The organism is Corynebacterium sp. LaCa_23 (genome assembly GCF_058182375.1).
This window is the reverse complement of record NZ_CP190825.1, coordinates 1,824,766-1,882,010: the sequence shown is the minus strand read 5'-3', so window position 1 is coordinate 1,882,010 and position 57,245 is coordinate 1,824,766. Positions and strand designations below refer to the sequence as shown.

The 57,245-nt window shown below is 59.3% G+C and carries 54 protein-coding genes and 1 tRNA gene (2 of these 55 only partly in view); 35 read left to right on the top strand and 20 right to left on the bottom strand.

Features of this window, described 5'->3' with window-relative positions; all coding sequences use genetic code 11:
- The 3 genes from brnQ to ACP8IT_RS08965 all read right to left on the bottom strand — a co-directional run.
- Window positions 1-1,368, bottom strand: partial view of a branched-chain amino acid transport system II carrier protein gene (gene brnQ / locus ACP8IT_RS08975; protein ID WP_490289941.1) — the 5' portion only. It extends 60 nt beyond the left edge of the window; the window shows 1,368 of its 1,428 coding nt (coding positions 1-1,368); it begins with the start codon at window positions 1,366-1,368; its stop codon lies beyond the left edge, outside the window.
- A gap of 216 nt (window positions 1,369-1,584) precedes the next feature.
- A complete protein-coding gene (locus ACP8IT_RS08970; RefSeq protein WP_284639447.1) occupies window positions 1,585-2,715 on the bottom strand; it encodes a MalY/PatB family protein in 1,131 nt (376 codons plus the stop codon).
- Between the two features lie 42 nt (window positions 2,716-2,757).
- Window positions 2,758-4,644, bottom strand: a complete 1,887-nt coding sequence (locus ACP8IT_RS08965; protein WP_023029101.1) for an ABC transporter ATP-binding protein — start codon at window positions 4,642-4,644, stop codon at window positions 2,758-2,760.
- Window positions 4,645-4,817: 173 nt separating this feature from the next.
- On the opposite strand from ACP8IT_RS08965, the gene ACP8IT_RS08960 reads away from it, so the two are divergent.
- Window positions 4,818-5,366: a hypothetical protein gene (locus ACP8IT_RS08960; protein ID WP_023017120.1), complete on the top strand. Its 549-nt coding sequence runs from the start codon at window positions 4,818-4,820 to the stop codon at window positions 5,364-5,366.
- Entirely contained in the window at window positions 5,363-5,914 is a 552-nt protein-coding gene (gene idi, locus ACP8IT_RS08955) for an isopentenyl-diphosphate Delta-isomerase (RefSeq protein WP_490289940.1), read from the top strand. Before ACP8IT_RS08960 ends, idi begins: the two co-directional genes overlap by 4 nt.
- Before the next feature lie 3 nt (window positions 5,915-5,917).
- Here idi and ACP8IT_RS08950 read toward each other — a convergent pair whose 3' ends face one another.
- Complete coding sequence (locus ACP8IT_RS08950; RefSeq protein ID WP_005278066.1) at window positions 5,918-7,180, bottom strand: carboxylesterase family protein; 1,263 nt, start codon at window positions 7,178-7,180, stop codon at window positions 5,918-5,920.
- 38 nt (window positions 7,181-7,218) lie between these two features.
- Between ACP8IT_RS08950 and ACP8IT_RS08945 the strand changes: the two genes are divergently transcribed.
- From ACP8IT_RS08945 to ACP8IT_RS08925, 5 genes are all read left to right on the top strand, one after another.
- The gene (locus tag ACP8IT_RS08945; protein ID WP_005278067.1) at window positions 7,219-7,422 is read left to right on the top strand and encodes a hypothetical protein; all 204 of its coding nucleotides are present in this window, start codon (window positions 7,219-7,221) and stop codon (window positions 7,420-7,422) included.
- Window positions 7,415-7,690, top strand: coding sequence for a hypothetical protein (locus tag ACP8IT_RS08940; protein ID WP_005278068.1), 276 nt, complete (start codon window positions 7,415-7,417; stop codon window positions 7,688-7,690). Before ACP8IT_RS08945 ends, ACP8IT_RS08940 begins: the two co-directional genes overlap by 8 nt.
- 151 nt (window positions 7,691-7,841) lie before the next feature.
- Window positions 7,842-9,674: an AMP-dependent synthetase/ligase gene (locus ACP8IT_RS08935; RefSeq protein ID WP_005278069.1), complete on the top strand. Its 1,833-nt coding sequence runs from the start codon at window positions 7,842-7,844 to the stop codon at window positions 9,672-9,674.
- 224 nt (window positions 9,675-9,898) lie between these two features.
- Window positions 9,899-10,579, top strand: coding sequence for a hypothetical protein (locus ACP8IT_RS08930; protein WP_005284226.1), 681 nt, complete (start codon window positions 9,899-9,901; stop codon window positions 10,577-10,579).
- Window positions 10,580-10,937: 358 nt separating this feature from the next.
- Window positions 10,938-12,374 (top strand): NOC3 family protein, encoded by a 1,437-nt coding sequence (locus ACP8IT_RS08925; protein ID WP_023029099.1) that lies wholly within the window; start codon window positions 10,938-10,940, stop codon window positions 12,372-12,374.
- Window positions 12,375-12,467: 93 nt separating this feature from the next.
- Here the strand turns inward: ACP8IT_RS08925 and ACP8IT_RS08920 are convergent, their stop codons facing one another.
- The 4 genes from ACP8IT_RS08920 to ACP8IT_RS08905 all read right to left on the bottom strand — a co-directional run bounded on the left by ACP8IT_RS08920 (window position 12,468) and on the right by ACP8IT_RS08905 (window position 17,281).
- The gene (locus ACP8IT_RS08920; protein ID WP_023029098.1) at window positions 12,468-13,409 is read right to left on the bottom strand and encodes a hypothetical protein; all 942 of its coding nucleotides are present in this window, start codon (window positions 13,407-13,409) and stop codon (window positions 12,468-12,470) included.
- Window positions 13,410-13,573: 164 nt separating this feature from the next.
- Window positions 13,574-14,728, bottom strand: coding sequence for an ATP-binding protein (locus tag ACP8IT_RS08915; protein ID WP_005278081.1), 1,155 nt, complete (start codon window positions 14,726-14,728; stop codon window positions 13,574-13,576).
- A gap of 106 nt (window positions 14,729-14,834) precedes the next feature.
- Window positions 14,835-15,893 (bottom strand): CNNM domain-containing protein, encoded by a 1,059-nt coding sequence (locus ACP8IT_RS08910; RefSeq protein ID WP_005278083.1) that lies wholly within the window; start codon window positions 15,891-15,893, stop codon window positions 14,835-14,837.
- On the bottom strand, window positions 15,893-17,281 hold the full coding sequence (locus ACP8IT_RS08905; RefSeq protein ID WP_005278085.1) for a hemolysin family protein: 1,389 nt from the start codon (window positions 17,279-17,281) through the stop codon (window positions 15,893-15,895). Before ACP8IT_RS08905 ends, ACP8IT_RS08910 begins: the two co-directional genes overlap by 1 nt.
- 149 nt (window positions 17,282-17,430) lie before the next feature.
- Here ACP8IT_RS08905 and hemW point away from each other — a divergent pair, with 149 nt between their 5' ends.
- The 11 genes from hemW (at window position 17,431) to ACP8IT_RS08850 (ending at window position 28,850) form a co-directional block, all read left to right on the top strand.
- Window positions 17,431-18,570, top strand: coding sequence for a radical SAM family heme chaperone HemW (hemW, locus tag ACP8IT_RS08900; protein ID WP_284830748.1), 1,140 nt, complete (start codon window positions 17,431-17,433; stop codon window positions 18,568-18,570).
- 164 nt (window positions 18,571-18,734) lie between these two features.
- Window positions 18,735-19,775: a heat-inducible transcriptional repressor HrcA gene (hrcA, locus tag ACP8IT_RS08895; RefSeq protein WP_490289939.1), complete on the top strand. Its 1,041-nt coding sequence runs from the start codon at window positions 18,735-18,737 to the stop codon at window positions 19,773-19,775.
- 81 nt (window positions 19,776-19,856) lie between these two features.
- Window positions 19,857-21,017, top strand: coding sequence for a molecular chaperone DnaJ (gene dnaJ / locus ACP8IT_RS08890; RefSeq protein WP_023023431.1), 1,161 nt, complete (start codon window positions 19,857-19,859; stop codon window positions 21,015-21,017).
- The gene (locus ACP8IT_RS08885) at window positions 21,017-21,760 is read left to right on the top strand and encodes a 16S rRNA (uracil(1498)-N(3))-methyltransferase (RefSeq protein ID WP_474899535.1); all 744 of its coding nucleotides are present in this window, start codon (window positions 21,017-21,019) and stop codon (window positions 21,758-21,760) included. Before dnaJ ends, ACP8IT_RS08885 begins: the two co-directional genes overlap by 1 nt.
- A gap of 10 nt (window positions 21,761-21,770) precedes the next feature.
- Window positions 21,771-22,748, top strand: a complete 978-nt coding sequence (locus ACP8IT_RS08880; protein ID WP_005278096.1) for a PhoH family protein — start codon at window positions 21,771-21,773, stop codon at window positions 22,746-22,748.
- Window positions 22,749-23,369, top strand: coding sequence for an rRNA maturation RNase YbeY (gene ybeY, locus ACP8IT_RS08875; protein ID WP_005278097.1), 621 nt, complete (start codon window positions 22,749-22,751; stop codon window positions 23,367-23,369).
- A gap of 51 nt (window positions 23,370-23,420) precedes the next feature.
- Window positions 23,421-24,269, top strand: a complete 849-nt coding sequence (gene pdxY / locus ACP8IT_RS08870; RefSeq protein WP_474899538.1) for a pyridoxal kinase PdxY — start codon at window positions 23,421-23,423, stop codon at window positions 24,267-24,269.
- Window positions 24,270-24,394: 125 nt separating this feature from the next.
- Window positions 24,395-25,414, top strand: coding sequence for a formamidase (locus ACP8IT_RS08865; protein WP_490289938.1), 1,020 nt, complete (start codon window positions 24,395-24,397; stop codon window positions 25,412-25,414).
- Window positions 25,415-26,326: 912 nt separating this feature from the next.
- Window positions 26,327-27,364: a GTPase Era gene (era, locus tag ACP8IT_RS08860; protein ID WP_005278100.1), complete on the top strand. Its 1,038-nt coding sequence runs from the start codon at window positions 26,327-26,329 to the stop codon at window positions 27,362-27,364.
- Window positions 27,365-27,370: 6 nt separating this feature from the next.
- Window positions 27,371-28,087, top strand: a complete 717-nt coding sequence (gene recO / locus ACP8IT_RS08855; RefSeq protein WP_005278101.1) for a DNA repair protein RecO — start codon at window positions 27,371-27,373, stop codon at window positions 28,085-28,087.
- Between the two features lie 10 nt (window positions 28,088-28,097).
- The gene (locus ACP8IT_RS08850; RefSeq protein WP_278722959.1) at window positions 28,098-28,850 is read left to right on the top strand and encodes an isoprenyl transferase; all 753 of its coding nucleotides are present in this window, start codon (window positions 28,098-28,100) and stop codon (window positions 28,848-28,850) included.
- Between the two features lie 31 nt (window positions 28,851-28,881).
- On the opposite strand, the gene ACP8IT_RS08845 is transcribed toward ACP8IT_RS08850, so the two are convergent.
- On the bottom strand, window positions 28,882-29,301 hold the full coding sequence (locus ACP8IT_RS08845; RefSeq protein ID WP_034658244.1) for a Fur family transcriptional regulator: 420 nt from the start codon (window positions 29,299-29,301) through the stop codon (window positions 28,882-28,884).
- Window positions 29,302-29,369: 68 nt separating this feature from the next.
- Window positions 29,370-29,660 carry an ArsR/SmtB family transcription factor gene (locus ACP8IT_RS08840; protein ID WP_005278104.1) on the bottom strand — a complete coding sequence of 97 codons (291 nt, stop codon included), beginning with the start codon at window positions 29,658-29,660 and terminating at the stop codon, window positions 29,370-29,372.
- A gap of 188 nt (window positions 29,661-29,848) precedes the next feature.
- Between ACP8IT_RS08840 and ACP8IT_RS08835 the strand changes: the two genes are divergently transcribed.
- The 3 genes from ACP8IT_RS08835 to ACP8IT_RS08825 are packed head-to-tail and all read left to right on the top strand — an operon-like array spanning window position 29,849 to window position 32,272.
- A complete protein-coding gene (locus tag ACP8IT_RS08835; protein WP_005278106.1) occupies window positions 29,849-31,228 on the top strand; it encodes a glycine--tRNA ligase in 1,380 nt (459 codons plus the stop codon).
- Window positions 31,229-31,232: 4 nt separating this feature from the next.
- Window positions 31,233-31,742 carry a hypothetical protein gene (locus ACP8IT_RS08830; protein ID WP_490289937.1) on the top strand — a complete coding sequence of 170 codons (510 nt, stop codon included), beginning with the start codon at window positions 31,233-31,235 and terminating at the stop codon, window positions 31,740-31,742.
- Between the two features lie 11 nt (window positions 31,743-31,753).
- Window positions 31,754-32,272 (top strand): hypothetical protein, encoded by a 519-nt coding sequence (locus ACP8IT_RS08825; protein WP_490289936.1) that lies wholly within the window; start codon window positions 31,754-31,756, stop codon window positions 32,270-32,272.
- Window positions 32,273-32,320: 48 nt separating this feature from the next.
- On the opposite strand, the gene ACP8IT_RS08820 is transcribed toward ACP8IT_RS08825, so the two are convergent.
- Window positions 32,321-34,339 carry a TPM domain-containing protein gene (locus tag ACP8IT_RS08820; RefSeq protein ID WP_490289935.1) on the bottom strand — a complete coding sequence of 673 codons (2,019 nt, stop codon included), beginning with the start codon at window positions 34,337-34,339 and terminating at the stop codon, window positions 32,321-32,323.
- Between the two features lie 71 nt (window positions 34,340-34,410).
- Here ACP8IT_RS08820 and ACP8IT_RS08815 point away from each other — a divergent pair, with 71 nt between their 5' ends.
- A complete protein-coding gene (locus ACP8IT_RS08815; RefSeq protein ID WP_490289934.1) occupies window positions 34,411-34,998 on the top strand; it encodes a YdcF family protein in 588 nt (195 codons plus the stop codon).
- 11 nt (window positions 34,999-35,009) lie between these two features.
- A complete protein-coding gene (locus ACP8IT_RS08810) occupies window positions 35,010-36,302 on the top strand; it encodes a deoxyguanosinetriphosphate triphosphohydrolase (protein ID WP_490289933.1) in 1,293 nt (430 codons plus the stop codon).
- Window positions 36,303-36,510: 208 nt separating this feature from the next.
- Here the strand turns inward: ACP8IT_RS08810 and ACP8IT_RS08805 are convergent, their stop codons facing one another.
- Complete coding sequence (locus tag ACP8IT_RS08805) at window positions 36,511-36,744, bottom strand: hypothetical protein (protein ID WP_490289932.1); 234 nt, start codon at window positions 36,742-36,744, stop codon at window positions 36,511-36,513.
- A gap of 2 nt (window positions 36,745-36,746) precedes the next feature.
- A complete protein-coding gene (locus tag ACP8IT_RS08800; protein ID WP_284609743.1) occupies window positions 36,747-37,169 on the bottom strand; it encodes a guanyl-specific ribonuclease in 423 nt (140 codons plus the stop codon).
- Window positions 37,170-37,395: 226 nt separating this feature from the next.
- Here ACP8IT_RS08800 and dnaG point away from each other — a divergent pair, with 226 nt between their 5' ends.
- Window positions 37,396-39,315 (top strand): DNA primase, encoded by a 1,920-nt coding sequence (gene dnaG, locus ACP8IT_RS08795; RefSeq protein ID WP_490289931.1) that lies wholly within the window; start codon window positions 37,396-37,398, stop codon window positions 39,313-39,315.
- 68 nt (window positions 39,316-39,383) lie between these two features.
- Here dnaG and ACP8IT_RS08790 read toward each other — a convergent pair whose 3' ends face one another.
- Window positions 39,384-39,665, bottom strand: coding sequence for a hypothetical protein (locus tag ACP8IT_RS08790; RefSeq protein WP_023017147.1), 282 nt, complete (start codon window positions 39,663-39,665; stop codon window positions 39,384-39,386).
- A gap of 154 nt (window positions 39,666-39,819) precedes the next feature.
- On the opposite strand from ACP8IT_RS08790, the gene ACP8IT_RS08785 reads away from it, so the two are divergent.
- Window positions 39,820-39,984, top strand: coding sequence for a hypothetical protein (locus tag ACP8IT_RS08785; protein WP_005278122.1), 165 nt, complete (start codon window positions 39,820-39,822; stop codon window positions 39,982-39,984).
- Window positions 39,985-39,996: 12 nt separating this feature from the next.
- On the opposite strand, the gene ACP8IT_RS08780 is transcribed toward ACP8IT_RS08785, so the two are convergent.
- Together ACP8IT_RS08780 and ACP8IT_RS08775 are read right to left on the bottom strand one after the other, a co-directional pair.
- Window positions 39,997-41,214, bottom strand: coding sequence for an acetyl-CoA C-acetyltransferase (locus ACP8IT_RS08780; RefSeq protein WP_284624377.1), 1,218 nt, complete (start codon window positions 41,212-41,214; stop codon window positions 39,997-39,999).
- A gap of 9 nt (window positions 41,215-41,223) precedes the next feature.
- Entirely contained in the window at window positions 41,224-41,997 is a 774-nt protein-coding gene (locus ACP8IT_RS08775) for an IclR family transcriptional regulator domain-containing protein (protein ID WP_005284145.1), read from the bottom strand.
- A gap of 116 nt (window positions 41,998-42,113) precedes the next feature.
- Here ACP8IT_RS08775 and ACP8IT_RS08770 point away from each other — a divergent pair, with 116 nt between their 5' ends.
- A complete protein-coding gene (locus ACP8IT_RS08770) occupies window positions 42,114-42,857 on the top strand; it encodes a CoA transferase subunit A (protein WP_284631118.1) in 744 nt (247 codons plus the stop codon).
- Complete coding sequence (locus ACP8IT_RS08765) at window positions 42,857-43,498, top strand: 3-oxoacid CoA-transferase subunit B (protein WP_005278126.1); 642 nt, start codon at window positions 42,857-42,859, stop codon at window positions 43,496-43,498. The genes ACP8IT_RS08770 and ACP8IT_RS08765 overlap by 1 nt, the downstream gene beginning before the upstream one ends.
- A gap of 74 nt (window positions 43,499-43,572) precedes the next feature.
- Here ACP8IT_RS08765 and ACP8IT_RS08760 read toward each other — a convergent pair whose 3' ends face one another.
- Window positions 43,573-44,919, bottom strand: coding sequence for an MFS transporter (locus tag ACP8IT_RS08760; protein ID WP_284609745.1), 1,347 nt, complete (start codon window positions 44,917-44,919; stop codon window positions 43,573-43,575).
- A gap of 425 nt (window positions 44,920-45,344) precedes the next feature.
- On the opposite strand from ACP8IT_RS08760, the gene ACP8IT_RS08755 reads away from it, so the two are divergent.
- The 4 genes from ACP8IT_RS08755 to ACP8IT_RS08740 all read left to right on the top strand — a co-directional run bounded on the left by ACP8IT_RS08755 (window position 45,345) and on the right by ACP8IT_RS08740 (window position 49,906).
- Window positions 45,345-46,901, top strand: a complete 1,557-nt coding sequence (locus ACP8IT_RS08755; RefSeq protein WP_284631120.1) for a pyruvate carboxylase — start codon at window positions 45,345-45,347, stop codon at window positions 46,899-46,901.
- Between the two features lie 2 nt (window positions 46,902-46,903).
- Window positions 46,904-47,443, top strand: coding sequence for an acetyl-CoA carboxylase biotin carboxyl carrier protein (accB, locus tag ACP8IT_RS08750; protein ID WP_284612728.1), 540 nt, complete (start codon window positions 46,904-46,906; stop codon window positions 47,441-47,443).
- A 17-nt stretch (window positions 47,444-47,460) separates the two neighbouring features.
- Window positions 47,461-48,837: an acetyl-CoA carboxylase biotin carboxylase subunit gene (gene accC, locus ACP8IT_RS08745; protein ID WP_023029076.1), complete on the top strand. Its 1,377-nt coding sequence runs from the start codon at window positions 47,461-47,463 to the stop codon at window positions 48,835-48,837.
- Window positions 48,838-48,982: 145 nt separating this feature from the next.
- Window positions 48,983-49,906 (top strand): DMT family transporter, encoded by a 924-nt coding sequence (locus ACP8IT_RS08740; RefSeq protein WP_490289930.1) that lies wholly within the window; start codon window positions 48,983-48,985, stop codon window positions 49,904-49,906.
- A gap of 76 nt (window positions 49,907-49,982) precedes the next feature.
- Here the strand turns inward: ACP8IT_RS08740 and ACP8IT_RS08735 are convergent, their stop codons facing one another.
- Both ACP8IT_RS08735 and ACP8IT_RS08730 read right to left on the bottom strand, forming a co-directional pair.
- Complete coding sequence (locus tag ACP8IT_RS08735; protein ID WP_490289929.1) at window positions 49,983-50,813, bottom strand: flavin reductase family protein; 831 nt, start codon at window positions 50,811-50,813, stop codon at window positions 49,983-49,985.
- Window positions 50,814-51,035, bottom strand: coding sequence for a hypothetical protein (locus ACP8IT_RS08730; protein WP_490289928.1), 222 nt, complete (start codon window positions 51,033-51,035; stop codon window positions 50,814-50,816).
- 404 nt (window positions 51,036-51,439) lie between these two features.
- Between ACP8IT_RS08730 and ACP8IT_RS08725 the strand changes: the two genes are divergently transcribed.
- The 4 genes from ACP8IT_RS08725 to ACP8IT_RS08710 all read left to right on the top strand — a co-directional run bounded on the left by ACP8IT_RS08725 (window position 51,440) and on the right by ACP8IT_RS08710 (window position 56,967).
- Complete coding sequence (locus tag ACP8IT_RS08725; RefSeq protein ID WP_490289927.1) at window positions 51,440-52,798, top strand: oxygenase MpaB family protein; 1,359 nt, start codon at window positions 51,440-51,442, stop codon at window positions 52,796-52,798.
- A 55-nt stretch (window positions 52,799-52,853) separates the two neighbouring features.
- Complete coding sequence (locus ACP8IT_RS08720) at window positions 52,854-54,230, top strand: oxygenase MpaB family protein (RefSeq protein ID WP_490289926.1); 1,377 nt, start codon at window positions 52,854-52,856, stop codon at window positions 54,228-54,230.
- A 33-nt stretch (window positions 54,231-54,263) separates the two neighbouring features.
- The gene (locus tag ACP8IT_RS08715; protein ID WP_490289925.1) at window positions 54,264-55,469 is read left to right on the top strand and encodes an oxygenase MpaB family protein; all 1,206 of its coding nucleotides are present in this window, start codon (window positions 54,264-54,266) and stop codon (window positions 55,467-55,469) included.
- A gap of 124 nt (window positions 55,470-55,593) precedes the next feature.
- Window positions 55,594-56,967 (top strand): NAD-dependent succinate-semialdehyde dehydrogenase, encoded by a 1,374-nt coding sequence (locus tag ACP8IT_RS08710; protein ID WP_490289924.1) that lies wholly within the window; start codon window positions 55,594-55,596, stop codon window positions 56,965-56,967.
- A 214-nt stretch (window positions 56,968-57,181) separates the two neighbouring features.
- On the opposite strand, the gene ACP8IT_RS08705 is transcribed toward ACP8IT_RS08710, so the two are convergent.
- Window positions 57,182-57,245, bottom strand: a tRNA-Asn gene (locus ACP8IT_RS08705); it runs 9 nt beyond the window's last position.

The following is a 57,245-nucleotide window of genomic DNA, read 5'->3' as shown; positions in this document are numbered from 1 at the left end:
ATCGGCAGCCGCGGTCACGGAGTTGGAGTGCTTCTCGCCGGCCTTGGTGGAGATATCCACAATCAGGCCAATGACGGCCGCGATGACGGTGGGCATAATCCAGCCCAGATCCACCGCTTGGCCAGGCGCCAAAGACAAGATGGGATCCAAGGCGGCAGTGCCCCAACCCTGCGCGGAAATGACGGTCAGGGCGGACCAGATGACCGATGCCCACAGGGCAAGGCGGTAGGTCCAGTAGAACACGACGGAATTCTTGACCGCCGGCTGGATAAGCGTGAGCAGGATAAGGGAGATAGCCGGTGGGTACAGGAAGGTGATAAACGGCACCGCAATGGACAACACGGTGTCGAGGCCCTGGAAGGCGAAGAGGATGGACATCGCGGTAAAGATGCAGGCCCACAGGTGGTAGGTCGTCTTAGGCACCAGCATCTCGAAGAACGCGGAGGTCGCGGTGATAAGGCCCACCGCGGTGGTCAGGCAGGCGAGGACGACGATGGCGGAGAAGAGGGCCTGGCCGAAGGTACCCATGGTGAGATTGGCGGCCTCGGCAAGCAGCGGCGCACCGGAATCATAGGACTGGCCATTGGGTAAGGTCTGGCCCACCCAAGCCAGCCCCAAGTAGATAGCGGCAAGCAGGGCGCCGGCGACGAGCGCCGCGGTGATGGTGCCCTTCACCAGGGACTTTTGGGTCTTAAAGCCCTTAGAGCGCAGGGAACCCACGATGACGATAGAAAAGGCGAGGCCGGCGATGGCGTCCATGGTGTTATAGCCCTCGAAAAGGCCGGTGACCATGGGGGAAGAAACGTAATCGTCGGTCGGCATCTGGGGATCGCGCGGGTGATTCAGCGCGGCCAAGGTAATGAGGATGACCAGCAGCGCAACCAGGGCCGGGGTGAGGAATTTGCCCAGCGTATCGATGATGGAATTGGGCTTCCACGCAAGGCCTAACGCGATGAGGAAGAAGACAGTATTGAATAAACCGCTGGCCAGGGTGCCTTCCCAACCCAACAGGGGAGTAATCGCCGTTTCCATGGAGACCGCTCCGGTGCGCGGGAGCGCGTAGAAAGCGCCGATGGACAGGTAGGCCATGGCGGAAAAGACCACGCCGAAGATAGCGCCGCCATTCGCGCCCAGGTCGCGCACGGAGCGGCCGGAAATGGCGACCGCGATGATGGCCAGGACGGGCAAGAGTACGCCGGCAGCGAGGAAGCCCAGCACGGCGGGCCAGAAGTTGGTACCGGCGGATACGCCCACCATGGGCGGGAAAATGAGGTTGCCGGCGCCGAAGAACATCGAAAAGAGCATGAGCGAGGCAATGACAACGGTGGCCTTGCTCTTGGGTGTGCCTGAGGCGGTGGTGGTAGCCATCCTGGCTCCTTAACATTGCGTACTAAAACCATTAGCCGCGCCGAGAGCCATGGTGACAGGCGACGCGAACGAGAATGCGAATTCTGTAGCCCTATAGGGGCTATTCGTGTAATGAGATATTACTGCCCACCTGTTGAGAAATCAAAGCATGGTGAAAATGCAATAAAAGCCCCATCGCGGGTGCGATGGGGCGAGGAGAAAGGGTGGCGGGGAGAGCTAGTTGAGCTCGGCGAAGGCCCTTTCCATGCGGTCGAGTGCCTCGCCGAGGATCTCGCGGGAGGTAGCGAAGTTCAACCGCGCGTGGCCGGGGCCGCCGGTGCCGAAGGTATCGCCTTCGTTGAGGGCGACGCGGGCGTTTTCGCGCAGCCACTTGGCGGGCTGGGGATTGCCGGCGATGGCGGTATCGGAAAAGTCCAGCCACAACAGGTAGGTGGCCTGCGGCTGCGAGGTCTTTAGCCCAGGGATGCGCTGCGGGAGTTCTTCTACCAACCAGTCGCGGGTCTCGCGCAGGTACTCGATTTCCTCGTCCAAGAAGCCCCCGCCGTGGCGGTAGGCGGCCTCGGCGGCCAGCACGCCCAAGGTGCCGGTGCCGTCTTTGGCCACGCCGGTCAGCCCGTTCCACTTTTGGGCATCGGCGGCATTGGAAAAGATGATCTGCGCGCACTTAAGTCCCGCGGTATTAAAGGCCTTGGAGGTGGCGGTGACGGTGATGGTGCGCTGCGCTGCTTCCTCGCTTAGCGATGCCACCGGTATATGCTTTCCTTCATAAACCAGCGGGGCATGGATTTCATCGGCCAAGATGCGGCCATCGTATTTCTCCGCCAACTCCACCAACCCGCGGAGGTAGTCCTCCGACAAGACGTGGCCGTGCGGGTTATAGGGGTTGGCCAAAAGAATCGAACCGGCGCCGTCTTTGAAGGCTTGCTCGATTTCATCTAGCTCGAGGCTGGTTTCGATCTTCTCGCGCCCCGCCGTGCGGGGAAGTTCCAGCAGCGGTGGGTAGGAGGGCACGGGCACGATGACGGGGGAATCATCGCGGGTAAAGTACTGCACGCCGAGCAAGAGGCCGCGGACGACATCGCCTATCCAGAAGATGTGATCGGCATTGGGGCGCCAGTCGTAGCGCTCCGCATAGAAATCGGCGACTGCCTCGCGCAGCCCCGAGGCCTTGGGGGAGGGGGTATAGCCGAAGGTTTCATTATCCACCATCTCCTGCAGCGCCTTCTTGACGGCGGGGGCGGTGGGGAAATCGGACTCCGCGATCCACAGCGGGAGGACGTCTTCATCGAAGACGGTCCACTTGCGGGTTCCGCGGGCTTGCAACTCTTCTAGGCTAGGAAACTGCATGCACACAAGCTTAACGCTTTAAGCGCAGCAGTCCCAGTGGATTTATTCACTTTCTTCGCCGTGCTCGCTGCGGGAATTGGCCCCGGTAACAAAGCCGTACTTTTTCAGCCGGCGGCGGTCCGCCGCGGAGCTGGATTGGGTGAGTTTGAGCAGCTCGGCATAAATGCCGCCGGATTGCGCGAGCTCGGCAGGCGAGCCCATTTCATCGATCCGCCCTGCCTCGAGGGTGATGATGGTATCCACATCCGCGATGGTGGATAGGCGGTGCGCGATAATCAGCGTGGTCCGGTCCTTCATCAGCTCGTCCAGGCCGGCTTGGACGGCGCGCTCGGCCTTGGTATCCAGCGCGGAGGTGGCTTCATCGAGCACCAAGATGGGTGCGTCCTTCAGCATGGCGCGCGCGACGGACACGCGCTGCTTCTGCCCGCCGGAAAGCTTGAGCCCGCGCTCGCCGATGACCGTGTCATAGCCATCCGGGAAGGCCTCAATGAAGTCATGGGCATTGGCGCGCTTGGCCACATCCACGATTTCTTCCTCCGTGGCCCCGGGCTTGCCATAGGCAATATTGTCGCGGATTGTGCCCGAAAAGAGGTAGGACTCCTGGAAAACCACGCCGACAGAGGCGCGCAGCCGGGACGCGCTGAGATCATCGATGCGGTGACCCAAGACCTCTAGATCGCCATCCGATGGATGATAGAGGCCGAGCAATAGGTTGACCAAGGTAGATTTACCGCCGCCGGATTCGCCGACTAGGGCAACCTTGTGGCCCTCATGCGCAGTGAAAGAGATGTCTTCTACTACGGGTTTTCCTTCTTCGTAGGAAAACGACACGTCATTAAAGGCAAAGACCGGCGCGCCGGGGGTGGTCTCTAGCGGGGCTATCGGGGTGAGATCCAGCTCTGGGGTGCCAGAACCGGTGGTGGCAGCAACGAGCTCGCGTGGGGCAGTGGGCTCGATTTCTTCCTCCATGACATGGAAATAGTCGCGGGAGCCCGCGATGGCGCGCTGGGCGGTATCGACGATCCAACTCATCATGAATACCGGCTGCTTGGTTCCGGCCACCATCTGCAGCAGCATCACCATGTCACCGATGGAAAAATATCCCTCGAGCGTGCGCCAGAAGATGACGGCGTAGATGCCCAAAAAGATGACCGCCATGGCCAACCCGCGGAAGGTATCCATGGTGTGCCACCAGCGCGATTGTGGCTTAGTGGTCTCGACCACGCCGCCGTAGTGCTGGGCAAAATGGTTGAGTTCCCGCGATTCGCTGACGAAAGATTTGGTGACCTTGACCTGGCCGATGACCTCTGCAAAGCGGCCGTTGGCGAGGTCAATGTGTTCGTTTTTAATAGCCTCGAATTCCTGCCACCGCTTAGACGTCAGGGCGGTAAGCCACATATACACGGGGAATAGCAGCGCAAGCAGGATAGTCAGCGGCCAATAAAACCACGCGGTAATGGCCAATACGGCGATGGTCTGGATGATCATCGTGAAGAAGTTATTGGCAAAGGACTGAATAAACTGCGTGATATTGGCGATAGAACGGTCGAGCCGGGCAATGATGGTGCCGGTGATCTGGTCATCGTAATAGCCCTGCGGCAGCGCCAAGAGCTTGGCAAAGTACCGGTTGGATAAAATTTGGCGTAGCCGGGAGACCATGACATCGCCGATATAGCCGCCGATATTATTGAACAGGGCCTTCGTGGCATCGGCAATAAACAAGGCTAAGGCTAAAAGCAGCACTGTGCGCAGGGCGCCTGTGGTATCGCCGCCAGACTGTACGGTCTCAACGATGACATCGGTGGCCTCCCTCGTTAAAAACGGTGCCACCAGCGAGACGAGGGCGGTGATAGTCGCGGTAAGCAGGACGCCGAGATAAAAAGGCCACAGGGCAGAAGCGCTGCGGACGATGCGCACTAGGGAAGACATAGGAAAATACTCGATTCAAATACGCGAAAGAAAGCAGCTAGGGAAGAGTGAAGCAACGGACAAGTATGCCACACGCCACGGCGCGCAGCCCAGATGCATACCTTGGGCGGGCTTTCGGCTAAGGTATCTGTGCAGAAATAAAGTTATCTTCGCGTGCAAAGGATCCATCCACGGTGAAAATTTCTCACACTCTAGGCGCAGGCGTGGTCAGCCTTCTCGCCGTGACCCTGGCCGGATGCAGCATTCTCCAGCCGGAAGAGACCGGGTTGGGGGACAATATCACCGTCTCCAGCTCGGAAGAAGCGCCTTATCAAGCGGAAGACACCGACGATAAGGAAGTTACTTCCAACCTGGCCAGCCCGGTAAAGGATGCCGGCCTCGGCGTTAGCTGGGAGCTGCAAGGAGTATATGCGGATAGTAATTCCGGCGGGTCCGTGGTGACCATCTTGCTCAAGAATGAAAACGAAATGGCCCTGCCCACTGATGCCTTCGACGACCCTGTTCTCGAGCGCGCCGACGGCAATGGGGGCTGGTCTAAGGTGCAATCCCTGCCTTATGACCAAAACTCTGCGCCCGGGGTGGAACCACCGGGGCTTGATCACCCGCTGGGTGCGGGCGCCTCGGTTAACCTGCAATACCGCTACGATGTCGCGCCGGGCAACCTCTGGAACGCCCGCCTGCACATTGGAAACGTCACCTGGGTGGGGGATCTGAACCTATGACGGAGCGGGTAGTCCTGGCGGGTGCCGATGGAAAGGCCATTGGTACTGCCCTCAAATCCGAGGTGCATACCACCGACACCGCCTTGCACTTCGCCTTTTCCGCGTGGGTCACCTGCAACGGAAAGGTGCTCATCACCCGCCGGGCGCTGGGCAAGCAAACCTGGCCCGGCGTGTGGACCAATTCCTTCTGCGGGCATCCTGGTCCGGGGGAGGCGACTGCCGATGCCGTTATGCGCCGCGCCGAATTCGAGCTAGGCATTCCCGCGGATGCGTTATCCAACTTGCGCGTGGTGCTGCCGAGCTTTTCCTACCGTGCGGTGGATTCTTCCGGCTTGGTGGAAAACGAAATCTGCCCCGTCTACTGCGTAGAGCTCGACTCCCAAGCGCAGTGGCAGCCGAACCCGGACGAGGTCGACTCCTGGGAATGGGTCGATCCCGCCCAACTTATCGCCGCGGCCGATGCCGTGCCAGCGGTATTTAGCCCGTGGATGTGCGAGGAACTGGCGGAAGCCGAATTGCGCACGGCGCTTCAGTCTTTAGCGCAGTAGCAATTAGTCCTCCTCATAAAACGCCGCCGCCACGTAATCCAAGGTGGCATAGGCGATGCGCCGATCCCCGGTATCCAAATCAAATTCGAGCACGCGGTGGTCGCTGCCATAGTTGGGGAAACCCGGCTCGCCTGTGGTGGCGAAGTGGCAGAGCCACTCGTTCAGCTCGCAGTCTGTACCGAAGAGCGGGTAGAGCTCATCGCAGTGCAGCGCCGGCTTAAGCTTCCTCGTAAATTCCATCATCCAGGTCGGCCCCGGTGCGCCAGAGGCCACCTGCGCCGTCCAGCGGCGAACGAGGGAATCGCCGATCATCCGGCCCATGAGGCGGTCCGGGTCCACGTACTGCGCGAGCTGGCGCCATTGCGTGTAGCGCCCGTGCGGGAAGCCGAAGCGCTGGGACAGGTAGTTACAAATGAACTTGCCCAGGGCCATATTATCGATGCGCTTGCCGGCCGGGAGATCGTAAAATTCATCCCGGGTGGAGCTCACCACGATGGGGATATCCGCCAATTCGGATGCCTGCATCGGCGCCGGGCCGAGGGCCAAGTCATAGCGGTGCTTCTTGCGGAACTTTTTATAGCCCTTTTCCAATGCCTCGGGCGAGAGCGATTCCAAAGCGCTTTGTTCGATGGGCACTGAGAGGTACCTGTGCAATCCCGCCACGCGCTGCTCAAAGGTATCGCGCGGATAGGCAGGCGATAGGGCGAGGACGCGCCGGAAAGCGCCGCGGTAGTGATCGCGCCGGGCAAGCCACAGGCTTATCGCTGCACCGGCGGATTGGCCCACCAGGGTGATATTCGTTTTATCCCCGCCAAAGGACTCGATATTGTCCTGCAACCATTCCAAAGCCAGCACGCAGTCATCGATGCCGCGGTAGCGGTCCGCTTCATCGTCGGCAAAGCGGGCGAACCCGGCCAGGCCCACGCGGTAGCCCACCTGGACCTGGATGATGCCCTTGCGGGCCGTTACCGTGCCTGGCACCCGCTCGTCCTCATGCGAGCCGCCTTCAAAGCTTCCACCATGGATATAGACCACCACGGGGCAATCCGCCGCGTTTTCCGGGGCAGTGATGCTGAGCGCTACCTCATCCGGTTTTGGTGTGCGCGCATCCTGGTCGAGGGGCTCATCCAGCGGCCGCGCCGGGGAAAAGCGGCTAGGGATTTCGCAAAAGCGCAGCGAATGAAAGTAGGAGAGGCCATCGCGGCTAAAGCCGGTGATGCGTCCAGATGGGGTGGCAATGGTGACGGGTATCTGTGCGCTCGACATACCTGCCAGATTACCGTGGGGCAGTAATATAAGGACCCATGGAGTGGTTGACTGACGTGAGCAGCGCATTTTCGCAGTTCCTGGTGCAGGCGCCCGTGTGGGTACAGATGATCATCGTGGTCATCATCGTGGTTCCCATCATGATTGGCCTGGCCTGGTGCCTGATGTGGGCCGTGGACCGCAGTGCCGTCCTAATTTCCCAGTTTCGCAATCGCGGCACTACAGTAAAAGACCATGGCTGAACAACATTCGGAGGGCGCGGGCGATAACGCAGCGAGCGGCGACGTGCCCAGCGCCAGCTCGGATAGGATCCAGCCGGTCGATCCCCGCGAAGGCCTGTGGGATCCAGAGCGCAAAAAGGATGAGCGCGCTGCAAACCCGCCGGTTGTCGGCGCCTCTCAGCCCGTTCGCCGCAAGCGCGCCCTGCCCAAATCCCGGGTCTCGCTCACGCTGTGGTCCATGATTGCGCTAGTTCTCATCGTTGCGCTCATCGGCAGCCTGTGGCCCTAGTGCGGATTGGTGGTTTGCTCCAATAAATGGGGCACTGTGGTGTTATAAACCCTGAACAATTACAGCTTCGATCGTGGGTAAAACGCGTTGATACACCAACCGGTTGGTACAGTAGGCAGAGATTATTATTAGCTGTGCGAAAGGATATCGCGTGACCCTGCAACAAGTGCACACCCCGGCGGAATTTACCATTGAGCCGGGGGAGACCTGCCTCACCGCCCTGATGGATACCGCGAAGAAGCGCCCGCACGGCGTCATGTTTACCCGCCCAGCTAATTATGAGTGGGTCAATGTCACCGGTAAAGAGTTTATCGATGAGGTCTTTGAAGTAGCCCAAGGCTTAATCGCGCTAGGCGTGGAGCAGGGAGATCGCATCGCCCTGATTTCTGCTACCCGTTACGAATGGTCCCTGCTGGACTATGCCATCTGGGCCGCCGGTGCGGCATCGGTTCCGGTTTATCCTTCCTCGTCTGCCTCCCAGGTGCGCTGGATTATCGAGGATTCCGGGGCGGTGCTGGCGATTACCGAAACCCGTGAGCACTCCGAATTAGTAGAAAACTTGGTCCTGCAAGACGATGGGGAACCGAATTTGAAGGGCTCACCATCGCAGCTGCGGCGCGTATTAGAGATTAATTCCTCCGCCATCGATACCTTGAAATTCGAAGGCCGCAGCGTTGGCACCGACGAGGTGTCTGCCCGCATCGCCGCCACCAATACCGATGACCTGGCCTCCTTGGTTTATACCTCCGGCACCACCGGCCGCCCGAAGGGCTGCATCCTGACGCACCGGAACTGGCTCTCGGAAGCTAGGGCGCTGACCACCAACCCTATCGGTGTCTTCGCCGTGCCGGGCAGCCATACGCTGACATTTTTGCCCTTGGCCCACGTCTTTTCCCGCGCCGTATCGATTGCCGTGGCCCTTCGCGGTGCCTCGCAGAACCACTGGTCCGATTTTTCCACCATCTCCATCGAGTTCGCCCGCTCTCGACCCAACGTCATTTTGGGCGTGCCGCGCGTATTTGAAAAGGTCCGCAACTCCGCGGCCTCGAAGGCGGCGGATTCTGGCATCAAGAGCTTCCTTTTTGAGCAATCCGAAAAGATCGCCATCGAATACTCCAAGGCACTCGATACGCCGGACGGCCCAGACCGCCTGCTGAAAATTAAGCACAAGCTCTTTGACAAGCTGGTGTATTCCACCATTCGCCAGGGCGTGGGCGGCAATGTTCGGTACTGCATTACCGGCGGCTCCGCGATGGGCCACGATCTGTTGCACTGGTTCCGCGGCATCGGCGTGCCCATCTATGAAGGCTACGGCCTGACCGAGACCGCCGCGGCAGCTGCCGTGGACTACGTGGACCAATCCATTGGTACAGTCGGCCCGCCTCTCGGCGGGGTTACCCTGCGCATCAACGATGACGGCGAAGTCTGCATCAAGGGCGGCATGGTCTTCGAAGGGTACTGGAATGACCCCGAGGCCACGGAGGAAGCCTTTGAAGACGGCTGGTACAACACCGGTGACTTGGGCGAAATCGACGATGATGGCAAGCTCACGATCACCGGCCGCAAGAAGGACCTGATTGTTACCGCGGGCGGAAAGAATGTCTCGCCTGGCCCGATGGAGGACATCCTGCGCGGCCACCCGCTGATTTCGCAGGCCATGGTCGTAGGCGATGGCAAGCCATTCGTGGGAGCGCTTATCACCCTGGACCCGGACATCCTCAAGCGGTGGAAGCTGGACCACAATATCCCAGAAAACCGCTCCATGGACGATATCGCTACCGATGCCACCCTGCGCGCCGAAGTGCAAGACGCCGTCAACAAGGTCAACTCCACGGTGTCCCATGCGGAAGGCATCAAGAAGTTCTACATCCTAGAAAGCGACCTCACCGAGGATGAAAATGAGCTCACGCCAACGATGAAGGTCAAGCGCAACGTGGTGGCGCAGCGCTATGCCAGCGCCATCGAGCACATCTACAAGCGCTAGAAAACGGCGAAGCGGGTACACCCGGGGATTTTATTCCTCGGGTGTTTAGTTTCTTGCAGGTCACAATGGCGCAAGCGCGAACCTGCCATAAACCTGTGAAACGCTTCGGAGTGTCGCACTCTCGCGGTAGACGATCTGGCATAGAGTCATGAGTCGTCGCCGAAAACCTCAACCTCTACTAGAGGTTAGAAAATGAAAACCGCGGAAGGAGTGGCTCGAAGCCTATGCAGAAAATCGCCGCCGAGCTGCGTCACCGCGAGCTCACCCAGGAGATTTACAATATCGGCGACGAAGTCGCGGAATACCTCGAGCACCTCATCGAAGCAATCGAGGATTGGGATGAGGAACTGTCCATGGATTGCCTGGCAGAACTCGGCGATATCGTCGACGATGCCCGCGTGGACTCGGGGCGCTGCGTGGGTGAGCTAATTGGGCTTCGCCAAGCGCTAGTATCCGGCGTGCGTTCGGGAACCATTTCTGCCGCTCCTTCTGGAGCAAATGATGCGGAGGAGCCGGAGCAGCTGACCCCGCGCCTGTTGGATGAGCGTTATCCCATTGCCAAGCCCATCGTCGTGCATGAATTGGCAGAAGCTCTGCGCCAGCGCACGCAGGCGGTAGCAGATTACCTGCGCGAGGTCGTGGAGTACGTGCTGGCGCAAACCGATGCCGTCGCCCGCAACCTCGACATGGTCTCCCTGCCGCACTTGTACAAATGCACCGGCGAATCCGCGCTCATTGCCGTACAGGCGTGGAAGCACACCGTGCTCGATACGCACCCAGCGTACGTGCGCTCAATGCGTGGACATAACCCGCCGCAGTTCCTTGAAGAGCGCGCCCGCATTGCTGCGGTCGTAGAAAAAGTTCGCGCCAAGCGTGAGGCAGCCCGCAGGGCCACAACCGCATAGATTTTTAGACTTCCTTGCTTTAAGCAAGGGGATTTTAGCGGCCACCGAGATTCCCTCTCTCGGTGGCCGGTGTAGTTTTACCTCCTTTTAGGGGGTGCTTAAGGGACGAGCGTTAGGTAACCCTGAAAAAGTTTTTGGCTAACGGTGGACTAATTAATTTTCCGTTATTCCATGTGGGCGTGGAAAACCAATAAAGAACCATGATTAGCACCTTGAGGAAAACTGAAAAACTAACTGGAAAAGATTTTCATTACTGTGTAATGTTTCCGCCGTCTACATCTTTGTTGGCGGCGATGCCGTTCTCAGCGACGGAGTAGACATGAAAATTCGTATATTGCACAACACAAGGAGATTTCCGATGGGAGCACGCCGTTCTTCCCGCCTGATTGCCAGCGCAGTGGCTATCGCCACGTTCTCTACTGTCACCGCCGTTCCGTCGTCCTTTGCCGCGGAAGATAACACCACCTTCGTCGAGGAAAAGACCACCGACAATACCGTTGACGTCAACGGTATTGAGTTTGATGAAGACGGCCACTTGCTTGAGGAAAGTAATGCTGGCGATGAAGCATTGGACGAGCTCGAAGCAGAAACCGATGAGTCTGTGGTCGATTCTGAAGACGAAGAATCCAGCAAGCCTTCCTCCCTCGCTGAGCTCAAGCAGTCCGCAGCGTCCAATGAGGACGTCAACATCAAGGTGCTCCAGGACGAAAAGAAGGGCAAGCTTGTTTGCGAGGTAACCGATGCTCCTGGCAAGGAAGGAAACCTGCTCGGCCTCAAGCTTGCCTTGGCCAAGTCTTTCTATGATGGCGGCGAGCAGATCCTAGAAACGGTATGGGAGCTTCTTCCCGTCGTTGGGGACGTTGTCCCGGCGGAGTTTATGGAGAAGATTTCCGGCTTGACCTGGGAGGGAATCGAAAAGCTATTGCGTAAAGGCGAGCAGAACAAGACCGTGACCTGGGATCTCTCTCGCGCACAAGGCATGGCCATTGGGCGGATTGACAACGCCGATGCGGATGTCGATCTAAAGGACCCTGAGGCGGCAAAGCGCACCGTATCTGGCCTCATTAAGTTCGCGGACGGGGTATTTGGCAGCGGCGCGAAGACCGTTCTTCAGCTCTTCAACGTAGCCGTGACCGTTGCGGGCTTGGTCCCTGGAGCGGGTGCGGCAAACCACCTGAAGCTCAGTGCGCAACAACAAAAAGCCATCGCGGATTCTTTGGGTACCATTTCTGAGCGGGCTTCAGACCTAGCTGCGGTGAACGCTCCTGCCGGTCAAATGTGCTCGGATATGTTGAACGGTAAGGAAGTTTCTGCTCAGTCCACCAGCGACCACAACGCGGAGTCCGCCGCAGCTTCTGCTGCATCCACCGCCACCGCCGCAGCATCGGCTGAGGAGGAAAGCGAATCTAGCTCATCAACCAGCGAGAGCACGTCTGAAGAGCTTTCCGAAGAAGAGCCTGTTTCCCAGGGGACCGCCGAGGCCTCCGAGCCGAAGAATGATGACGAGGATGTGCAAGAGGCTACCGACGAAGCAGAGTCAACTGCACAGGCTGAAGATGACGAGGCCAGCATCGAGGCGGATGAGGACGATTCTGACGCTGACGACGCAGACGCAGATGATGGAAAGGAGGAAGAAAGCCAAGCCCACAAGGCTTCTAAGGCCCCTTCCGCGAACGGGTTTTCCTTGGCCTCTGCTCTGGTAGGTGGCGGCACGGTACTGGGCCTGCTTTCTGTGGGCGATTACCTTTACAAGCATGGTTACCTGTCCAAGAACAGTCTTCCTTGGAACAAGTAGCCTCAAGGATCGGCGCTACTAGACCTTAAGGGCGCGTTGCAAAGTTCCCGCGTTTTCTACCAGAGCGCGGGACTTTCGCGGTTTTCAGACCAATTAAGTCGCAGCGTTATTGCGATTGCGTTGCGACCGGAGGGAGTTTTGCCGTGCTGAAATGACCGAGGTGACCGCAGAGAGAAAGCGCTGGGGGTGTTCTACAAGCCGGTGTGGGCAGTAGCGAAGCACCGTATAGCCGGCTGCGCGTAACCGGTTTTCCCGTAGGTGGTGGGCGGCGGTAGCGGGTGTGGAGAACTCTGTGTCGGTGATATGGGAGCTTTGTTCGCAGGAACAGGCGTCGACCTCGATGATGTAGGTGTTATTAATACACAAGGCGACCACTATTCCGGCAACGGCGGTATAGCGTGCTTGAAAGAACAGCGGCCATGGAAACTCCGCTTGGATAAGGAGCGCTCGGGCATAGGATTCATAGGGCGACCGGGATAGCTCCGAGCAGTGGTGGATAACCTCGCGCACGGTGGAGCTATTGCGGACCCGGCCCATGCGGGCGTGTTCCTGTGTCATGTCCTCTTTTGTTATACCTGCTCGCAGCGCAGAATCGGCGGCGACAAGGCCGTCGCGGAAGCCATGGTAGCGAGCGACATCGATAACCGCGCGCGCCTTGCTTACCGTCCGGGCACCGTCGACAGTGTCTGGGGCGGGAATAGTGGCCTTGCGGTAAATGCGATCCGGATGGCGGCGGTCTTTGTGCGGCAAGGAATTGCAAGGAAGGGCCATTTCCACTTTCTCTTCGGTGGAGGCAAGCACCCATAGCCCATGGACGCGAGCGGCTGATTTGGAAATGAGTACTGCGGTATAAGCACTGCGGGCGGCGGCAATGGCACGCAGACGCAGCTGGGCAGGTAGGGGTAGGCTGCGGTAATGATCACGGTGCACCGCGATGCGGGGTGCGAGTTTAAGATAGGTGCCGTTATTGAGGTCGTGCCAGAAGGTGGGATGGTTGTTCCGGATGGACGGAATATTAGTTAGTGCTTGGTTCATGCCTTCGAGCACATACGAGGAGCACGATGCCCGCTACCGAAACGCGTGCCGACTGTGGAGTTCTTGTTGAATCTTCACTAAGTGTGAATCATGATGCCCCAGTGGCGCCACGAGCTTAAGTTATCCACACCCGCGCTAAGGATGGGTTGCGTGACTGAACTCGATTAGTACGAATCGATGACCAAGCTAGCTGCATGCTCGCGCAAGTAGTCTCGAAGGTAGGGCAAGGCAAAGTCTACTTGGCCACTGGCTGGTATTTCGATTAGTTCCGAGTCAAGCAAGCGGCGCCGGTAGTTGGATGCATATTGCGAGCTTTTTCCTAGGCGGGCCGTGATATCACTCATGGATGAGGGGCCATTGTCTTGAGCCATATGGAGCAGGAATGTCCGATCGATGGGGGAAAGCTCCGCTAGGGCGGGCTCATGGACGAGCTGCCCTAGCTTTCGTCGCGCTTTGGAAATGCCTTCCTGCGCAGCTTCCACCGAAATCGTATTGTTTGTTCGGTGGCGGAAAGCCCATAGGCCGACAAGCTGAATCATAAAGGGGTATCCCTGGCAAGCGGTTACGGCAGAATTCAGCGCGTCCGAGTCCCAATTAACCTCTGTTTCTTCTACGGGAGCATTGAGTGCCTTCCGCACGTCCGTATCCGGCACTCGGTCCAATTCAATGCGGTTCGCACGGCGAAGAAAAGTGACAGGGTTAGAGCCATCTTGGCTGGCCAAAAGTGTTTTGATCGAGGAGGGATTCCCCGCCATGGCTACGGCGATATTTTCCCCTTCTCGCACGAGGTGCTGGATGGTAGCGCCAAAATCAATTACTTCATTGCTGCGCTGGTGGTGCATTTCATCCAAAGTAATGAGCATCCCGGTGGGATCGCTGTGGGAAATGCGGTCTAGTTCCCGCTGCGCATGGAGGAGGTCTTTCAAGGCCCTTCTTAAGGGGTAGGTTTCCGCGGATAGTGTTCTTGGATCCCATTCCATGCCGATGTCCAATTGGAAAAGGTGCAGGTTGAAACCTTTTAGCGCTGTCCAGTTGAGGTGAAGGGTATTAATAATTTCAGCACGGAGCCGTTCCGCAAAACCGGCAGATGCCGTGTCATTAAGGATGCGCCACCCGCGATCTGACGCGGTGTTTTTGAAGGCATTGAGCAATACCGTCTTGCCGATACCGCGCGGACCCACGACGAGGGAAATGCGTTCATGGGATCCGGGGCCATCGTCCAAAGCATAAGCAAACTCCTCGATGGAGTCTTTACGGCCAGCCAGGTAGGGAGGCGTGGCCCCAAGCGTGGCGGTAAACGGATTCTTCCGGTTGGTCATAGCCTTAGTGTAAACACCGCGCTTGTGTACGCTTGTTTATCTTTTGAATTTTGTTTATAAAACTACTAGGCGCCGAACCAAGGGGTTGGTTGGTTCGGCGAGACAGTTATACCGCTGGGGGAGGGGTGACCTTGTCCAGCTGCTCGGTAATCTGCGGCCACAGCTGGCCCATGATGTCATCCCAGGTAAGGATCCACACGGCCTTGTCCTTATCCGCCTTGCCCACGACGACGAGCTGTTCATTGCGGGAGCGCATGTGATCCAGCGTCTTTTGCACGGTGGTGGCAGAAGAGACGGAAATCGGGGCGCGGGAGAATTCGAGGACTGGGGTATCGGGATCCGCCATGAGGGTATCGCGCACGTGCACCACGCGGGGGACGCGGGAATCCTTGGGGAAGACGAGCACGCGCATGATGTTTTTGCGCAGGACGAGCTCTTGAAGTTGTTCCACCGTGGCATCGGAAGGAAGCGGCACTACCTCGGAGCCGTGGGCGCGCGCCATGGAGCCCACCGTGGAGTTCTCCAGCTCGATGACATCGGAAATCTGATTGGCGGAATTATCGTCAAGCGCGCCCGTCTCACGGGAGTGCTCGACCAAGGTGCGCAGCGTTTCGGCGTCGTAGCCGGCGGCACCGGCGCGATCCACCGGTTCCTCGCCCGTCATGGCCACCAATTTATTGGCCATTGTGTTAATCCACTTCAGCAGTGGGCGGAAAACCCACACGAACCCGCGGGCGGGAATGGCAATGACCTGCAGGGCGGATTCTGGGTGGGCGATGGCCCACGATTTGGGCGCCATTTCACCCAGTACCAGGTGCAGGAAGGTGACGATAAATAGGGCGAGGATGAAGCTGGCGACATCGGCAATGCCCAGCGGCAGGCCAAGGGCCTCCAGCGGGGTCATCAAAAGGTGATGCACCCAAGGCTTGGTCACGGCACCGAGGACGAAGGTGGCGGCGGTGATGCCTAATTGCGCGCCCGCCAGCATGATGGTCAGCTCATTAAGCGAGCGCAGCCCGGCGCGGGCGGTGCGCGAGGATTCCGCGTTTTCTTCCAGCCGGTTGCGGCGCGAACCCATGAGGGAAAACTCGATGACCACGAAGAAGCCGGATGCGGCGATGATGAGTAGCGTGACGATGAGGTTGAACCACCACGTATCGGTCATTATGCCTCCTCCTCTTCGTCGTCGCTATCATGAACGTAGTCCTCAATAAGTTCGATGGCCAGGGAGGATGGCACGTGGCGGTCCACGTCATCCACGCGCATGCGGATGGAGCGGGTGGGTGCTTCATCCTGATCCACCCAGTCATCCGGCTCTGCCTCCAAGGCGATGGTGTGGACCTCACCTACCTCTGGCAGGGCGCCGGCGTGCGCAATAAGTAGTCCAGCGATGGTTTCAAAATCACCCTCTGGAAGATCGTGGCCAATGGCGCGCTCGATCTCATCCAGCGGCGTATCGCCATCGACCAGCCAGTGGGATTCGTCCTGCTCGGTGATTTCTTCGGTTTCCTCGAAATCGTGCTCATCGGTGACATCGCCAAGAATCTCCTCGGCCAGGTCTTCCATGGTGACGATGCCGACGAATCCGCCGTACTCGTCGATGACGCAGGCTAGCTTTTGTTCCTCGCCGCGTAGCTCATCGACGACATCGGGAAGCGGCATAAGCTCCGGAACCACCAGGGGCTCGCGCATGATGGTGGTGGCGCTGGTGGCGGGAGGAAGATCGGAGCCCAAGACATCGAAAAGATGGACCACGCCGATGGGATTGTGCTCGTCATCGATGACGGGGTAGCGCGTGTGGTTTTCGGACATCAATTCGCGGACCTCACCCAAGGTGGTGCTGGGGTCGATCACATCCACGCGGGAGCGGGGAATCATGGCGTGCTCGACGTCGTGTTCGGGAAAGTCAAGCAAACGGTCCAAAACCATGTACGTGTCCTCATCCAAAACGCCGGTTTCGTGCGAGGAATCGACGATGGACTCGAGGTCATCGGCAGTAGCAGAAGAATCGACATCTTCTACCGGCTCGATACGGAATAGCTTCAAAATCGCATTGGAGGAGTATTCGAAAAAGCGGATGAGCCAGCCGAAAATGCGCAGGTACCACTGGGTGGAGGCGGCTAGGCGCAGCGCCGTTTTCATGGGCGCGGCGATGGTGTAGTTCTTGGGGAAAAGCTCCGCAAAGAGCATCGTGGCGACGGTGGAAATGAAAAGCGCCGCGATGGTGCCGATAGCCACGGATACGCCGGTGGGAATGCCCACGCCGCCAAGCAGCACGCCAAGGCCTTGTCCCACCAGGGGCTCTGCCACATAACCAATCAACAGCCCTGTAATGGTGATGCCGAGCTGTGCACCGGAGAGCATGAAAGAGGTGCGCTTGGTGATGTCGAGCGCGCGCTGGGCGGATTTATCACCTTCAGCAGCCATGGACCGCAATTGGGTGCGGTCCACGGACATGAATGAAAACTCTTGCGCCACGAAGTAGGCATTCGCGACGATGATGAGCCCGATGACGATAAAGCCTGCCAGGATCATCGCAATAGCCGATAACATGATTTACTCCCCACCGCCTATAAGGTGGCGGGGACATCGACTGGGAGGCTCCACTGAAGGTACCTTTCTATACGCGGGAAGTTGGCAATATACTACATGTTTAACACCCATTTCGGCCATTTTGTTCCCCGCCTATTAGGGTTTGATTCATGACTGAACCATTCGGGCTGTATATCCACGTTCCTTTTTGCGCCACCCGCTGCGGGTATTGCGATTTCAATACCTATACCCCCGGCGAGTTGGGCAGCCCGCGCGATCTCACCGGCCCTTACCTCGATGCCTTGGACAAGGAGCTGGAGATGGCGGCCAACCGCGTGGGGCGCACCGCGGATACGGTCTTCATCGGCGGCGGCACGCCCTCGCTCCTGGGGGGTCAGGGCCTGAGCCGCATTCTGGATACGGTGCGCTCTACCTTTGGGCTTAGCCCAGGCGCCGAGGTCACCACCGAGTCCAACCCGGAGTCCACCTCGCCGGAGTACTTTGCCGCGCTTGCCGATGCCGGCTTTAACCGCATCAGCCTCGGCATGCAGTCCGCCTCGCACAGCGTGCTCCAGGTGCTCGAGCGCGCCCACACCCCGGGACGCGCTTTCGCCGCCGCGCGCGAGGCCCGTGCGGCCGGCTTCCAGCACGTCAACCTCGACATGATTTACGGCACGCCCACCGAAACCGACGATAACGTCCGCGAGACCTTGGACCGCGTGCTCGAAACAGGCGTCGACCACGTCAGCGCGTACTCGCTCATCGTAGAAGACGGCACGCGCATGGCCCGCAAGGTGAACAAGGGATTGCTGCCCGCCCCGGATGAAGACGTGCTGGCCCGGCGCTATGAAATGATTTCTTCCACCCTCGAAGACGCCGGCTTCGAGTGGTACGAGGTCTCCAATTGGTCGCTGCCCGGCGGAGAATGCGAGCACAACCGCATCTACTGGGTGGACGGCAACTGGTGGGGAGCAGGACCCGGTGCGCACTCCCACTTAGGTGACGAGCGGTTCTTCAACGTCAAGCACCCCAACCGCTATATCCAAACGCTAGGAAACGGTGAGCTGCCCATTAAAGATAGCGAAACTCTGACAGGCGCTGAGCGGCATATGGAAAAGGTGATGTTGGGCCTGCGCCTGCGCGAGGGTATCCCAGAAGCCTGGCTCGGTTCCCACGCCGCCCCGGCGCTGGAGGGCTTCATCGACCGCGGGCTGCTCGAGCGCGCCGGCCAGCGCGTGCGCGTGACCAAACCTGGGCGCTTGCTTGCAGATGGTATCGTCTCCGACCTGCTCATCGCCGAAGAGTCCTAGCCGCCGTCAGAAATTCCTTATATATCCCTCTGAACCAGCAAAACCCTTTATTCGGGCTTATTCTTGTTAGACTTTTAAGATTGGCACTGGATTTACGCTGTATTTATAGAGAGACGCCGGCACATCGACGGAAACTAACCCGCAGAGAATAGGAGCGCTGAGAAGTGTCCACCTCAACTGATGCCCGCCGCAAGGAGGTCCTGCGGGCCATCGTTGCGGATTACATTGCCTCCCAGGAACCCGTGGGTTCCAAAACGCTGGTAGAGCGCTACCGGCTGGGCGTTTCTTCTGCGACCATCCGCAATGACATGGCCGTGCTGGAATCGCAGGGGCTGATTTCGCAGCAGCATGCCAGTTCCGGGCGCGTTCCCACGCAGCAGGGCTACCGGCAGTTCGTTGATTCTCTGCACGAGGTCAAGCCGCTTTCTACCCCAGAGCGCAAAGCGATGCTGAACTTCCTGGAAGGCGGGGTAGACCTCGAAGATGTGCTGCGTCGCTCCGTGCAGCTTTTGGCTCAGGTCACTGAGCAGGCGGCCGTGGTGCAGTTGCCCAATTTGAAGGTCTCGCGCGTTAAGCACTGCGAGGTGGTCACGCTATCTCCGGTGCGGGTGCTGCTGGTGTTGATTACGGATAATGGCCGCGTGGATCAGCGCAACGTGGAACTAGATGAGGTCATTGACCAAGACCAGACGTATCGCCTGCGGGACATCGTCAATAATGCACTGGTGGGCAAGACGCTTACTGATGCCTCCGTGGAGCTCGCCCACCTCGTCGATGACGCCCCGCTGGATATCCGCCACCACGTGCTCAAGGTGGCGACCACGCTCATTGAAACCTTGGTGGAACAGCCATCTGATCGCCTGATTATGGCGGGCACCACTAACCTCACCCGCGTCGCGCGCGAATTCCCGGAAGGCCTGCCTAAAATTATCGAGGCCTTGGAAGAACAGGTCGTCGTGTTGAAACTGCTGGCACGCGTGCCGGACCTGGGCAATGTATCCGTGGTGATTGGGGACGAAAACGAAGAGGATCAACTGCGCGATGCCTCCGTCGTTGCCGCCGGGTATGGTTTTGGAACTGGGGGACAGGCGGCTACGCTTGGCGGCCTTGGCGTGGTGGGGCCGACCTTTATGGACTATTCGGGAACAATCTCTAAGGTCTCTGCTGTTGCACAATACGTGAGTGAAATTTTGGCCGGCGAGTAGTGCGAGTAGACTAGCCGGTCGCTACATAAATTTTTGCAAGGTAATACCAACAAGACGATCGAGTAAGGAATATCTCTAACAGTGGCTCGTGACTATTACGGCATCCTCGGTGTTGATAAGGACGCAACGGACCAGGAAATTAAGAAGGCGTACCGCAAACTGGCCCGCAAGTATCACCCGGATGTGAACCCGGATGATGAGGCAGCGGCGGAGAAATTTCGCGAGGCCTCGGTTGCCCAAGAAGTTTTGCTGGATCCGCAAAAGCGCCAGATCGTCGATATGGGCGGCGATCCCATGGAGCAAGGCGGCGGTGGCGCTGGTGCCGGTGCCGGCGGATTTAGCGGCTTCGGCGGCGGTGGCTTGGGCGATATCTTCGCCGAGTTCTTCGGCGGTGGCGCCGGCGGCGGATCCCGCGGACCTAAGTCGCGCGTGCAGCCCGGCAACGATGCCCTCCTGCGTACCCGGATTACCCTGGAAGAGGCTTATACCGGCCTGAAGAAGAAGGTTACCGTTGATACCGCGGTGCTGTGTGACTCCTGCGGCGGCACCGGCTCGAACTCCAAGTCTAAGCCCGTCACCTGCGATAACTGCAACGGCATGGGTGAGATCCAGGAGATGCAGCGCAGCTTCTTGGGCAATGTGATGACCACCCGCCCGTGCCCGAAGTGCCAGGGCTTTGGCGAGATCATTGAGGATCCCTGCAACCAGTGCGCCGGCGACGGACGCGTGAAAAAGCGCCGCGATCTTACGGTGTCCATCCCCGCCGGCATCAACGATGGCATGCGCATCCGCATGGCCTCCCAGGGTGAGGTCGGCCACGGCGGTGGCCCTGCAGGTGACCTCTACGTGGAGGTGCACACCCAGGAACACGAGGTCTTCCAGCGCAATGCGGATGACCTGAACGTTACCGTGCACGTGCCGATGATCGATGCTGCCCTGGGCACCAATTTCACCATCGACCAGCTCAACGGCGAAGAGCTCACCATCGATATCGAGCCGGGCACCCAGCCGGGCGAGTCCATCAAGGTCGAAGGCGCGGGCATGCCACGCTTGCGCACCGATGGTTACGGCAGCCTGTTTGCCCACGTGGACGTGGTTGTTCCCAAGGATCTGGACCGCAAGAGCCGCGAGGCGCTGGAAAAGATCCGCAATACCCGCGATGAGGGCGCCCGCGTGCGCACCGCCAGCGACGGGCAGGAAGACTCCTTCTTTACCCGCCTGCGCGATAAGTTCCGCCGCTAATGTCGCTGCCCGTCTTCATCCACCCGGATCTCTCCGCCGCCCAGGCCGGAGACGCCATCACGCTGTCTGGGCCTGAGGCGCGCCACGCCGTGACGGTCAAGCGGATGCAGCAGGGGGAGAAGCTGGCGCTTATCGATGGCACCGGAATCCGCCTTACCCTCACCGTCACCGAGACCTCGGGCAAGGACCACTTGACCGGCACCGTCGAGTCCGTTACCCAGCTTCCGGAACCGAATCCGCGGGTAACCGTGGTGCAGGCGATCCCCAAATCCGAGCGCGCCGAGCTAGCCGTTGACCTGGCTACACAGGCCGGGGCGGATGAGATCATCGCCTGGCAGGCGGATCGCTGCGTGGCCAAGTGGGACGGGAAGAAGGCGCCGAAGGCCATAACCAAATGGCAGGCCGCAGCCGAAGCGGCCGCAAAGCAATCCCGACGAGACCGCATCCCGCAGGTGCGCGGCCCGCTGACCACCCGCCAATTGGTTGCGGAACTGGCAGAGCGCGCAGAATCGGCGAGCGTATTAGTCCTGCACGAGGAAGCCACCGAATCCATCCGGGAGGTGGGCTTGCACGGCGAGGTCTTCCTCTTGGTCGGCCCCGAGGGCGGCATCGGGGAAGAAGAGCTGACAACACTGCGCGAGGCCGGGGCCGTTCCTATCAAATTGGGCCCGGAGGTTTTGCGCACCGCCAGCGCGGCGATGGTGGCCTTGGCGGCTATCGGCATGCGGACTGAGCGCTGGTAGCCTATTAGACGTGCCTATCATCACCAAGAAATGTGAGATCGATTCCGCGTATGTCAGCAGCGTTTTGGGCAGCGCGGACGATAACCTCCGCGTGCTCAATGACCGCCTCGATGCGGATCTTTTTGCCCGCGGCAATATTGTCACCGTCACCGGCCCCGATTACGAGGTAGCCCGCGCCGCGAAGATCCTCGATGAGCTCGAGGCCATCGCCAGGCGCGGCCATGCCGTATCTACCGATACGGTCAAGCACACCATGGACATGGTGGCCGTAGAGGCGCCGCAGTCGGTGGCAGCGGCGATGGCGGCGGACATCGTCAAGCGCCGCGGCAAGTCCATCCGCCCCAAGACCGTGGGGCAATCCGAATACGTGCAGGCCATCGACAATAATACGGTGGTCTTTGGCATTGGCCCGGCCGGTTCTGGCAAGACCTACCTGGCGGTGGCGAAGGCCGTGCAGGCGCTGCAAAATAAGCAGGTCTCGCGCATTATTCTTACCCGTCCGGCGGTTGAGGCGGGCGAAAACCTGGGCTTTTTGCCAGGCACGCTCAATGACAAGATCGACCCGTACCTGCGCCCGCTTTATGACGCCCTGCGGGACATGCTCGATCCGGAGATGATTCCCAAGCTCATGGATGCCGGCATCATCGAGGTCGCCCCGCTGGCGTATATGCGCGGGCGCACGCTCAATGATGCTTTTGTCATCCTCGATGAGGCACAAAACACTACACCGGCGCAGATGAAGATGTTTTTGACCCGCCTGGGCTTTGGCTCCACCATCGTGGTCACCGGCGATATCTCTCAGGTGGACCTGCCGCGCGGGCAGGTATCCGGCCTGCGCATCGTGCGGCGGATTCTCAATAACGTGGACGATATCCACTTTGCGGATCTCAGCGCCCAGGACGTGGTGCGCCACCAGCTGGTGGGCCGCATCGTGGATGCTTATGATTCCTTTGATAATAAAAACGCCGCGGAAAACGAGGGGGAATAAGTGAGTATCGAATTTCTCAATGAGTCGGGTTTTGATGGCGTCAACGAGGAGATGCTTATCGATGTCGCCTCTTATACCTTCGGCGCCATGGACATCAATCCCGCTGCGGAATGCACCATTACCTGCGTGGACCTGAAATCCATCGAGGATCTGCACATCCGCTGGATGGATCTAGAGGGCCCTACCGATGTGATGAGTTTTCCCATGGATGAACTTACCCCCGGCGCCACTTCTGGTGGTGGGCGCCCCGATGCCGCCGATCCGGGCCCTGCCATGCTTGGCGATATCGTATTGTGCCCCGAGTTTGCCCTGCGCCAGGCCGATGCCGCCGGGCATTCGCTCGGGCACGAGCTCGCGCTGTTGACGGTGCACGGTTGCCTGCACTTGCTGGGCTACGATCACGCCACCGCGGCGGAGGAAAAGGAAATGTTTGCCCGGCAGAATGAGCTGCTGGCGGATTGGTACGATGACCTCGCTGCTCGCGGGAAGAGCTACCAGCCAAAGCCATCGGGCCCGAAGGCCTTTCCGGATGCTGCCGAGCGCGCACGCCTTGATGAGCAGGTGCCTGGTGGCGGAATTCCTGCCATCGGGGAACCACGCGACGAGGAACCCCAAGAATAATTTCGCCCATTCCTTTGTCTCTGTGCACAGTCAGTAGCACAATGGATAGCTATGACTATCCTTTCCATCCAGTCTCATGTCACCTACGGCCATGTGGGAAATTCCGCGGCCGTCTTTCCCCTCCAGCGCGCCGGCCACGAGGTGTGGCCCGTGCACACGGTGAATTTTTCCAACCACACCGGATACGGTGACTGGGGCGGGCCGATGATTCCGGCCAGTGATGTCACGTCGATCATCGATGGCATCGAAAAGCGCGGTGCTTTTGAAGGCATCGACGCCATCCTTTCCGGATACCAGGGTGGTGCCGACATTGCCGATGCCATCGTGGACACCGTCCGCCGCATAAAGGCCGTCAACCCCAAGGCTCTCTACGCCTGCGACCCCGTGATGGGTAATGCGAAGTCGGGCTGCTTCGTTTCCGATGACATTCCGCCGCTTCTGCGCGACCGCGTGGTGCCGGTTGCCGATATCATCACTCCTAACCAATTTGAGCTGGGCTATCTGACCGATACCGAGGTCAGCACCTTGGACCAGACCTTGGCGGCGGTGAAGAAGGCGCAGGAAATGGGCCCCAAGACCGTGCTGGTTACTTCCGTAAAGCGCCCGGAAACCCCTGCGGATCAGATCGAGATGCTCGCCGTCGATGGTGAACGCGCTTTCTTGCTCTCGACCCCGCTGTTGCCGTTTAAGCGCAACGGTTCCGGTGACGTGACCGCCGCGCTGTTTACCGGCCACTACGTTGAAACCCATGACGTAAAAGAAGCGCTGCGCCGTACCGCGTCTTCCGTCTATGAGCTTCTGCGTTCGACGTATGAGGCGGAATCCACCGAGCTGCAGCTCATTCAGGCCCAGGACGCCTTCGCCCACCCGAGCATGCAATTCCAGGCAGAGGAGCTCTAAAGCTGCCCCCAGGGGGATGCGGTCTGTAATCCGAGACAAGCGCGTCGCTTTTCTAGTGGATACGTGATGTTCGCCATATAGAGTGATAGGTGTAACTTAATCGACGACGTGATTGGAGTCCCGTCTTGTCCAGCACCGGAAGCATCAGCGCATCCCCCGACGGCCTGTTGATGGCCCTTATCCAATACCCAGTTCCCGTAGTCAATACCCCAGAAGACGTTCAGGCAAACGTCGATGAAATCTGCCGCATGGTTGCCTCGACCAAGGCTGGCTACCCAGACCTGGATCTCATCGTCTTTCCGGAATACTACTCTTCGGGGTTGAATACCAAGATCTGGTCCTACGATGAATTCCTCATCGGGCTCGATGATCCCAAGGTGGACCAGTACAAGCAGGCTTGTAAGGATAACGACCTCTGGGGCGTATTCTCCATCATGGAACCCAACCATGAGGAAGGAAAGCCCCCGTTCAACACGGCGATTATCATCAACTCCGACGGCGAGATTGCGCTGCACTACCGCAAGCTGCAGCCATGGACCCCCATCGAGCCGTGGTACCCAGGTGACTTGGGCATGCCGGTATGCGATGGCCCCAAGGGCTCCAAGCTTGCAGTCAATATCTGCCACGATGGCATGTTCCCCGAGCTCGCCCGCGAAGCAGCGTATAAGGGAGCCAATGTTTATATCCGTATCTCGGGCTATTCCACCCAGACCCAAGACCAGTGGGTGATGACCAACAAGACCAACGCCTTCCAGAACCTCATGTACACGGCATCGGTGAACTTGGCGGGCTATGACCAAGTCTTCTACTACTTCGGTGAAGGCAATGTTTGCAACTACGACGGCCACATGATTTCTGAGGGTCACCGCAACCCGGGCGAAATCGTCACTGCAGAGGTATTCCCAGCGCTGGCTGATAAGGCGCGCATCAACTGGGGCCTCGAAAACAACATCTTCAACCTGGGCAATCGCGGCTACGTTGGCTACCCAGGCGGAAAGACCGAAAACTACCTCACCTGGGTAGAAGATCTGGCCAAGGGCGAGTACAAACTACCGTGGTCCGATGATGTCCGCATCAAGGACGGCTGGAAGTACTACCCGGACGGACCGCAGATAGGCCCGCTTCCGGATGAATTCAAGAAATAGGCGCCTGGCTAAATCTCTTAGCTATTGAAGGCCCCGCCCCTCGTACATTTTGAGGGAGCGGGGCCTTCGGGCTGTTGTTGAACCGATCGAAAGCGCAAAAGGTCAACGTCTTCGGGTATATCTGAACGCGATTTGCAATATCTCAGGCGCGAATTTGCTCAGTTGTTGCAGTGGACCTATAGCATCTGCGAAAAGGTAGGCGGGATACAGCTTCGAGGCACCGCTCTAGAGTCCTTCTCCTTGTGCCTGCGAGGGTGTCTCTGCAAAAGAACCTTCGTCATAGAATTCTGGTGAGGCTCCACCCTGCGGTGGTCCCGAATATGGAGCGCCGCCATTGCAGAGTTCGGACCACTCGTCTGGATAAAGCAAGTGCCCATTAATACCACCGCATACCGCTTCCGCGCGCACGGAACGCTGGAGTGCAGGGGTATTGCACAGTTCGGTTTGGTGCGAAGAGCCATCAGAAAATCTCCCGACTGCGCCAAGGCCCATTTCGCAGTACAGCAGCTCTGGCTCAGGGGTGGCTGCCTGCGGTTGTGTGCCTAACTCTTCAGTTGTTACTTGAGTTTCTGGTTCTGCTGGGGTTTCGGAGGTGGGCTCTTGCGTGGTGGCTTGTGCAACGCTGCTCGAAGAGGAGGCACTGGGTGAGCTGGATGATGAACTAGTAGAAGTACTGGTGGATTCCTCTTCGGAAGGCGAAGGGTCAGCATAAGGGGATGAACAGGCACTAATGGAAAAGGTGAGAAGAGCGCCCAGGAGCAGTAGGGGAGACTTGGTTGGCATGGCGGAGTGCCTTTCAGAAAGCGGTGAGAGATATACCTTGGAGGAGAGAACTGTCTTAGCTTAGCCTGCAGATTTGTTGTGGCGTGAAACAATCGGAGATTTTGGTGCGGTGGGCTATCATTGCAGGTAATGAGTTCTGATATTGATGCACAGTTTGATGCGGCATTCGAGGGCCTGCCAGATGGCCCCGATGATGCTGCTCCGGAAGTCGCCGGGGAGAAGGCCGCTCCGCTAGATTATTCGCAATACACGGATACCCCAGAAGGATTCCGCTCTGGATTCGTTTCCTTTGTGGGCCGCCCGAATACGGGTAAATCCACGCTGACTAATGCGCTGGTAGGTCAAAAGATTGCCATTACCGCGGACCAGCCTGAAACGACTCGCCACACCATCCGCGGTTTGGTTCACCGCGAGGATGCACAGGTGGTCGTGGTGGATACGCCGGGTCTGCACCGCCCCCGCACCTTGTTGGGCGAGCGGCTGAATGAAGTGGTCAAAGAAACGTATGCGGATGTGGATGTCATCGGCTTGACCATTCCAGCGGATGAAAAGATCGGCCCGGGTGACCGGTGGATCTTGGACAATGTGCGCTCGATTGCACCGAAGACCCCCATCATCGGCATCGTGACTAAGCTGGATAAAGCCTCCAAGGACCAGGTAGGCGCGCAGCTTCTGGCCTTGCACGAGCTATTGTCGCAAGAGGATCCGGAGGCTGTGGTGATTCCGGTTTCTAGTAAAAAGGGCGTGCAGCTGGATGACTTGGTGCAGGTCATCGTGGATCACTTGCCGGAGGGCCCGAAGTTCTATCCGGATGATCACATCACTGATGAGGGGCAAGAAAAGCGCATTGAAGAACTCATCCGTGAGGCCGCGCTATCTGGCTTGAAGGCGGAGCTGCCGCACTCAGTTGCGGTGCAAATCGATGAAATGCTGCCCTCGCGCACGCGTGAGGGAGTGCTGGATATTCACGCCATCATGTACTTGGAGCGTCAAGGGCAAAAGCGCATCATCGAGGGTAAAGATGGCCTGCGTTTCCGCCGCATCGTGGGCAATGCCCGCAAGGAAATCATGGAGCTACTGGGCCAGAACGTGTACCTGGACCTGCGCATCAAGGTGCTGAAGAACTGGCAATCGGATGCCAAGTCGTTGGGCAGGCTCGGGTTCTAAAAGGCCATGCGCGAAAATTACCGCGACCGCGCCGTGGTCATTCGCTCCTATGATTTTGGGGAAGCCGACCGCGTAATCGTACTTCTCACCCAAAACCATGGGTTGGTGCGTGCGGTGGCCAAGGGCGTGCGCCGAGCAAAATCCCGCTTTGGTTCGCGGCTGCAGCTCTTCGTCAATTTGGACGTCCAGCTGTATGTGGGGAAGAACCTGGCCACGATTTCCCAAGCGGATACGGTGAATTATTTTGGTGCGCGTCTCATCGAAGACTACGAACGCTATACGGCCGCGTGCGCGGTCTTGGAGTCGGCCGAGCGGCTCATCTACGCGGATGGCGACGGCGACCCGTATCTCTACAACGCGGTGGTGGCGACGCTAGAGCATCTGCAAACCGAGGAGCCGACGCAAACGCTCGATGCGTTCTTATTGCAGGCCATGGCGCATGCCGGGTGGGCACCGAGCCTTTTTGATTGCGCCCAGTGCCAGCGCCCCGGCCCGCACCACGCCTTTCACCCGGCCGTCGGCGGCGCCGCCTGCCACGAATGCCGGCCACCAGGTGCTGCAGAGGTGGATCCGGAAACCCTGCACCACTTGTGGCTTTTGGCACATGGCTACCCGACGGACCCGACGAATGCGCAGCGGCAGGAGGGGCATCGGCTAGCGCGGGCGCACCTGCAGTGGCACATGGAGCGAAATGTGTCCGCATTACAGGTGATGGAACAGTAAACTGTAGTCCGTGATTACCCCAGATCCTTCTCGTCGCCTGACCCCGCCGAATATCCCGGATGAGCTGCTGCCGCGCCATATTGCGTTGGTGATGGATGGCAATGGCCGCTGGGCCCAGGAAAAGGGCATGAAACGCACGGAAGGCCACCGCAGGGGAGAGGCGGTGCTTCTCGATGTCGTCGATGCCTGCCTCGCCGCCGGTGTCCCATACCTTTCGGCCTATGCGTTTTCTACGGAAAACTGGAGGCGCAGCCCAGAAGAGGTGCGTTTTTTGATGGGCTTTAACCGCGATGTGCTGCGCCGGCAGCGAGAGTGGCTCAATGAGCGCGGCGTGCGCGTGGTGTGGGTGGGAAGGCGCCCGCGCCTGTGGCGTTCGGTGATTAAAGAGCTCGAGGCCGCCGAAGAATTGACCAAAAATAATACGAAAATGACGCTGGCCATGTGCGTCAATTACGGCGGCCGGGCGGAAATGGTCGATGGCGTGCGCCAGATTGCGGAAAAGGTCGCTGCTGGTGAAATCCGCCCGCGCGATATTAGAGAAAGCACCATCGCAGAGAATCTCTATGATCCCGGCATGCCGGATGTGGATCTATTCTTGCGGCCTTCCGGTGAGAAGCGCACTTCGAACTTCCTGCTGTGGCAATCTGCCTACGCCGAGATGATTTATCAGGACAAGCTATTTCCTGATTTCACCCCGGAGGATCTCTTCGCTGCCATTGAGGAATATGCCCGCCGCGATCGCCGCTTCGGTGCTGTGAAGTAGGGAAATAGGGAGGTTAAAACAGTGCGCATGATTACTGCGCGGCGGCGCACTGCGAGCAGACGCCGAAAATCTCCGCGTCGTGGCCTGTAAGTTCGAAGTTGTACTCGGCGGCTACGGCCGAAGCCCACTTTTCAATGGGGCCACCATCGATTTCTTCGGTGCGGCCGCATTTGGTGCATACCAAGTGGTGGTGGTGCGCGTCGGTTTCGCAATGGCGGTACAAGGTCTCGCCATTGGGCATGTGTAGTGCGTCTACGGCATCAATATCGGAAAGAGACTGTAGGGTGCGGTAGACGGTGGTGAGGCCGACCTTTTCTTGCCGCTCTTGGAGCTGGTGATAAATTTCCTTGGCGGAGGCGAACTTGTCGATGTCCCGCAGGACCTCGACCACCGCGGTGCGCTGTTTAGTATTGCGCGAGCCGAGCTTGGGGATACTCTCATGAATGGACATGCCATCCATATTATCAACTCTTTTTCAACAAGCGCTATAATAAATCGTCTTTATATGCAGACTAGTGATTAAGAGGCGATTTTCGCGGCGTCTTCCAAAAGGGTTAACACCTCCGGTGCTACCAGAGAGTAGGTCACCTCGCGCCCATTGCGCTCGGAGCTGACAATCCCTGCCTGCTTAAGCACCCGCAGGTGCTGGCTAATCAGTGGCTGGGACTTGCCGGTGGCTTTTACCAGCTCGTGCACGTAATGGTCGCGCTCCGCTAGGCGGGTAATAATGGAAATGCGCAGCGGGGAATCGAGGGCCGCGATAACGCTTGCGGCCGCAGAGTTATTAAATGCTAATTGAACGGTCGTCATAGGGAGTGGGCACCTTCAATACGGTATCTATTATCTGTCGACCATTACTATATTACCTCAAGTTGGTCATTACCTGTACATTAACCGAATTAAATTTGCACCCCCTGATCTCACTACTGATGGGGGATAAGGGTTAAACTGAATGAGATTGTCACGACTGTCCCCTACCAGAGGAGTCCTTTACAACCATGGCATCCCTTATCGATACCGTTGTTAATCTGTGTAAACGCCGCGGCTTGGTCTACCAGGCGGGTGAGATTTACGGCGGTTCCCGCTCCGCATGGGACTATGGTCCTCTTGGTGTGGAGTTGAAGGAAAACATCAAGCGCCAGTGGTGGCGCCACATGGTCCAATCCCGCCCCGACGTCGTGGGCGTGGACACCTCCGTCATCCAGCCGCGCCAGGTGTGGGTCTCCTCCGGCCACGTGGAGGTCTTTACTGATCCGCTCGTGGAATCCCGCCACACCGGTAAGCGCTACCGCGCCGACCACCTGATCGAGGCCTACGAGGAAAAGCACGGCCACGAGCCAGAAAACGGCCTGGCGGATATCAATGACCCGGAAACCGGCCAGCCAGGTGACTGGACCGAGCCGAAGGCCTTTTCTGGCCTGCTGAAGACCTTCCTGGGGCCAGTCGATGACGAGCAAGGTCTGCACTACCTGCGCCCGGAGACCGCACAGGGCATCTTCATCAACTTCAAGAACGTGATGACCTCCTCGCGCATGAAGCCGCCATTCGGCATTGCCAATATTGGTAAGTCCTTCCGCAACGAGATCACCCCGGGTAACTTCATCTTCCGCACCCGCGAGTTCGAGCAGATGGAGATGGAGTTCTTCGTCAAGCCAGGCGAGGACGAAGAGTGGCACCAGTACTGGATCGATGACCGCTACAAGTGGTACACCGACCTGGGCATCAAGGAAGAAAACCTGCGCCTGTACGAGCACCCCAAGGAAAAACTCTCGCACTACTCCAAGCGCACCGTGGACGTGGAGTACGCCTTCGGCTTCAAGGGCTCCAAGTGGGGCGAGCTGGAAGGTGTAGCCAACCGCACCGACTACGATCTGTCCGTCCACGACAAGGGCTCTGGCGAGGACCTGTCCTACTATGACCAGGCCAATGACGAGCGCTGGATTCCGTACGTCATCGAGCCGGCCGCCGGCCTGGGCCGTTCCATGATGGCCTTCCTGGTAGATGCCTACGACGAGGAAGAGGCCCCGAATGCTAAGGGCGGCACCGATAAGCGCGTGGTCCTGCGCTTGGACCGCCGCTTGGCCCCCATCAAGGTCGCTGTCCTGCCGTTGTCCAAGAAGGAGGAGCTCTCCACCCCGGCTCGCGAACTCGCGGATAAGCTGCGCGCTTACTGGAACGTGGACTTTGACGTTTCCGGCGCCATCGGCCGCCGCTACCGCCGCCAAGACGAGGTCGGTACGCCATTCTGCGTCACCTTCGACTTCGATTCCCTCGAGGATAACGCCGTGACCGTGCGCGAGCGCGACACCATGGAGCAAGAGCGCGTAAAGATTGAGGATCTTGAGTCTTACCTCGCCGCGCGCCTGATTGGATGCTAAGCAGATGCACTACACCAGCTGGGATCGCTCCGACCGCGAAAAGCCCGTCCTCCTCGTTGAGGAAGGGCCGGAGCGCCTAGGCGTCTTTGCGGAGCATTCCGCCGAGGTAGACGGCAACTTTTGGCGCGTCGAGGTCAGCGATCTGGGCGCTTCGGCCACGCTTGACGATGGCTCCGTCTACCGCCTCGCCGGCCGCCTCGGCCGCGATAAGCGCCTGGAGGCATCGCTCAATGGCCGCACCTTTCATTACGTCAATGAAAATAGCGGCGATTGGATCATCGATGACGTCGATGACAACAAGGTGGCACAGTTTTCCGCCAAGAATTCTGGCGTGCGCAAGGCCATCTTGGAATTCGAAGACGATGCGAAAGGCTTAAGCACCGCCGAGATCGCCGTTCTGAGCTGGTTTACCCGCGCGATTTTGGAAAAGAACACCAAAAACTCCGCGTGGGTATGGATCATCACGCTGGTATTGGCCTCCATCGTCGCCCTGCTGGCGGTGTTCATCTTCTAATGGCGGGAACGATGCCGTGGCAGTGGACAGGTACTACTCTGCGTGACGTACGCGGTACCGACATCGCCTGGGTGCGAGACGGGGTACTGACCATTGCCGGCGCGCTCTCTGGGGATCCCGCACAGCCGGATGTGCTTTTTGATGTGGAGACGTCGCTAGACGGTGCGACCGCCTCCCCGCGTTTCTTCCTGCGGGCTAGGCCGCGTGCCAGCCGCAGGGCGGGCTCCGAGGCAGCGAAGCAGTGTGAAGTTTCGCAGGCGGGTTTGACCGTCACGCGCCTGCGCGCGACCTGCGGAGATGCACACTACCTTTTGGAGCGCTCCGCCATCTTTGGCAAGCAGCGCCGCATACTGGCCCTCGACAGCCAAGATGGCAGCGCGGAGGGCACCGAAGTTGCGCGCCTTAACCCGCGGGGCAATGGCCTAGAAGTAGCGGCCTCTGATAACAATGGCCTTCCAGACCTAGATGCGGTGGTGCTGAGCTATAGTTGCCTGCTTGTCGATGCCACACCGCGCATCGTGCGCGGCTAAGCACTCATCAAGCAGGCCTTCTAAGCCGGCGGCCTAGAAGGAGCCGCTCTAGAACGAGCCGCCGCGGAAACCGCCTCCGCCACCGCCGCCGGAGAATCCTCCGCCGCCGCCACCGAAGTTGCCGCCGCCTCCGCTGAAACCGCCGCCGAAGCCGCGGCCACCGCCGCCCAAGATTTGGCCTAGGACCATACCGGTGATGATATTGCCGGCCGTGGAACTCGTCTGCTGGCGTTGTTGCTGGCGGCGGTACTCATCGGAATCATCCTTGGCCCGCTGCAGGGCGGTCTGTGCTGCGGCAACGGCTTCGCGGGAGGATTGCAGCGCACCGCGGATATCGCTGCGCTGGGTATGCAGAGCTTGGGCGTGGAGACGCTTGGCATCGGCAAGCGCGGTGCGGGCGCCGGAACCAACGATGCGCCCGCGCGAGGAAATGAGATCCTCGGCGGCCTGAATATTGGATTCTGTCACCGACATTTGCTGGTGGAAAAGCTCGAGCTGGCGCGCGTGGGTGGAGGTCTTTTCCCGCACGCGGTCGAGGCGTTCATCGAGCTCGGTATCGATGCTCATAAGGGCGGTGTGCTGGCCCAAGGGATCCGTATCCCCCTGTTGCTTGGCGTCAGTGACAGTGGCAGAAGCGCGCTCAAGCAGCTCCTCGAGGGCATCCCAATCCGCCTGGGTGCCCTGGGATTTGCCCTGGCGCTCCAGCTCTCGGGCTTCCTCGATTTCGCCCTCGACCTCGGTAATGAGCGCGCCCAGATTGCGGCGCGCGGAGGAAATATTCTCCTCGGCGTGCTCCACACCGGTCAGGAGCCTATCGGTAACCTCCGTGGCATGCTCGATATCGCGGATAAGGCCCACGAGTGAACCCTGCTTCCCAGCCGGCTGGCCCTGCACCTCGCGGGCTTGGTCCAGGAGCTTTTCCGCCTCATCGAGGGAAGCGCTGGCCAATTCTGGGTTATCCGCAATGGAGGATAGAACCTCTGCGGAATAGTCCTCTTGAAGCTTTGTGAGGGTACCTTCGGCGCCCGGCAGGCGAGTGCGCAGTCCGACGGTGCGCTGTGTGAGCTCGTCCAACTTGGAGTCACTCTGCAGCAGCAGGTCGCGCATCTGGGCGAACTCTTCTGCCTGGCTATCCAAAGCGTCATCGGCCTGGCCGCAGGTAGAGACGATTTCTACCAGCATCTGCCGGCGCTCGGCCTGGGATTCCGGCACCGCATCATCGAGGCGCTGGCGAATCTTGAAGGCCTTTTGCAGGGTAGAGGTGGAGTGATTCATCGCCTTGGTAAACGGGCGGGTGCGCTCCGGCCCGAATTCAGACAGGGCGATATTGAGCTCTTCCTTGCCGCGGCGGATGGATTCATCCGTGGAGACCAATTCTTCCTGGGCCAACTTATCCAGGGTATCTAGCGGCAGCCGGTTTAATTGATCGGTATCTTCTGGCGCAATCTCGCGGGCGGACTCTAAGGTCTTTGCCTGATTCTTCTTTGTATTGCGGCGCGAGTAGTACCAGATGCCACCGCCTGCAGCGATGATGGCGGCGGCGCCACCGCCCAACCAGGCTATGCCAGAGGAATCGGAGGAGCTGGAGTTACCAAGGGCGGCATCGGCAAGCGCGATCGCAGAAGCGCCGTATTCCTCGGCGGATAGCTTGCTGTAGGCTGCATCGTGCATCTGATCCAGGCGGCCTTCGGGCCATTGATCGCCGGTCTGCACGCCCACCTGGCGCTCATTGACGCCAACGACATAGGCCGCAGAATTCGGGCCTTTCTCGTTGACGATGCTGCGCGCATAGCTTTCTGGATCAGTGCCAAGATCGTTTGCGAAGACAACGAAGATGATGAGCGACTGGTCTTTTTGCAGCTGGGTGATCTTCTCATTGATCTCCCTAATTTCCTCGGTGCTTAAGACCCCTGCCTCATCGTTTACCCTATCCGTCACCGCCGCCGTATCCGGGGCTTGGGCGATGGTAGTGGTCTCCGCGGCTAGGGCCTGGCCTGCGCCAATGGAGGTGCAGCCGAGCAAAAATGCCGCGATGGTAGCGCGGCCGATTCGTGCACTAAGATTCATGCCCACAACTCTACCTGCCCGAACGCCCAATCCGGAGAACCTCCTCTGCAGGCAGTAGGGTGGGAAGCATTGTGAAATACGTCGTTGTTTTAGGCACCGCGCAATACGATGGCCGCCCCTCCCGCATCCTAGCCGGGCGCCTGCGCCATGCCGGGGAGCTGGCCACCTCCCGCGGTCTGCCGGTGATTACCGTGGGCGGCCAGCTGCCCGGGGATCGGTTTACCGAGGCCGGGGTTGCCCGCGATTACCTGCGCGAGCATTTCCCTGGGCTGCAGGTATCCGCCGTGGAGGAGGGCCTCGATACGCGTGAGTCCTTAGCTGCGGTTATCGATGCCCACGGGCTTGCCGATGCCATCATCGTCACCGATCCCTTGCACAGGTTGCGCACGTGGGTCATCGCTAAGCAGGAAGGACTCAACGCCCACGTTTCCGGCACGCCCTATTATCCCGCCCGGCGCTTTTCCAAGCCCTGGTGGCGCTACCTCGCACACGAATGCGGCGGGCTGTTTTATATTGGGCTCGCCAGCATCGTTTCTCCCCAGTGCGCGCGTGCCTGGAAAAGGCGCCTGTACCGCATCGAGCTGATGCTGCGGCCGAATCAGAAGCTGCGGCACGAAACGATGCAAAATAAAGACGCAGACCGCACGCTGGGGGAATAGACTAAAACGCCGTGTCTTACTCTTATGCTGCAGCTGATTTTGCCCGGCTGGCCGAAGAACGGCCCAAGGGATCCATGATTAGCGATATCGAAGAACACCGCGGGGTATTCTCCCGCGACCGCGCCCGCGTCTTGCACTCGGCTGCGCTGCGGCGATTGGCGGATAAAACCCAGGTCGTAGGCCCACGTGATGGCGATACCCCGCGCACGCGGCTTACCCACTCGCTCGAGGTTGGCCAGATTGCCCGCGGCATCGGCGCCGGCCTCGGCCTCGATCCGGATCTCTGTGACATGGCTGGGCTTACCCACGATATCGGCCACCCGCCCTATGGGCACAATGGCGAAAATGCGCTCAATGAAGTTGCGCAGGGCGGTTTCGAGGGAAATGCGCAAACGCTGCGCATCCTGACCCGGCTCGAGCCCAAAGTCCTCGTCGAAGACGCCGATGGCACCGCCCACAGCTTTGGTCTCAACCTCACCCGCGCCGCGCTCGATGGCGCGTGCAAATATCCTTGGACCAAGACCAATCCGGATGGCACCATCAACCGGAAATACGGCGCCTATGATGAGGATGCGGACCTTTTAGCGTGGCTGCGCGAAGGCCATACCGATAAGCGAAAATGCATCGAAGCCCAGGTCATGGACTGGTCCGATGATATTGCCTATTCCGTGCACGACGTGGAAGACGGCATCATCTCCCAGCGCATTTCCTTGAACGTGTTGTGGGATTTGGTGGAACTAGCCCACCTTGCAGAAAAGGGCGCCGAGGCCTTTGGCGGAACCGCCGATGAACTCTTGGAAGCCGCCGATAGCCTGCGCAACCTCGATGTCATCAATGCCCTTGGTAATTTCAACTACACCCTGCGCGATTATGCCAAGCTGAAAAAGATGACCTCTGAGCTGGTAGGGCGCTACGTGGGTGCCACTATTGGCGCGACCTCGGAGGCGAATGCCGAACTCATCAGCGCCAATACGCTCGGCCGCATGCACGGTGACCTGCGCGTTCCGCCCTTGGCACAAGCAGAGGTCAAGCTCTTAAAGACGATTGCAGTGCTTTATGTGATGGATGAACCAGCGCACCTGGCCCGCCAAGACCGTCAGCGAGAGCGCATCTACCGCGTCTACGACTACCTCGTCGCCGGTGCGCCCGGTTCGCTCGATGCCGCCTTCCGCCTGTGGTGGGAGCAGGCCGATACCGATGCCGCCCGCGACCGCGCCATCGTTGACCAGATCGCCTCCATGACCGAATCCCGCCTGGAGCGGCTGGCCCGGCGCAGCGCTGACCTTTCGGGCTTCTTGGATTAATGGTTAAACGGGCTGGGTGGCCCCTTCGGAGGAGCTTGGGCGCGGCCTTTCTCTAAAAGTGCAACCTCCGCTGCTATTTTTGAGGCGGAAAAGTGATAACTGAGGGCGCGCGATGCTCAGTTATTGCAGAGGACCTATAGCATCTGCGGAATGTCCGCATCTGCGGGGCACCAGCATCCTCAGAGCTCCAGCATCCGCGGACTAGCTATTAGCGGGCGAGCCTAACGCCTTCATCCTGGACAACGGCGGCGATGGCCGCGAAGTCATCCAATTCCATTTCCATGTTGGCAGCCACGATGGTGGATATTTCATTCTCACGCAGGAAGTTAGCTAGATCCTCTAGGCCGCGCGGGCCACAATCCACACATCCATGGGTGCGTCCTAAGGCATTGAAGAAATCCGTACGGGTACGGATGGGTTCCGTAATTAAAATGCGGTGCACTATTAATCCTCTGCGTCCGGGATAGAACAGAATGTTTGGTAATGGTCGTCGGTGTAGTACCACACATCGGGGTCGGTTTCGGTGCCGCCGCCGGTGACGATGCGCCTCGAACCGCGATGGTTACTGCCAGGGGTTTCTACCGTGTACTCGCGGTAGTAGTCCTGCGCCTGCTGGGGGAGGACGCCTTCATAATTGCCAAAATGGGAATTGTCATTGTCGGGGTAGTCATAGGGGCCGCCGGCCAGAATATCGTCTGCGGTTTCTTCGGCCTCGCTGGGAAGGGAAGAAATAGCGCAGGTCTCATCCGTCGACGTTGCATCCTCGTTACCGCCGAGGTCGAAGCCGAAGTAGCTAGCGCCTGCGACGATGGCGAGTCCACCAAGGGCCACTGGAAGCGATTTCTTAGACGCTTTGGACTTGGACATGCTCCCTATTGTTGCAGGAACTATCTCGAAAACATAAACGTCCACCGCGTCAAGAGCAATATCCAAAATTGCCCCGTTCCGGGGGTGGGAATACCGGGGGGAGAGGCCGCCCCACATGTGGGTAAAACACGGTGATTCTGTGTACTTGCTAACCGGCGCGGTCCAATGCGACCATCCTGGCTTTGGCAGTTAAGCATCCGATATATGGGCGGGGTAGTCTGTAGCCATGGCAAAGGGCAGAATTCCGGACAGTGATATCCAAGCTATCCGTGAACGCGCGCCTTTAGAAGAAATCGTGGGCGAATATGTGCAGCTCAAACCTGCTGGGCACGATTCTTTGAAGGGATTGAGCCCCTTCAAAGATGAAAAGACGCCGTCCTTCCACGTCCGCCCGCAGCGCGGTTATTATCACTGCTTTTCCACCGGTAAAGGCGGCGATGTATTTAGCTTCCTAATGGAGATGGAACAGGTCTCTTTTCCTGAGGCCGTGGAAGCCGTGGCGCAGAAGATTGGCTACCACATTAATTACCAGGGCGGCTCGACCGGTGCCCGCCATGAGAAGCCGGGTACTAGGCAGCGGCTCATCGCGGCGAATAAGGCGGTGCACGAGTTCTACCGGAAGCAGCTGGAAACCCCAGAGGCGGCAACGGCGCGCAATTTTTTGCTGGACCGCGGGTTTAGCCGCGAGGTTATTTATGATTTCGAGTGTGGCTACGCTCCGGAAGGTTGGGACACCGCCACAAAGCACCTGTTGCGCATGGGCTTTTCCTTTGAGGAGTTAGAGGCAGCCGGCATTTCCAAGATGGGCAAGCGCGGTCCCATTGACCGTTTTCACCGCCGCTTGTTGTGGCCCATTAAGGATCTTTCCGGCAACGTTATTGGCTTTGGCGCGCGCAAGCTCTTTGATGATGACAAGCTGGGCAAATACATGAATACGCCCGAGACCATGCTTTATCACAAGTCTAAGGTGCTCTTCGGGCTGGATTTGGCCAAGCGCAATATCGCAGAAGGCCACCAGGCCGTGGTGGTGGAAGGCTATACGGATGTGATGGCCATGTACGCGGCAGGCATTAAGACTGCCGTGGCTTCGTGCGGTACGGCCTTTGGTGGGGAGCACCTGCAGGTGCTGCGCCGGCTCATGCTGGATGATTCCTATTTCCACGGCGAGCTCATCTACACCTTTGACGGTGATGAAGCGGGGCAGAAGGCCGCGATGCGTGCCTTTGACGGCGAGCAGAAATTTACCGGACAATCTTTTGTTTCCGTGGCACCAGATGGCATGGACCCGTGCGATCTGCGCTTGGAAAAAGGCGATGCCGCGGTGCGCGACTTGGTGGCAGACCGCATCCCCATGTTTGAGTTTGTCATTCAGTCAGTCATTGCTGATTTCCGGATCGATACTGCCGAGGGTCGCTTGCAGGCCTTGCGGCGGGCGGTGCCCATCGTCGCGCAGATCCGGGACCAGCCCCTGCAGCGCGAATACGCCCGCCGGCTTGCCGGCTGGGTGGGCTGGAACGATCCGGAAGAGGTGCTGCGCCAAGTGCGCGCGGAGGCGAAGAAGCCGAAGACGGCAGACAAGCCGACGATTCGCCGCTTTGAAAATGCCCAGCCACAGCCGGCGCAGCAAGACGTGCCGATGATCCAACCGCCCAGCCCGAAGGAGACCCATCTGTGGCCGCAGCGGGAGGCGCTGAAATTGGCCTTGCAGATGCCGGAGGTCGTTGGCTCGTACTTTGATGGCATTACTGCCGATGCCTATACCAACGACGCCTATCGCATCGTGCGCCAAGCGATTTCCGCCGTGGGCGGGGCAGAAAAGGGTGCCACCATGTCCGGGGTGGATTGGATTGCCGCCGTTGCCGGGGAAATGCAGGATCTGACGGGGAGGAATTTCGTTTCCGAGTTGGCAGTTGAGGCCATCTTGCCCACGGACGTGGGCGCGGAAAAATATGCGGACTCGGTGCTCTCGCGGCTGCAGGAAACCGTCGTGGGTGATCAGATTGCGCAGCTGAAGGCCCAGTTGGGCCGGATGCGGCCTACCGATGATGAGGCCGGCTATAACTCCCTGTTCGCGGACCTGATTGCCTTGGAACAGGCCCGCCGCGAGCTCAATGACCGCGCCTTTCGCGGCACCCCGGGCATATAAAATCCCCGGGCAGGCACTCGGACGCTAGTTCAGGTGCTGCGCGGGGAGGGGGTTAGCGCGGAAGGGCTTTAATCCTCATCCGGCTCATAGATGCGATCGGCTTGCGGGGTTTGGTCGCCCCGAATTTTTCCTTTTCCACGGCGCTTTTCAGAAAGGTCGTGGATTTCGCGCATGCGTGGCTCTGGATCCAGGCGGTTGGCTACCATCTTGCGCGCGGAGCGCACCGCGGACTTGGTGGCGGGGGAGTTGACGGTCTTTTGGTAGGCGCTTTTCATCTGGTGGTAGCGCTTGCGGCCCGCCTTGGTGCCAAATACGTACCCTGCGGCGGCGCCAAAGACGAATTGGATCATTATTGACTAAGTCCCCTTAAAATCATGCGAGCAAAGTTCCACTCCAGCTTACAGCGAAGTGCGGTGTCGTTGTCGGGTTATCCACCGCACCCCTCATCTACCCCTTATTCTCTTTTTCCTTTCCCCTAACCTTCATTCGCGCTACGTTAAGGAAATGAAGTATTCCATGCGGGCAGGTAGGGACTCGGCGATGGCCTCAGCTGCGGCTTCGGCCGTGGCCCTAGCCGCGCTGGTTACTGCCAGCATCGCGGCGGGCGAGCCCAACGCGGATGGCGCCCTGGTGCAGCGCCCGGTGGGGGATTACGGCAGCAGCGAATAGCGCTTGTGGAGGCTAGACTGCCTCAACGATGGCGGCAAGGCCCTGGCCGCCGCCGATGCACATGGTAACCAGCGCGCGCTTGCCACCGGTGCGGCGCAGGTGGTGCGCGGCGGTAACCACGATGCGGGCACCGGTCGCGCCCACCGGGTGGCCCAGTGAGATGCCGGATCCGTTGGGGTTGAAGCGGGGGTCTTCGGGCGAGATCCCCCACTGATCTAGTACCGCGAGGGCTTGGGCGGCAAATGCCTCATTGAGCTCGATGAGGTCGAGGTCATCGAAGGTGAGATCGAGGCGGTCCATGACCTTGCGGGTTGCCTCAACCGGTGCGATGCCCATGCGCTCTGGTTCCACGCCGGCAAGCGCCCAGCCCTTCAATACCACCATCGGCTCGAGACCGAGCTCGTCGGCCTTTTCGCGGGTGGTAACGAGTACGGCGGCGGCGCCGTCGTTTTGGCCGGAGGCGTTACCTGCGGTCACCGTGGCCTCGTCATCCTGCTTGCCCATTACCGGGCGCAGCTTGGATAGCTTTTCCACGCTGGAATCGGCGCGCACGTGTTCATCCTTGTCCACGATGATGGGTTCCCCCTTGCGTTGGGGAACGGAGACGGGGACGATCTCGGCATCGAAAAGCGACTGCTCTTGCGCGCGGGCGGCGTTGTGGTGGGAGCGCACCGCAAGCTCATCTTGGTCCTCGCGCGCCAGGGAGCGCTCGCGACGGAGGTTCTCGGCGGTTTCGATCATGCCGCTGGGGATGGGGTGGTTTTTACCACCGGCGGTTTCGCGGGCTTCCTGGAGGCGATCGCGAAAGACCATGTTTCCACCCTTCGCACCCCAGCGAATATCGCCGTCCACGGTGTACTCGGTACGCGACATGGATTCGGCGCCGCCGGCGATGACCACCTCGGCCGCGCCGGTAGCAACGTGAGCGGCGGCGGTCACGATGGCTTGCAGGCCGGAGCCGCAGCGACGGTCGAGCTGCATGCCGGTAACGGAGACGGGCAGGCCAGCATCGAGTGCGGCGACGCGGCCGAGGGCCGGTGCAGCACCGTTGGGGGAAGCTTGGCCGAGGATAATGTCATCGATGACGTTTGGGTCGATGCCGGATTCTTCCACGATGGTGGACACCACCAGGCTGGCCAGATCCTGGACGGGGACGGATTTGAGCGCGCCGCCGTAACGACCGACTGGGGTGCGCTTGGGGTAACACAGGACAACGTCTTGGGTATTCATGGATTCTCCTTAGGAAATTTCGGTGGTAGTGAGATCGTGGGAAATGGCCGCGCACGTAGTGAGAAGCTCCGGGAGGATCTGCGCGGTGAGATCTTGGGTGGAATACACGGAGGTCTGGGTGGAAATGTTAATGGCCGCCACAGCGCGCCCAGTGCGATCCCGGATGGGAACGGCGATGGAGCGCAGGCCGATTTCAAGCTCTTGGTCCACGATGACCCAGCCGCGCCGCCGCACCTCACCGAGCCTGGCCCGCAGCGCGTCCTGGGATACCAGGGTATGCGGGGTGACCTGTTCGAGCGGGGCGGTGGTGGCGAAATATTCATCTAGCTCCGCCGGTGTTAAGTCAGCGAGTAGCACCTGGCCCATGGATGTGGCGTGCGCTGGGAAGCGGGTACCGATGGTGATATTGGTGGACATGATGCGGTGTGCTGCGGCGCGCGCGATATAGACAACGGTGTCGCGGTCGAGCACGCTGACGGAGCAGGACTCATCGAGTTTGGTGGATAACTCCCTCAAATGGGGTTGGGAAATATCCGGCAGTCCCAAGCTCGATAGATACGAATAGCCCAGTTCCAAAACGCGCGGGGTGAGCCAAAAAACTGAGCCATCGGTGCGGGCATAACCTTCTGCGACAAGCGTGTGTAGAAAGCGGCGGGCGGTGGCACGTGCTAGGCCTGTGACCTCGGCAACCTGGGCCAATGTCTGCCGCGGTCGTTCGCCATTAAACGAGTGAATGACATTGAGTCCGCGGGCTAGAGATTGCACTACGGGGGTATCTGCCACGGTGTGTCCTCCAAGGTATTTTTAGGGTTAAGTGGCCCAGGTCTCTTAAGTGTACCCGATTATGTTCGCATTCTGAACCCTTGTGCTGTCTGTGAACCGCACGTAGTCTAAGGCCCATGTTGAATAAAGTCATAGCCTCAGTAGAGGAGGCCGTCGCGGATATCCCGGACGGTTCCTCCATCGCGGTGGGCGGATTCGGCCTTGTGGGTATCCCAGCGCAGCTCATTGCCGCGCTGCGTTCTCAAGGCGCGAGCGACCTCACCATCATTTCCAATAACCTCGGTACGGACGATTTCGGCCTGGGCTTGCTGCTCAAGGATCACCGCATCTCCCGCTCCATCGGTTCCTACCTGGGAACCAATAAGGAATACGCGCGCCAGTACCTCGAGGGCGAGCTTACCGTCGAATTTACCCCGCAGGGCACCCTGGCTGAGCGCATGCGCGCCGGTGGCGCGGGCATTCCGGCCTTCTACACCAAGGCTGGCGTGGGCACGCCGCTTGCCGATGGCGATATCCCCACCCGCTACAACCCCGACGGCACCATCGCGGAGACCTCCGCACCGAAGGAAACCCGCGAGTTCAACGGCGAGCTCTACGTCATGGAAGAAGCCCTTACCCCGGACTTCGCCTTCGTTCATGCCGCCCGCGCGGACCGCTTTGGCAACCTTGCCTTTAATAAGACCGCCCAGAACTTCAACCCGGACGCGGCCAAGTCCGCCGATATCACCATCGTGCAAGCGGAGCAGCTGGTTGAAGCGGTTCCGCCCGCAGAGGTGGATGTGCCCGGAATCTACGTGGACCGCGTAGTGGAAGTGGGCAAACAAGAAACCGGAATCGAATTCAGGACGGTGAGCAAGTAATGACCTGGTCACGCGAAGAAATGGCGGCACGCGCCGCACAAGAACTGGACAATGGTGACTACGTCAACCTGGGCATCGGCATGCCGACGCTCATCCCGGGCTACCTGCCAGAGGGCCGCGAGGTGGTCCTGCACTCTGAGAACGGAATCTTGGGCGTTGGTGCCTATCCCGAAGAGGACAAGGTGGATCCGGAGCTCATCAACGCCGGTAAAGAAACCATTACCGAAGCCCCAGGTGCATCCTTCTTCTCCTCGTCCGAGTCTTTTGCCATGATCCGCTCCCGAGCCATCGACGTCGCGGTGCTCGGTGCAATGGAGGTATCCCAGTTCGGCGACCTGGCCAACTGGATGATCCCCGGCAAGATGGTCAAGGGCATGGGCGGTGCGATGGACCTGGTGCACGGCGCCAAGCGCATCGTGGTGATGATGCAGCACGTATCCAAGCACGGCGATTCCAAGATCCTGGCGGAGTGCCAGCTGCCGCTGACCGGCGCTCGCTGTGTGGATCTCATCATCACCGACCGCGCCGTATTCACCGTGGACGAGCTGGAGGGCCTGACGCTTATCGAGGTCGCCGAGGGCGAAACCGAGGAGTCCATCCGCGAGGTCACGGACGCACCCTTTAAAGTAGCGCTCGACTAATTAGTTATGGACGTGAAAAATCGCCGCTTCCCGAGAAAGACTGGGAAGCGGCGATTTAGTGTTTCGCGGGTGGATTAGACATCGCGCAGGTCCACGCCCTTGGTTTCAGGCAGGATGTACATGCTGACAAGCGTGAGTATGCACAGTGCGACGACGTAGAAGCCAGAAGCCCAAGTAAGGCCGTGGGCTACGAACCACTGGTAAATATACGGTGCGGTACCGCCAAAGACGGCGACGGACAGCGAGTAGGCCAGGCCGATGCTGCGGGTGCGCTGAGCGGTGGGGAAGACCTCGGACATGATGGAGGACAACAGGGCGCCGCCGGCGGCGACGATGACCACGCCGACGGTGGAGGCCACCAGCAGGGTCCAGGGGCGATCATCGATGAAGTTCATCAGTGGAATCTGCAGAACGGCTAGACCAATGGCGCAGATATAAATGACGGGCTTGCGGCCGATTTTATCGGACAGGCTGCCCCATAGCGGTAGGGCAATGAGACCGGCGGTCTGTGCGGCCACGGTGACCCAATATGCGCCCTGGGTGGACATGCCTTCGTGGCTAATGGCGTAGGTGGAAACATAGGAGGTCCATGTGTAGTGCGCGGCCGTAACACCGGAGACCATACCCACGACGAGCAAGATATTCTGCCATGCCGGGCGAACAACCGAGGCAGGCTTTTGCGAATTCACGGACTTCTTGGGGCGCTTCGGGGCCTCAACGGTGGGCTCGGCGCTATCGATTTCCTGGAAGTGATCGGATTCCTTCATGTGGCGGCGCAGGTACAACGCGATCAGCGCAGCTACGGCACCCAAGAGGAACGGAATGCGCCAGCCCCAAGCACCAATCTGCTCGTCCGTCAGGACCAGCGAAATGCCGCCGCCCAAGACGTAGGCGATGACCGAGCCGCCGAAGATGGAGACATAGACCATAGAACCCCAGCGGCCGCGGTGGGCGTTCGGGGCGATCTCAGGGATGTAGCTATTGGCGGCTGCGGATTCACCACCGTGTGCAAAGCCTTGCAGCACGCGGATGAAGAGCAGGCCGACAGAAGCCCAGATGCCAATGGATTCGTAGGTGGGCAGCAAACCGATGAGGACCGAGGCGCTAGCCATCATGATGATGGTGGTCATCAAGACGGTTTTGCGGCCGCGCTGGTCGGCGATGCGGCCAAAGATGATGCCGCCCAGCGGGCGGACCAAGAAGCCGACGGCGAAGACACCGAAGGTGGCAAGCAGTGCGGAGGCGGTATCGCCCTTGTCGAACATCGCCGCGGCGATGAACGGGGCGAAGACCGCATAGGAGCTCCACTCGTACCATTCCAGGACCTGGCCGGTCAGGCTGGCTGCGAGGGATTTGCGGTCCGTTTTTGTCGCGCCCGATGACTTAGTGGGCGTGGGGCTCGGCGGGGCGGTAGAAGTCATTGTTCCTCCTAGGTATGGGTCCGAAATATTGAGGAAGATATTACGCACATCACACTTCGCTTAGGCCGCGATGTAAGCCATGAGAAGCGCAGCGCGGCTGGGGCAGATTTAGTTACTGGCTGGAAACTGCATGTCGTCCACCACTTTTCGGGGGAAAGGTCCATAAAAATTCGCTGTTCGCTAGGTGAACTACAGTGCGCACTGTGACCCCGTATAGGGGTATTTGTATAAATTCTTTGCCGTAACGAGCTTGGAATTCGCAGGAAAAGGTCATTTTTGGCCAGAATTCCGGCGCTGAAAATTTAGGTGTGGTGTAGCGTGTGAGCCACGACACGGAAGGTTTTCGAAGAGTCTTGAACCACCAAAGTGACCCGTCACTGTGAACCAACCGAGTCTTTCCGGAGCCACACCCTAAGGAGGGATTTATGACTGCTCTTAGTCCCGAGGAACTAAGCACAGAAGGCCTCGCCGAAATCATGGCCGCGGGCGGACGCCCGGCCGATAGCGAGCGCAAGATCAACATCATCGATACCACCCTGCGTGATGCGCACCAGAGCATCTGGGCCACCCGCATGACCACGAGCCACATCTTGTCGCTGTTGGATGACATCACCAACGCTGGTTTCGAGCACGTGGACTTGGTAGCGCCCATCCAGTTCGACGTGTCCGTGCGCTACCTCAAGGAAGACCCGTGGGAGCGCGTTCGCCTCGTCCACGAGAACGCCGCGCCGGGCACCAAGTTCCGCGCCCTGATTCGCTCCAAGAACCTGGCTTCCTTCGACTTCCTGCCGGATGATGCCATCTTGAACTGGACCGAGCGACTCTACGCCAATGGCTTCCGTGTGATCGGCTCCTTCGATGGCTTGAATGACATCGACAACATCGACCAGGGCCTCAAGCTGGCCAAGGAACTCGGAGCTGAAACCTTCGGCGCATTGTCCTACTGCTTGAGCCCGGTGCACACCGATGACTTGTACAAGCGGAAGGCCACGGAGCTGCTCGAGCGCACCGATGTGGACCGCATCATGCTAAAGGACGCCGGCGGCCTGCTTACTCCGGACCGTTTGAAGACCCTCATCCCGGCGATCCGCAGCTCCATCGGTGACGTACCGCTCGAGGTACACACCCACTCGCTGACCGGACTGTCCCCGCTGACCTACCTCTACGCAGCGGAATTGGGCGTGGATTCTATCCACACCTCCATCGCCCCGCTGGCCAATGGCCCGGGACAACCAGCCACCCAGGCCGTGGTGCGCGACCTTCGCGCACTGGGCTACACGGTGGACGTTGACGATGAGCGCATCGATTCCGCCAGCGAGCGCATTCAGGAAATCGCCGATACGGAAGATAAGCCGGTAGGCGTTCCGCGCGCATTCGATGGCCTGCACTACATGCACCAGCTGCCAGGCGGCATGCTTACCAACTTCGAATCCCAGCTGGAAACCGCTGGGTTGGGTGACCGCTTCGAAGAGCTGCTGTACGAGGTCGCACGCGTGCGCGAAGAGCTCGCATACCCCATCATGATTACGCCGTTCGCCCAGTTCGTGGGCACCCAGGCCGTCATGAACGTGATGACCGGTGACCGTTACTCCGTGGTCCCGAACGAGATTAAGAAGTACGCCTTGGGTTACTACGGTGAGCCGCTCGCCCCGCTGGATCCAGACGTGCTGGAGAAGATCATGACCAACGGTTCCTCCGAAATTACGGAGGAAATCCCAGAGCTCAAGCCGGTTCTGCCGGATCTCAAGGAAGCTCACCCGGACGAAGACATCGACACCCTGTTGCTGCGCGTGATGTTCGCCGGCAGCCAGGTCGATGAGATGAAGCGCTTCGTGGCCGAAGGCCGCGGCGGCGAGGGTGAAGGCGTCAAGGGCGGCGTTCTTACCTCCCTGGTACAGCAAATCTACGACTCTTCCGATACCACCGACTTCCACCTCAAGACTTCCGACTTGGAAATCAACCTCACCAAAGGAGAAAAGTAACCATGACTGATTCCACCAACTTGCACGACCTGAAGTCCCTGCTGAAGTGGGCTAACCTTTCTGATGATATCCAAGAGCTGCAGATTAAGTACGGCGACGTCGAGCTCGCGATGTCCCGCACCCCAGGCGGCTTGAACCGCCCGGCACCGGCCCAGGAAGCCGCTCCGGCCGCAGCACCAGCACAGGAAGCAGCCCCGGAGGCCGCACCGGCCCCGGCAGCTGAGCCAGAGTCCAAGCCTGCTCCTGCCCAGGAGGAAGCTCCAAAGGAAGAGCCACAGACCTCCGGCGAGCCGTCTGCAGAGGGCGAAACCGTTAAGGCTCCTATGGTCGGTACCTTCTACGCCGCTCCGAAGCCGGGCGCAGATCCCTTCGTTAAGGTCGGCGACGAAGTTGAGGTTGGCCAGGTGCTGTGCATCGTTGAGGTTATGAAGCTGATGAACAACATCGAGTCCAAGGTTGCCGGCACCGTGAAAGAAATCCTCGTTGATAATGAGGACGCCGTGGAGCACGGCCAGCCCATCATGGTCATCCAGCCGAAGTAATCGATCTGGAGGAAATTATGTCAGATCTATTAGGTAGCGTGCTCATTGCTAACCGCGGTGAGATTGCGCTTCGCATCATTCGCGCCTGCAAGGAATTGGGCATCAAGTCCATCCTTACTTATTCCGAAGGCGATAAGGACTCCTTGCCGGTAAAGCTCGCCGATCAAGCAGTATGCATCGGCCCGGCGAATGTTTCCAAGAGCTACAACAGCCCCGAGCTGGTCATCTCCGCAGCCATGGCGTACAAGGCGGATGCCATTCACCCGGGCTACGGCTTCTTGTCCGAAAAGCCGGACTTTGTCCGCATGGTGGAAGAAGAAGAGATCGGCTTTGTTGGCCCTTCGGCCGAGCACATCGGCTTGATGGGTGACAAGATCGCGGCCAAGCGCATCGCTAAGTCCGCCGGTGTTCCCACCGTGCCGGGCTCCGACGGCGTGGTCACCGAGTTCGACGAGGCCCTGGAGGTTGCCCATAACACCGGCTTCCCGCTGCTGATTAAGGCTGCCGCCGGTGGTGGTGGTCGCGGTATGCGCGTCGTGGAATCCGAGGACACGCTGGAAAAGGATCTCAACGAGATCATGAACGAGGCAGAGTCCGCGTTCAATGACCCGTCGGTCTACATCGAGCGCTTCTTGACGGATATCCGCCACATTGAGATCCAGGTGCTGGCCGATGGCGAAAATGCCGTCGCCCTGGGCGAGCGCGACTGCACCTCGCAGCGCCGCAACCAGAAGCTCATTGAGGAAGGCCCTTCGCCGGTGCTGACCGATGAGCTGCGCCAGGAGATGCAGGAAGCCGCGATTAACCTGTGTAAAGAGGTGAAGTACAAGAATGCCGGAACCATCGAGTTCGTCTTCGATAACACCGAAGACAAGTTCTACTTCATCGAGATGAACACCCGCATCCAGGTGGAGCACCCCGTTACGGAGATGATCACCGGTGTGGACCTCATCAAGGAGCAGCTGCGCATTGCCTCCGGGCAGAAGCTCTCCATCACCCAGGATGATGTGGAGATTCGTGGCCACGCCATCGAGTGCCGCATCAACGCCGAGGATCCGAACCAGAACTTCGCTCCGCGGCCGGGCAAGATCGAGCACTACCGCGTGCCAGGTGGCTTCGGGGTGCGCATGGATACCCATATCGAAACGGGCTACACCATCCCGCCGTTCTATGACTCCATGGTGGGCAAGCTCATCGTGTGGGCAGAAGACCGCGATGAGGCCATTACTCGCATGCTGCGCGCCATCGACGAGCTGCAGGTAGACGGCGTTGTCACCACGGCGCCATTCCAGGCCATGCTGCTTGATAGCGAGAAGTTCCGCAGTGGCGAGTTCAACACTGGCTACGTTGCCAAGCTGCTGGAAGGTACCGATTCCATCCCTACGGATGACTAAACTCGGCTCCTTCTAGCGAGAGAGTGCAGGTTCCGCTTTTGCCGGCCTGCACTCTTTTGCATTTTTAAGGATCTCAAATTACATCTCTATGTCACGCCTAGTCCCAGGCTTTGCTTAGACCCATACGTGTGGGGAAGGAAAAACAATGTTGGTTATTGCCGCCATGCTGGTCGGCGCCATCGTGCCGGCGCAAACGGCCATTAATACTCGTCTGCGCGAGTCCGTGGGCTCGCCCATCGCCGCCGGGTTCTTCTCCTTCATTATCGGCTTTGCTGTCTCCGCCATCCTCGCGCTGATAGTCACCGGTGACGCGATACCGGACCTGGCGCTGGCGGCCGCGCAACCGTGGTGGGTGTGGCTCGGCGGCTTTATGGGCGTGGCCTTCATCGTGGGAAATATCCTGCTCTTCCCGCGCATCGGCAGCGTAGAAACCGTCATCCTGCCCATCCTGGGACAGGTGACGATGGGCCTTATTTATGATCTGACCGGCCTTTTTGAATCCCCCTTGGTTCCCGTCGGCCCGCTGCGCATCCTCGGCGCCCTCATCGTGGTGGGCGGCATCGCCTTGGTGCTAGAAATCGGCCGGGGCGCTGCCACCACGCGCGCGCAAGCCACCGGGCTTTCGCTGTGGCTGTGGCGGGTTTTCGGCGTGCTCATTGGCATGGGCTCTGCCACCCAAACCGCCGTCAACGGCTACCTGGGAGGCGTGTTGCACAGCCCCATGCCCGCCAGCGTCATTTCCCTGGGCGTCGGCGTGATCCTGTTGGCCCTGCTCACCGTAGGCTGGAAGGCGCCCCGCCGCGCCCTTTTGAGCGGCATCGCCCCAGGTCCCTGGTGGATGTGGCTCGGCGGTGTGCTCGGCGCGCTCTTTGTGGTTGGCGGCGCGACGCTGTCGCCCATGATCGGCACTGGCACGACGGTCATCGGCTCGCTGGTGGGCTCAATCATTTGTGGCCAGGTCATTGAATCGCTGGGCTGGGGCAATGCCAAGCGCGGCCTGCCGCCGGTCCACCGCATCATCGGCTTGGTCTTGGTCATCATCGGCGTGATTATGGTGCGCGCCCTTTAGAGCTGTGCCGCGCTTGCCGATGCCCCCTTCTTTCCCCCTTCGCTCCCACTCCCGGCCAGGGTGGGGGAGCGAAGGGTTATTGCCGCCAGCGCTCTAAGGTGAGCTTGGGGCTTAGTGCGCGGGAGACGCATGGCGCGAAGGCGCCCTCGGCATACATTTGCGCGTCATAGACGGAATCGCGGTGATCTGGTTCGCCCTCGACCACGCGCATCAGGCAGGTGCTGCACGTGCCTTCCAGGCAGCGCGATTTTACGGGCAGATCGAGATCCTCGAGGACCTCTAGGACCGTCTTATTTTCTGGGATTTCTACCGTCTCGCCGCAAAATTCCACCTCGAACGGACCGTCGCCGGCCCCGGCGTTTTTCTCACCGGATAGCGCTTGGAGATCGGGGTGGAAGTTCTCCCAGTGAAAGGCATGCTCGGGCAGGTAGTCGAGCGCGATTTCTTTGGCGGAATCCATAAATCCTTGCGGGCCGCAGACATAAAAGGCCGTCTCCTTTGGCGCCTGGCCCAGCAGGTGCCGGTAGATATCCGCCTGTTTGTCGCGCGGGCGGCCGAAGACCTCAATGGGCTTATCGCCGCAGGTCTCGCGCAATTGCTCGAGCAGTACCGCGTGGTGCCTATCGCGCGCGAAAAAGAGCACGAGATACGGCTTGTTCTCGCGCTCGAGGGATTGGGCCATAGAGAGCATGGGGGTAATGCCCACTCCGGCCCCAACTAGGACGTAGTAGCCGGCGTCTGCCACGAGCTCGAAGTTATTGAATGCCTGCGAAATCTTAAAGCTATCCCCGCGGCGCAGTTTGAGCATCGCAATCGAGCCACCCGTGGAGTTTTTCTCCCGCTTTACCGCGACTCCATACGTTGGCCGTTCCTGTTGGCCAGCAGCAGGGGAAGAGGCACCGGCCATCTAAAAAACCGAGTACTGGCGGGTAAGCATCTCACCGTTAGCTCCCGGGAGGGTGATATCGACGTGGCAGCCGGGGGAGTATTTAGCAAGCGGAGCACCACCGTCCAGCGAAAACTCGATGACCGCAAGGTCATCGGCTACGGCGGTGACGTTGTGCACCGTGGCGGTGGTGGAGGGGGCATCGGCAAGCTGGGGCGCGGGTTGAGAAGGAGAACTAGGCATAGGGGTGAATAGACCTCACTTTCGTGACTGTAGTTCAGCGCCAATCCACTGTATGTAATGCACGTCATGGTACAGCCTGTAGCGAGATCCAGGGTACAAACGCGTTCGCATAGCGGACGGATGTGCGCCTAGTACACCTATATGGGGTGAGTAGGCAGAAGGCTTGCAAAATCTGCCAAGATGGCCATTTTTGGTATTTACGCAGGAGGGGATAGGTGCTGTGAAGGCGGGCGTAGTAGCGGCGTTGGCGGCCAGAACTTTCCCAGAAAATTGGATTCAAAATTCATTGCAGTTGCAAGCAAAGTCTCTATAGGCTTACGGGCACAGCTAAATGGTGAACTACACCACATAAACAGGAAATGTGTGTGGTGCGGCACCAAGATTGGAAAGGTTGTTTACTCCCCATGACTGCTCCTACTGATACTCGGACGGAACCAAAGGTTCTGCCCATGTCCGATAATCCCTATGAGGATTTCCGTTACTTCTATCGCGATGGCATGGACCTGCGACCGGCGCCGAAGCGCCGCGTGGACAAGCCCGGCTGGTCCACCCTGCGCCACAATATTTTTGACCACTGGCACACCGTTCATGATGAGTGGGAAGGCTACGACACCCAGCAGACTCGTTTGCTCGATGATCACATGTGGCAAACCGATGAACTGGGTGCCGCGTTGGCAGAATCCTTCCGCCGCGATGGCGCGAAGGAATCGCGAGCAAAGTTCGAGCAGGCGCTGAATGAAGGAATCGAGACCGTCGAGGATCCATCGCCTGAATTGGTTGCCTTCTTCGAGCAGGTCGATAACATCCCAGACTGGATCGACCTTGAAGCCGCCGAGCGCGGGCGCGTTGCCTACTACAACGCCACCCCGAGCGCGGATCTTCTCACCTTCAACTTTGGCTACTGGGCCACCACCATGGAAGACCGCACCTCTGCGGCCACCGGTGAGACGGGCATGTTTGAGTTCAAGGCCATGCAGCGCGCGCTGGAGACCTCCAAGTTCTTCGTGGACCTGGGCAAACAAGACGTCTTTGACCGCTTTGGCGAAGGCCGCAAGGCCGCAGTCCACGTCCGCTTGCTGCACGCCCAGGCCAACCGCGGGCTGGAAAAGCTTTGGGGCAAGGAGCACTACAACGAATTCGGTCGGCCGATTGGCTCTAGCTTCTTGGTCTCCGGTGAGGGTTGGTTCGCGCTCATGCCACTGGCCATCGACGAGCTTTTCGGGCGCCCGCACTCTGGCCAGGACTGGGACGATGTCGCCCAATACTGGGCATATGTGCTGTACATGATGGGCGGCGAAGAACGCATCATCCCCAAGACCGGCGATGAAATGCGCAAGATGACCGATTTCATTTACGCAAACGGCGGGTGTTCTTCCTCGTACCACCAGCGAGTGGCTACGGCCCTGATGTCCATCGTGGAACAGATGAACCCGGACCTTCCATTGGAGATGCTGGGTTCGCTGGCCACGTTGGTGGGAGAAGAAGACACCAAATTCATGGTGGAAGGAACCCGCTGGGCCGATATGGACTTTTCCCAGGCAGCCAAAGACTTCGAAGCCAAGGCACGCGCGGAGGCACAAGAAGCCCGCGAAGCCGATGAAAAACCTGGTGCGGAGGAATACAAAAAGCACAACGCCGCGCAAGGTCGCCCGCTGTGGATCAATGCCTTGGAGGAAGTGCAAGAGCACATCAACAACCATGAGCCTGACGTCAAGGCCGAGTGGACCCTGCACGATGACTCCAAGGAAGCCCGCCGGAACTAGCCGCTGCGCCCACAGCTAGTTATCAAGGCCTAATAATAAGGAAGGGAATGAAATAATGACTGCTCCCACAGATACGTCTGAGGCTGCCAACACGTCGCAGGTGGAACCAAAGGTTCTGCCCATGTCCGATAATCCCTATGAGGATTTCCGCTACTTCTACCGCGATGGCATGGACCTGCGCCCGGCGCCGAAGCGCCGCACCGCGGCCCCAGGCTGGTCCGAGCTGCGACACAATATCTTCGATTCCTGGCACACCGTCGAAGATGAATGGTCTGGCTACGATAGCCTGCAGACCAAGCTTCTTGATGACCACATGTGGCAGACCGATGAGACCGGTGAAAAGCTGGCGCAGGCCTTCCGCCGCGATGGTGCCAAGGAATCGCGCGCCAAGTTTGAGCAGGCTCTCAACCACGGCATCGAAACGGTAGAGGACCCTGCGCCGGAGCTGGTGGACTTCTTCAAAGAGGTAGACCGCATTCCGGAGTGGCTGGATCTTGAGGCCGCAGAGCGCGGCCGCGTGGCCTACTACAACGTCACGCGCACCTCAGAGGTTCTGGCTATTGCCTTTGCGTATTGGGCTACCACCATGGAAGACCGCACATCGGCGGCCACGGGCGAGACCGGGATGTTCGAGTTCAAGGCCATGCAGCGCTCCATTGAAACGGCGCAATTCTTCACTGACTTGGGCAAGAAGGACGTCTTCGACCGCTTCGGTGAAGGCCGCAAGGCCGCCGTGCGCGTGCGCCTGCTGCATTCCCAGGCCAATCGCGGCTTGGAGAAGATGTGGGGCAAGGAGCACTACAACGAATTCGGCCGGCCGATTGGCTCCAGCTTCCTGGTCTCCGGTGAGGGCTGGTTCGGGATGATGCCGCTGGCCATCGACGAGCGCTTTGGCCGCCCGCACTCCGGTCAGGACTGGGACGATGTGGCCCAGTACTGGGGATACATTCTTTATATGATGGGTGCCGAAGAGCGCCTCATCCCCAAGACCGGCGATGAAATGCGCAAGATGACCGATTTCATCTACGCCAATGGCGGGTATTCCTCCACCTACCACGAGCGCGTGGCCACCGCCTTGATGAGCATTCTAGAAACCATCCACCCGCTGGTCCCCAAGATGGCACTCGGTGCGCTGACCACCATTTGCGGCGTGGAAGATACGAAATTCATGGTTAAGGGCACGCGCTGGGAAAAGGTGAACTACAAGCCGTGGGCCATCCTGTACCGAGGTGCCGCGCGGGCAGAAGCCAAGGTTGCCCGCCTGCGGGACAAGCTGCCGGGTGCGCAAAAGGCAAAGATTAAGCGTGCCAATAAGAATAAGCCGCCATGGTCCGATGTCACCGCGGTGATTAAGGCGCACATCGCGAAAAACGAGCCCGAGACCAAGTCCGATTACACGCTGCACGATGACTCTAAAGAAGCTCGCAGCTAACCCATCCCCATAACATTCTCAGAGGAGAACACCATGACTAACACTATGTCCCTAGGCACCGTCGGCGAGTGGCCTGCCGGCCGCGGCGATAAGGATGAATTCATCGCCACTTTTGGTCAAGAGCGCGCGGACCGCTACCACGAGGCTTTTTGGAAGATGGACCCGGTGGCTGATGCGCTGTTTACCAGCGGCCACACCGTCAAGGAAATCATGCCTAACCTGCGCGATGCCCTTGCCCGCGGTACCGCCAACGAGGACACCTTCCCAGAGGTTGCCGCCCTTATTGAGGACATGACCAAGGCACTTGACGGCATCGATGCCGAGAAGCTCGAGCGCGGCCGCCGCGTCTACCTGTCCATCCCGCCGCTTAGCCACGGCTTGGCGCTGGGCCCAGGCTCGCTGGTCCACACCTATTCCACCCCGGCGATCGCGGACCTGCTGGTCAACACCGGTGAGCTTACCGATGGCGCCGTCAAGCGCCTTGCCTACACCACCAACTGGACCTATTCGCTCTACCTGCCGGATGCGCTGCAACCCGGCGGCGAAGGCTTCATCCACACCGGCATGGTGCGCGCCATCCACGCCCACGTGCGGCGCGTGCACACCCGCAAGGAGCTGGACTACTCCCACTACGGCGCACCGATCAGCGAGTTCGACATGCTGCGCACCTGGTTCGACTTCACTTATATTCCATACGCCGGCTTGCGCAATATGGGCTGGAAGCTTACCGCGGAAGAAGAGAAGGACGCGTTCTACCTGTGGAAGATTGCCGGGCGCATGCTGGGTATTTCTGCGGACCTTTTTGAAGGCGAAGATGGGGTAGAGGCCTCCCAGGAGACCATGGATGCTATCCACACCGTCGACGGCGAGATCAATGAATCGGCCCGCAAGCTTGTCGATGCCCTCATGGACGGCTTCGTCGTCAACGCCAAGGAGCTTACGGGCATGCCCGATGACACCTTGGCGGACTGGACCGCCGCGCACGTGCGCATCATTCACGGCGATGAGGTCGCCGATGCCTGCGGCGTGGCCGACTCCGTCATGCGCCCCATCCTGCAAATGGAGGCACCGCTGGTGCAGGAGCGCTTTGACCTCCTCCGCCAAGACTCGGAGGCGCTCGAGGCGGAAATCCAGAAGAACGAGGAGGCGGTGCGCCAGATGCTCACTCGCGATGCCACCTATATGAAGCAGGATGAGGGCATCAAGATGAAAGATGGCTCGGTCGTCGCGGCCTCCTAAAACAAATCACCCACTTTCATGGGTGACACGTCACTAGAACTTTAAGTACTCTTGTGGCAGGCGCACACAGATTGTGTTCGCCGCCACATTAGTTCCAAGAATCCACTTAGAAAGGGATCCAATAATGTCCAAGGATTTTGCGGTAACTAACCCCGCTACCAATGAAGTAGTAGAGAAATTCGACACCTTTAGCGATGAGCAGATCCAAGAGGCTCTGGCTAAGTCCAACGAGGCTTTCCAGACCTGGCGCGAGACTCCCATTGAGGAGCGCGCCAAGATTGTGTCCCGCGCAGCGGAGCTGCTCAAGGAGCGCAAGGGCGAGCTGGCCAAGATTGCCGCACAGGAGATGGGTAAGTCCACCCCAGAAGGCGAGTGGGAAATTAACTTCTCCGGCGATATTCTGCAGTTCTACGCAGACAACGCCCCAGAGCACAACAAGGACCAGCCGGTTGACGTGCCCGGCGGCAAGGCCACCCTGCGCCGTCTGCCCATTGGTACCCTGCTGGGCATCATGCCGTGGAACTACCCCTTCTACCAGGTCGCCCGCTTCGCCGGACCGAACCTGATGAACGGCAACTGCATCATCTTGAAGCACGCCGAAATTACCCCGAAGTCTGCTGCAGCCATCGAGGAGATCTTCCGCGAGGCTGGCCTGCCGGAGGGCGTGTACATCAACGTATACGCCGACCACAAGCAGATTGAAGAGATCATCGGGGACAAGCGCGTCCAGGGCGTATCCCTGACCGGTTCCGAGCGCGCCGGTGCCGCTGTGGCTGAGATCGCCGGCCGCAACCTGAAGAAGGTTGTGCTGGAGCTTGGCGGCACCGACCCCTACATCATCCTGGATGCAGCCGATGTCACCAAGGCTGCCGAGGAAGCTTGGGTCAAGCGCATCGAGAACGTTGGCCAGGCTTGCACCTCCAACAAGCGCATCATCGTCATGGAAGACATCTACGATGAGTTCGTCGATGAAATGGTCCGCATTGCTGAGGGCATGAAGCAGGCTGACCCAACTCAGCCGGGCGAGAACCAGTACTACCCAATGTCCTCCCGCGAAGCAGCAGAGAACTTGGACAAGCAGGTCAAGAACGCTGTGGACAACGGCGCTAAGGTCCGCACCGGCGGCAACCTGCACGAGACCGCAGCATACTACGAGCCGACCGTGCTTACCGATGTCCCAGTCGGTTCCGACTCCTACTACGAAGAGTTCTTCGGCCCAGTAGCAGAGATCTACAAGGTCTCCTCTGAAAAGGAAGCCGTAGAGCTGGCTAACAACTCCAACTACGGCCTGGGCGGTGCCGTCTTCTCCGATGACACCGAGCGCGCCACCAAGGTTGCTGACCAGATCGAGACCGGCATGATTCACGTCAACCTGGGCCAGTACTTCTCCCCAGTACTGCCATTCGGTGGCGTCAAGAACTCCGGCTTCGGCCGCGAGCTCTCCGTCTTCGCGCTGGACGAGTTCGTGAACAAGCAGTACCTCTACATCAACGACTAATTACTCGTTGAGGCTCGCTCAGCGCTTCCTGCGCCAGCAGCGAGCGCATAGAGTGCAGTAGGAAAGGGGCCTAGCCATTCAAAGGCTAGGCCCCTTTCGCTGCCCGCAGTGCTGGTTGCCCCACCGCGATTTTCGGAACCCCCGGCCTGAACTCAAGCTGTGTCGCGCATACGAGAAATCCCGCTCAGCGCGATGCTGGGCGGGATGTACTGTGCTCCTCCAACTGGGCTCGAACCAGTGACCCTTCGATTAACAGTCGAATGCTCTGCCAACTGAGC

Coding starts and splice junctions, on each gene's coding strand:
- ACP8IT_RS08910 (WP_005278083.1), bottom strand. CDS start 15,893: ATGACCGATACGTGGTGGTTCAACCTCATCGTCACGCTACTCATCATC.
- ACP8IT_RS08845 (WP_034658244.1), bottom strand. CDS start 29,301: ATGTCCATTCATGAGAGTATCCCCAAGCTCGGCTCGCGCAATACTAAA.
- ACP8IT_RS08735 (WP_490289929.1), bottom strand. CDS start 50,813: ATGGCCGGTGCCTCTTCCCCTGCTGCTGGCCAACAGGAACGGCCAACG.
- ACP8IT_RS08755 (WP_284631120.1), top strand. CDS start 45,345: ATGACTGCTCTTAGTCCCGAGGAACTAAGCACAGAAGGCCTCGCCGAA.
- ACP8IT_RS08885 (WP_474899535.1), top strand. CDS start 21,017: ATGTCGCTGCCCGTCTTCATCCACCCGGATCTCTCCGCCGCCCAGGCC.
- ACP8IT_RS08820 (WP_490289935.1), bottom strand. CDS start 34,339: ATGAATCTTAGTGCACGAATCGGCCGCGCTACCATCGCGGCATTTTTG.
- ACP8IT_RS08760 (WP_284609745.1), bottom strand. CDS start 44,919: ATGACTTCTACCGCCCCGCCGAGCCCCACGCCCACTAAGTCATCGGGC.
- ACP8IT_RS08825 (WP_490289936.1), top strand. CDS start 31,754: ATGCCGTGGCAGTGGACAGGTACTACTCTGCGTGACGTACGCGGTACC.
- ACP8IT_RS08965 (WP_023029101.1), bottom strand. CDS start 4,644: ATGTCTTCCCTAGTGCGCATCGTCCGCAGCGCTTCTGCCCTGTGGCCT.
- pdxY (WP_474899538.1), top strand. CDS start 23,421: ATGACTATCCTTTCCATCCAGTCTCATGTCACCTACGGCCATGTGGGA.
- ACP8IT_RS08720 (WP_490289926.1), top strand. CDS start 52,854: ATGACTGCTCCCACAGATACGTCTGAGGCTGCCAACACGTCGCAGGTG.
- ACP8IT_RS08925 (WP_023029099.1), top strand. CDS start 10,938: ATGGGAGCACGCCGTTCTTCCCGCCTGATTGCCAGCGCAGTGGCTATC.
- ACP8IT_RS08920 (WP_023029098.1), bottom strand. CDS start 13,409: ATGAACCAAGCACTAACTAATATTCCGTCCATCCGGAACAACCATCCC.
- ACP8IT_RS08940 (WP_005278068.1), top strand. CDS start 7,415: ATGGCTGAACAACATTCGGAGGGCGCGGGCGATAACGCAGCGAGCGGC.
- ACP8IT_RS08785 (WP_005278122.1), top strand. CDS start 39,820: ATGAAGTATTCCATGCGGGCAGGTAGGGACTCGGCGATGGCCTCAGCT.
- accC (WP_023029076.1), top strand. CDS start 47,461: ATGTCAGATCTATTAGGTAGCGTGCTCATTGCTAACCGCGGTGAGATT.
- recO (WP_005278101.1), top strand. CDS start 27,371: ATGCGCGAAAATTACCGCGACCGCGCCGTGGTCATTCGCTCCTATGAT.
- ACP8IT_RS08725 (WP_490289927.1), top strand. CDS start 51,440: ATGACTGCTCCTACTGATACTCGGACGGAACCAAAGGTTCTGCCCATG.
- ACP8IT_RS08830 (WP_490289937.1), top strand. CDS start 31,233: ATGCACTACACCAGCTGGGATCGCTCCGACCGCGAAAAGCCCGTCCTC.
- ACP8IT_RS08710 (WP_490289924.1), top strand. CDS start 55,594: ATGTCCAAGGATTTTGCGGTAACTAACCCCGCTACCAATGAAGTAGTA.
- ACP8IT_RS08765 (WP_005278126.1), top strand. CDS start 42,857: ATGACCTGGTCACGCGAAGAAATGGCGGCACGCGCCGCACAAGAACTG.
- hemW (WP_284830748.1), top strand. CDS start 17,431: ATGACTGAACCATTCGGGCTGTATATCCACGTTCCTTTTTGCGCCACC.
- ACP8IT_RS08970 (WP_284639447.1), bottom strand. CDS start 2,715: ATGCAGTTTCCTAGCCTAGAAGAGTTGCAAGCCCGCGGAACCCGCAAG.
- ACP8IT_RS08950 (WP_005278066.1), bottom strand. CDS start 7,180: ATGTCGAGCGCACAGATACCCGTCACCATTGCCACCCCATCTGGACGC.
- accB (WP_284612728.1), top strand. CDS start 46,904: ATGACTGATTCCACCAACTTGCACGACCTGAAGTCCCTGCTGAAGTGG.
- ACP8IT_RS08945 (WP_005278067.1), top strand. CDS start 7,219: ATGGAGTGGTTGACTGACGTGAGCAGCGCATTTTCGCAGTTCCTGGTG.
- ACP8IT_RS08905 (WP_005278085.1), bottom strand. CDS start 17,281: ATGTTATCGGCTATTGCGATGATCCTGGCAGGCTTTATCGTCATCGGG.
- era (WP_005278100.1), top strand. CDS start 26,327: ATGAGTTCTGATATTGATGCACAGTTTGATGCGGCATTCGAGGGCCTG.
- ACP8IT_RS08715 (WP_490289925.1), top strand. CDS start 54,264: ATGACTAACACTATGTCCCTAGGCACCGTCGGCGAGTGGCCTGCCGGC.
- dnaG (WP_490289931.1), top strand. CDS start 37,396: ATGGCAAAGGGCAGAATTCCGGACAGTGATATCCAAGCTATCCGTGAA.
- ACP8IT_RS08840 (WP_005278104.1), bottom strand. CDS start 29,660: ATGACGACCGTTCAATTAGCATTTAATAACTCTGCGGCCGCAAGCGTT.
- ACP8IT_RS08915 (WP_005278081.1), bottom strand. CDS start 14,728: ATGACCAACCGGAAGAATCCGTTTACCGCCACGCTTGGGGCCACGCCT.
- ACP8IT_RS08770 (WP_284631118.1), top strand. CDS start 42,114: ATGTTGAATAAAGTCATAGCCTCAGTAGAGGAGGCCGTCGCGGATATC.
- ACP8IT_RS08790 (WP_023017147.1), bottom strand. CDS start 39,665: ATGATCCAATTCGTCTTTGGCGCCGCCGCAGGGTACGTATTTGGCACC.
- ACP8IT_RS08800 (WP_284609743.1), bottom strand. CDS start 37,169: ATGTCCAAGTCCAAAGCGTCTAAGAAATCGCTTCCAGTGGCCCTTGGT.
- idi (WP_490289940.1), top strand. CDS start 5,363: ATGACGGAGCGGGTAGTCCTGGCGGGTGCCGATGGAAAGGCCATTGGT.
- ACP8IT_RS08930 (WP_005284226.1), top strand. CDS start 9,899: ATGCAGAAAATCGCCGCCGAGCTGCGTCACCGCGAGCTCACCCAGGAG.
- ACP8IT_RS08780 (WP_284624377.1), bottom strand. CDS start 41,214: ATGAATACCCAAGACGTTGTCCTGTGTTACCCCAAGCGCACCCCAGTC.
- ACP8IT_RS08835 (WP_005278106.1), top strand. CDS start 29,849: ATGGCATCCCTTATCGATACCGTTGTTAATCTGTGTAAACGCCGCGGC.
- ACP8IT_RS08740 (WP_490289930.1), top strand. CDS start 48,983: ATGTTGGTTATTGCCGCCATGCTGGTCGGCGCCATCGTGCCGGCGCAA.
- ACP8IT_RS08730 (WP_490289928.1), bottom strand. CDS start 51,035: ATGCCTAGTTCTCCTTCTCAACCCGCGCCCCAGCTTGCCGATGCCCCC.